The sequence below is a fragment of the Pseudomonas sp. NPDC077649 genome (assembly GCF_044542855.1).
Lineage (GTDB): Bacteria > Pseudomonadota > Gammaproteobacteria > Pseudomonadales > Pseudomonadaceae > Aquipseudomonas.
On record NZ_JBITVF010000005.1, the window covers coordinates 227,295 to 283,804 of the forward strand.

Annotated in this window: 48 protein-coding genes and 1 pseudogene (1 of these 49 only partly in view); 25 read left to right on the forward strand and 24 right to left on the reverse strand. The window is 66.9% G+C overall.

What is annotated here, in order from left to right:
• Positions 1-1,002, reverse strand: a 1,002-nt coding sequence (locus ACIGFL_RS16930) for a cadherin-like domain-containing protein (RefSeq protein ID WP_397497936.1), incomplete at its 3' end; no start/stop codon positions are given.
• Between the two features lie 526 nt (positions 1,003-1,528).
• Between ACIGFL_RS16930 and pbpC the strand changes: the two genes are divergently transcribed.
• On the forward strand, positions 1,529-3,865 hold the full coding sequence (gene pbpC / locus ACIGFL_RS16935) for a peptidoglycan glycosyltransferase PbpC (protein WP_397497937.1): 2,337 nt from the start codon (positions 1,529-1,531) through the stop codon (positions 3,863-3,865).
• Here the strand turns inward: pbpC and ACIGFL_RS16940 are convergent.
• The 3 genes from ACIGFL_RS16940 to ACIGFL_RS16950 all read right to left on the reverse strand — a co-directional run bounded on the left by ACIGFL_RS16940 (position 3,862) and on the right by ACIGFL_RS16950 (position 7,291).
• Complete coding sequence (locus tag ACIGFL_RS16940; protein WP_397497938.1) at positions 3,862-5,238, reverse strand: nucleobase:cation symporter-2 family protein; 1,377 nt, start codon at positions 5,236-5,238, stop codon at positions 3,862-3,864. The two genes, pbpC and ACIGFL_RS16940, sit on opposite strands and share 4 nt — an antisense overlap.
• Before the next feature lie 73 nt (positions 5,239-5,311).
• On the reverse strand, positions 5,312-6,112 hold the full coding sequence (locus ACIGFL_RS16945; RefSeq protein WP_397497939.1) for an outer membrane protein OmpK: 801 nt from the start codon (positions 6,110-6,112) through the stop codon (positions 5,312-5,314).
• 261 nt (positions 6,113-6,373) lie between these two features.
• Positions 6,374-7,291: a LysR family transcriptional regulator gene (locus ACIGFL_RS16950; protein ID WP_021445326.1), complete on the reverse strand. Its 918-nt coding sequence runs from the start codon at positions 7,289-7,291 to the stop codon at positions 6,374-6,376.
• Between the two features lie 175 nt (positions 7,292-7,466).
• On the opposite strand from ACIGFL_RS16950, the gene ACIGFL_RS16955 reads away from it, so the two are divergent.
• The 3 genes and pseudogenes from ACIGFL_RS16955 to ACIGFL_RS16965 all read left to right on the forward strand — a co-directional run bounded on the left by ACIGFL_RS16955 (position 7,467) and on the right by ACIGFL_RS16965 (position 11,248).
• Positions 7,467-8,813, forward strand: a complete 1,347-nt coding sequence (locus tag ACIGFL_RS16955) for an aspartate aminotransferase family protein (protein ID WP_397497940.1) — start codon at positions 7,467-7,469, stop codon at positions 8,811-8,813.
• Between the two features lie 90 nt (positions 8,814-8,903).
• Positions 8,904-10,400: a CoA-acylating methylmalonate-semialdehyde dehydrogenase gene (locus ACIGFL_RS16960; RefSeq protein WP_397497941.1), complete on the forward strand. Its 1,497-nt coding sequence runs from the start codon at positions 8,904-8,906 to the stop codon at positions 10,398-10,400.
• A gap of 124 nt (positions 10,401-10,524) precedes the next feature.
• A pseudogene (locus ACIGFL_RS16965) lies at positions 10,525-11,248 on the forward strand (arylamine N-acetyltransferase).
• Positions 11,249-11,979: 731 nt separating this feature from the next.
• On the opposite strand, the gene ACIGFL_RS16970 reads toward ACIGFL_RS16965, so the two are convergent.
• The 7 genes from ACIGFL_RS16970 to ACIGFL_RS17000 form a co-directional block, all read right to left on the reverse strand.
• A complete protein-coding gene (locus tag ACIGFL_RS16970; protein WP_397497942.1) occupies positions 11,980-12,804 on the reverse strand; it encodes an NYN domain-containing protein in 825 nt (274 codons plus the stop codon).
• A gap of 143 nt (positions 12,805-12,947) precedes the next feature.
• Positions 12,948-13,184, reverse strand: a complete 237-nt coding sequence (locus tag ACIGFL_RS16975) for a hypothetical protein (protein ID WP_031303580.1) — start codon at positions 13,182-13,184, stop codon at positions 12,948-12,950.
• Positions 13,185-13,602: 418 nt separating this feature from the next.
• Complete coding sequence (locus ACIGFL_RS16980; RefSeq protein ID WP_397497943.1) at positions 13,603-14,295, reverse strand: lipopolysaccharide kinase InaA family protein; 693 nt, start codon at positions 14,293-14,295, stop codon at positions 13,603-13,605.
• A 367-nt stretch (positions 14,296-14,662) separates the two neighbouring features.
• On the reverse strand, positions 14,663-16,309 hold the full coding sequence (groL, locus tag ACIGFL_RS16985; RefSeq protein WP_122109103.1) for a chaperonin GroEL: 1,647 nt from the start codon (positions 16,307-16,309) through the stop codon (positions 14,663-14,665).
• A 49-nt stretch (positions 16,310-16,358) separates the two neighbouring features.
• The gene (locus ACIGFL_RS16990; protein WP_021445335.1) at positions 16,359-16,652 is read right to left on the reverse strand and encodes a co-chaperone GroES; all 294 of its coding nucleotides are present in this window, start codon (positions 16,650-16,652) and stop codon (positions 16,359-16,361) included.
• 341 nt (positions 16,653-16,993) lie between these two features.
• Positions 16,994-17,458, reverse strand: coding sequence for an FxsA family protein (locus ACIGFL_RS16995; RefSeq protein ID WP_021445336.1), 465 nt, complete (start codon positions 17,456-17,458; stop codon positions 16,994-16,996).
• A 67-nt stretch (positions 17,459-17,525) separates the two neighbouring features.
• The gene (locus ACIGFL_RS17000; RefSeq protein WP_021445337.1) at positions 17,526-18,260 is read right to left on the reverse strand and encodes a HugZ family protein; all 735 of its coding nucleotides are present in this window, start codon (positions 18,258-18,260) and stop codon (positions 17,526-17,528) included.
• A 108-nt stretch (positions 18,261-18,368) separates the two neighbouring features.
• Here ACIGFL_RS17000 and ACIGFL_RS17005 point away from each other — a divergent pair, with 108 nt between their 5' ends.
• Complete coding sequence (locus ACIGFL_RS17005; RefSeq protein WP_021445338.1) at positions 18,369-19,127, forward strand: SDR family oxidoreductase; 759 nt, start codon at positions 18,369-18,371, stop codon at positions 19,125-19,127.
• Positions 19,128-19,213: 86 nt separating this feature from the next.
• Here the strand turns inward: ACIGFL_RS17005 and ACIGFL_RS17010 are convergent, their stop codons facing one another.
• The gene (locus tag ACIGFL_RS17010; protein WP_021445339.1) at positions 19,214-20,182 is read right to left on the reverse strand and encodes a polyprenyl synthetase family protein; all 969 of its coding nucleotides are present in this window, start codon (positions 20,180-20,182) and stop codon (positions 19,214-19,216) included.
• Positions 20,183-20,428: 246 nt separating this feature from the next.
• Between ACIGFL_RS17010 and rplU the strand changes: the two genes are divergently transcribed.
• The 5 genes from rplU to ACIGFL_RS17035 all read left to right on the forward strand — a co-directional run bounded on the left by rplU (position 20,429) and on the right by ACIGFL_RS17035 (position 24,066).
• Complete coding sequence (gene rplU, locus ACIGFL_RS17015; protein WP_021445340.1) at positions 20,429-20,740, forward strand: 50S ribosomal protein L21; 312 nt, start codon at positions 20,429-20,431, stop codon at positions 20,738-20,740.
• A gap of 37 nt (positions 20,741-20,777) precedes the next feature.
• The gene (rpmA, locus tag ACIGFL_RS17020; RefSeq protein WP_031303584.1) at positions 20,778-21,035 is read left to right on the forward strand and encodes a 50S ribosomal protein L27; all 258 of its coding nucleotides are present in this window, start codon (positions 20,778-20,780) and stop codon (positions 21,033-21,035) included.
• A gap of 141 nt (positions 21,036-21,176) precedes the next feature.
• Positions 21,177-22,394 (forward strand): Obg family GTPase CgtA, encoded by a 1,218-nt coding sequence (gene cgtA / locus ACIGFL_RS17025; protein WP_021445342.1) that lies wholly within the window; start codon positions 21,177-21,179, stop codon positions 22,392-22,394.
• A gap of 81 nt (positions 22,395-22,475) precedes the next feature.
• The gene (gene proB, locus ACIGFL_RS17030; protein ID WP_122109036.1) at positions 22,476-23,594 is read left to right on the forward strand and encodes a glutamate 5-kinase; all 1,119 of its coding nucleotides are present in this window, start codon (positions 22,476-22,478) and stop codon (positions 23,592-23,594) included.
• Positions 23,595-23,604: 10 nt separating this feature from the next.
• Complete coding sequence (locus ACIGFL_RS17035) at positions 23,605-24,066, forward strand: CreA family protein (protein WP_122109037.1); 462 nt, start codon at positions 23,605-23,607, stop codon at positions 24,064-24,066.
• Positions 24,067-24,160: 94 nt separating this feature from the next.
• Here ACIGFL_RS17035 and ACIGFL_RS17040 read toward each other — a convergent pair whose 3' ends face one another.
• Positions 24,161-24,988: a metal-dependent hydrolase gene (locus ACIGFL_RS17040; RefSeq protein WP_397497944.1), complete on the reverse strand. Its 828-nt coding sequence runs from the start codon at positions 24,986-24,988 to the stop codon at positions 24,161-24,163.
• A 121-nt stretch (positions 24,989-25,109) separates the two neighbouring features.
• Between ACIGFL_RS17040 and ACIGFL_RS17045 the strand changes: the two genes are divergently transcribed.
• From ACIGFL_RS17045 to ACIGFL_RS17060, 4 genes are all read left to right on the forward strand, one after another.
• Positions 25,110-26,135, forward strand: coding sequence for an AraC family transcriptional regulator (locus tag ACIGFL_RS17045; protein WP_397497945.1), 1,026 nt, complete (start codon positions 25,110-25,112; stop codon positions 26,133-26,135).
• Complete coding sequence (locus ACIGFL_RS17050; protein ID WP_397497946.1) at positions 26,132-26,779, forward strand: MBL fold metallo-hydrolase; 648 nt, start codon at positions 26,132-26,134, stop codon at positions 26,777-26,779. The genes ACIGFL_RS17045 and ACIGFL_RS17050 overlap by 4 nt, the downstream gene beginning before the upstream one ends.
• A gap of 60 nt (positions 26,780-26,839) precedes the next feature.
• Complete coding sequence (locus ACIGFL_RS17055; protein ID WP_122109041.1) at positions 26,840-27,508, forward strand: OmpA family protein; 669 nt, start codon at positions 26,840-26,842, stop codon at positions 27,506-27,508.
• 134 nt (positions 27,509-27,642) lie between these two features.
• A complete protein-coding gene (locus ACIGFL_RS17060; protein ID WP_021444404.1) occupies positions 27,643-28,299 on the forward strand; it encodes an OmpA family protein in 657 nt (218 codons plus the stop codon).
• A gap of 90 nt (positions 28,300-28,389) precedes the next feature.
• Here the strand turns inward: ACIGFL_RS17060 and ACIGFL_RS17065 are convergent, their stop codons facing one another.
• From ACIGFL_RS17065 to ACIGFL_RS17090, 6 genes are all read right to left on the reverse strand, one after another.
• Complete coding sequence (locus tag ACIGFL_RS17065; protein WP_397497947.1) at positions 28,390-29,316, reverse strand: MurR/RpiR family transcriptional regulator; 927 nt, start codon at positions 29,314-29,316, stop codon at positions 28,390-28,392.
• Between the two features lie 85 nt (positions 29,317-29,401).
• The gene (locus ACIGFL_RS17070; RefSeq protein WP_397497948.1) at positions 29,402-30,169 is read right to left on the reverse strand and encodes an ABC transporter ATP-binding protein; all 768 of its coding nucleotides are present in this window, start codon (positions 30,167-30,169) and stop codon (positions 29,402-29,404) included.
• Positions 30,170-30,187: 18 nt separating this feature from the next.
• Positions 30,188-31,300, reverse strand: a complete 1,113-nt coding sequence (locus ACIGFL_RS17075) for a succinylglutamate desuccinylase/aspartoacylase family protein (protein WP_397497949.1) — start codon at positions 31,298-31,300, stop codon at positions 30,188-30,190.
• Between the two features lie 9 nt (positions 31,301-31,309).
• Positions 31,310-32,005 carry an ABC transporter permease gene (locus tag ACIGFL_RS17080; RefSeq protein ID WP_021442335.1) on the reverse strand — a complete coding sequence of 232 codons (696 nt, stop codon included), beginning with the start codon at positions 32,003-32,005 and terminating at the stop codon, positions 31,310-31,312.
• A 12-nt stretch (positions 32,006-32,017) separates the two neighbouring features.
• Positions 32,018-32,707, reverse strand: a complete 690-nt coding sequence (locus ACIGFL_RS17085) for an ABC transporter permease (RefSeq protein ID WP_397497950.1) — start codon at positions 32,705-32,707, stop codon at positions 32,018-32,020.
• 92 nt (positions 32,708-32,799) lie between these two features.
• Positions 32,800-33,576, reverse strand: coding sequence for an ABC transporter substrate-binding protein (locus ACIGFL_RS17090; RefSeq protein ID WP_021442337.1), 777 nt, complete (start codon positions 33,574-33,576; stop codon positions 32,800-32,802).
• Positions 33,577-34,044: 468 nt separating this feature from the next.
• Between ACIGFL_RS17090 and ACIGFL_RS17095 the strand changes: the two genes are divergently transcribed.
• The 7 genes from ACIGFL_RS17095 (at position 34,045) to ACIGFL_RS17125 (ending at position 45,933) form a co-directional block, all read left to right on the forward strand.
• The gene (locus ACIGFL_RS17095; RefSeq protein ID WP_397497951.1) at positions 34,045-35,811 is read left to right on the forward strand and encodes a cyanophycinase; all 1,767 of its coding nucleotides are present in this window, start codon (positions 34,045-34,047) and stop codon (positions 35,809-35,811) included.
• A gap of 64 nt (positions 35,812-35,875) precedes the next feature.
• Positions 35,876-36,199: a hypothetical protein gene (locus ACIGFL_RS17100; protein ID WP_397497952.1), complete on the forward strand. Its 324-nt coding sequence runs from the start codon at positions 35,876-35,878 to the stop codon at positions 36,197-36,199.
• A gap of 42 nt (positions 36,200-36,241) precedes the next feature.
• Positions 36,242-37,522 carry an OprD family porin gene (locus ACIGFL_RS17105; RefSeq protein ID WP_397497953.1) on the forward strand — a complete coding sequence of 427 codons (1,281 nt, stop codon included), beginning with the start codon at positions 36,242-36,244 and terminating at the stop codon, positions 37,520-37,522.
• Between the two features lie 148 nt (positions 37,523-37,670).
• On the forward strand, positions 37,671-38,432 hold the full coding sequence (locus ACIGFL_RS17110) for a transporter substrate-binding domain-containing protein (protein WP_397497954.1): 762 nt from the start codon (positions 37,671-37,673) through the stop codon (positions 38,430-38,432).
• Positions 38,433-38,535: 103 nt separating this feature from the next.
• Positions 38,536-39,795, forward strand: a complete 1,260-nt coding sequence (locus ACIGFL_RS17115; RefSeq protein WP_397497955.1) for a cyanophycinase — start codon at positions 38,536-38,538, stop codon at positions 39,793-39,795.
• A 199-nt stretch (positions 39,796-39,994) separates the two neighbouring features.
• Positions 39,995-43,717: a response regulator gene (locus ACIGFL_RS17120; RefSeq protein WP_397497956.1), complete on the forward strand. Its 3,723-nt coding sequence runs from the start codon at positions 39,995-39,997 to the stop codon at positions 43,715-43,717.
• 44 nt (positions 43,718-43,761) lie between these two features.
• Entirely contained in the window at positions 43,762-45,933 is a 2,172-nt protein-coding gene (locus ACIGFL_RS17125) for a putative bifunctional diguanylate cyclase/phosphodiesterase (RefSeq protein ID WP_397497957.1), read from the forward strand.
• Between the two features lie 33 nt (positions 45,934-45,966).
• Here the strand turns inward: ACIGFL_RS17125 and ACIGFL_RS17130 are convergent, their stop codons facing one another.
• The 4 genes from ACIGFL_RS17130 to ACIGFL_RS17145 all read right to left on the reverse strand — a co-directional run bounded on the left by ACIGFL_RS17130 (position 45,967) and on the right by ACIGFL_RS17145 (position 50,732).
• Positions 45,967-46,863, reverse strand: a complete 897-nt coding sequence (locus ACIGFL_RS17130; RefSeq protein WP_397497958.1) for an acyltransferase — start codon at positions 46,861-46,863, stop codon at positions 45,967-45,969.
• Positions 46,864-47,097: 234 nt separating this feature from the next.
• Positions 47,098-49,191 carry a phosphate acetyltransferase gene (gene pta / locus ACIGFL_RS17135; protein WP_397497959.1) on the reverse strand — a complete coding sequence of 698 codons (2,094 nt, stop codon included), beginning with the start codon at positions 49,189-49,191 and terminating at the stop codon, positions 47,098-47,100.
• Positions 49,192-49,247: 56 nt separating this feature from the next.
• Positions 49,248-50,435, reverse strand: coding sequence for an acetate kinase (locus ACIGFL_RS17140; protein ID WP_397497960.1), 1,188 nt, complete (start codon positions 50,433-50,435; stop codon positions 49,248-49,250).
• Positions 50,436-50,732: a DUF3565 domain-containing protein gene (locus ACIGFL_RS17145; protein WP_397497961.1), complete on the reverse strand. Its 297-nt coding sequence runs from the start codon at positions 50,730-50,732 to the stop codon at positions 50,436-50,438.
• A 12-nt stretch (positions 50,733-50,744) separates the two neighbouring features.
• Here ACIGFL_RS17145 and ACIGFL_RS17150 point away from each other — a divergent pair, with 12 nt between their 5' ends.
• The 4 genes from ACIGFL_RS17150 to clpB all read left to right on the forward strand — a co-directional run bounded on the left by ACIGFL_RS17150 (position 50,745) and on the right by clpB (position 55,620).
• Positions 50,745-51,230: a peptidylprolyl isomerase gene (locus tag ACIGFL_RS17150; protein WP_021446399.1), complete on the forward strand. Its 486-nt coding sequence runs from the start codon at positions 50,745-50,747 to the stop codon at positions 51,228-51,230.
• A gap of 240 nt (positions 51,231-51,470) precedes the next feature.
• On the forward strand, positions 51,471-51,965 hold the full coding sequence (locus ACIGFL_RS17155; RefSeq protein ID WP_021446398.1) for a glutathione peroxidase: 495 nt from the start codon (positions 51,471-51,473) through the stop codon (positions 51,963-51,965).
• A 231-nt stretch (positions 51,966-52,196) separates the two neighbouring features.
• Positions 52,197-52,934 carry a nitroreductase family protein gene (locus ACIGFL_RS17160; protein WP_397497962.1) on the forward strand — a complete coding sequence of 246 codons (738 nt, stop codon included), beginning with the start codon at positions 52,197-52,199 and terminating at the stop codon, positions 52,932-52,934.
• Between the two features lie 121 nt (positions 52,935-53,055).
• Positions 53,056-55,620: an ATP-dependent chaperone ClpB gene (clpB, locus tag ACIGFL_RS17165; RefSeq protein ID WP_397497963.1), complete on the forward strand. Its 2,565-nt coding sequence runs from the start codon at positions 53,056-53,058 to the stop codon at positions 55,618-55,620.
• A gap of 137 nt (positions 55,621-55,757) precedes the next feature.
• Here clpB and dld read toward each other — a convergent pair whose 3' ends face one another.
• Positions 55,758-56,510: the 3' portion of a D-lactate dehydrogenase gene (gene dld, locus ACIGFL_RS17170; RefSeq protein ID WP_397497964.1), read on the reverse strand. 981 nt of this gene lie beyond the right edge of the window; 753 of the gene's 1,734 nt are visible here — the last part of the coding sequence; its start codon lies off the right edge, out of view; its stop codon occupies positions 55,758-55,760.

Genomic DNA, 56,510 nt, shown 5'->3' on the forward strand with positions numbered 1-56,510 from the left:
CGGCGCATCGTTCACGGCGTTGATGGTCAAGCTGTAGTTGTACTCGTTGCTGCCGCCGTTGCCGTCGTCGACCACGAAGGAGAAGTTGTCCTCGCCGTTGAAGTTGGCGTTCGGGGTGTAGTCGAAGGTGCCATCGGCGTAGACCACGACGGTGCCGTTGCTGGGTGAGGTCGAGCCCAGGGTGTAGGTCACCGTGTCGCCCTCGATGTCGCTGGCGGCAGGCAGGCTGCCGGTGAGGATGGGGGTGTCCTCGTCTGTGCTGGCGCTGCCGTCCGCGGCGGTCGGCGCATCGTTCACGGCGTTGATGGTCAAGCTGTAGTTGTACTCGTTGCTGCCGCCGTTGCCGTCGTCGACCACGAAGGAGAAGCTGTCCTCGCCGTTGAAGTTGGCGTTCGGGGTGTAGTCGAAGGTGCCATCGGCGTAGACCACGACGGTGCCGTTGCTGGGTGAGGTCGAGCCCAGGGTGTAGGTCACCGTGTCGCCCTCGATGTCGCTGGCGGCAGGCAGGCTGCCGGTGAGGATGGGGGTGTCCTCGTCGGTGCTGGCGCTGCCGTCCGCGGCGGTCGGCGCATCGTTCACCCCTCTAATCTCGACCGTCGCCGTGGCCCAGCTCAGCGTGCCGTTGCCTAGGCGGATGGCGTAGGTGAAGCTGTCGTAACCGATCTCGCCTGCACCCAGTGAGGCGAAGTGCGTCCTGCTCGTATCTGTCATGGTGTAGGCAACTGTGCCGTCGGCCATGATGGCGATGTGCGCACCATACTGGCTGAGGTTGTTGACCCCCACTAGGTCCTTCATTAGCAGGTCCGCTGAAGTGGCCGAGCCTTCGTTCTCTATGCCGTCATCCAGGGAGTAGAGCGTTTTGGCCTTACCGCCCAGGTCGTTGGCCATCACCGCCAGAATAATGGTCTCAGTCGAGTTCTCGGTGAGGCCAGTCTGGGTGGCGGTGTAGTAATCGTCCACCGCCTGTGGAGTATTGGTGAAAGACACTGTGGAGATGGCCATGACTACTTCCTCTCTTATCGAAACGCGGCTCGGCAGCGGCGCAGGTATAGGCGAAAGAACCTTCTTACTTACGTGGCCTTTAAGAAGTGGTGCAGCTCTCCCATCATCCAGAGCGAGTACTTCATACTCGTCGTCTCCGTAGCGGAAAGGCATAGGTCCGCCGGAGTGAGCAGTGGAGTGAACAGGGGCTGTAAAGCGAGCCTGCCGGCGAAGCGCGGGACTCGAAAAAATGCGCCCGTGAGAACTCCTGCGGCAGGGTGCTGAGCCCTCTACTGGGAGGGCCTTCAGCCTGCGGCCGATCTGGGTATGGTGTCAGTTTGATATTGGTTTAGGTCAGTGCCGAGGCGTTGTAAAGCTGCTGAAATAGCCAATAGACAGAATTCCGACGGCTGGCGTTGTCTGTCTGGTTGGTTGAAACAATATTCGTCAAATTAATGACTTCAAGCTGTCGCTCGTACCTTCACCTATTACGGAAAATTGATTAATTACAAGTTCTTAGAGGTTTTTGGTGCTTGCGAACCATTGGATGAGGCCGAGTGCTGGAGTGGGGCGTCGATATCGGCTTGTAACGCTGCCGATACTGGTGCTGTCGCTGCTCTGGCTCGCCGACCGCCTGTTCCCGCTGCCACTGCCCGATGACGATCTGGCCCGCGTGGTGCTGGCCGAGGACGGCACGCCGCTGTGGCGCTTCGCCGATCGCGACGGCGTATGGCGCTACCCGGTGACCCCGGATCAGGTCTCGCCCTATTACCTCGAAGCGCTGCTGACCTATGAGGATCGCTGGTTCCGCCTGCACCCCGGGGTCAACCCGCTGGCCCTGGCCCGCGCCGCCTGGCAGAACCTCAGCGGCGGGCGCGTGGTGTCCGGCGGCAGCACCCTGTCGATGCAGGTGGCGCGCCTGCTCGATCCGCATGGCCGCGACCTGCCCGGCAAGCTCAAGCAGCTGTGGCGCACCGCGCAGCTGGAGTGGCACCTGTCCAAGGACCAGATCCTCGCCCTGTATCTGAATCGCGCGCCCTTCGGCGGCACCCTGGAAGGCGTGGCGGCGGCCAGCTGGAGCTACCTGGGCAAGCCGCCGAGCCAGCTCACTCGCGCCGAGGCCGCATTGCTCGCGGTGCTGCCGCAGGCGCCCAGTCGGCTGCGGCCGGATCGTCACCCCGAGCGCGCCCAGGCCGCGCGCGACAAGGTGCTGCGGCGTCTGGCCGAGTTCCGCGTATGGCCGCAGACGCAGGTGGACGAGGCGCTGGAGGAGCCGGTGTTTCTCGCCCCGCGCCGCGAGCCGAGCCTGGCGCCCTTGCTGGCACGGCGGCTGAACCGCGCCGGCAGCCCGCCGCTGATTCGCACCACCCTCGACGCCGGCCTGCAATTGCGCCTGGAAGACCTGCTGCTGGGCTGGCGCGCGCGCCTGCCGGAGCGCACCTCGGCGGCGATCCTGGTGGTGGAGCACCAGAGCATGGCGGTGCGCGCCTACCTCGGCTCGGTGGATATCGGCGATGCCACGCGCTTCGGCCACGTCGACATGGTGCGCGCGTTGCGCTCGCCCGGCTCGACGCTCAAGCCCTTCCTCTACGGCATGGCCCTGGACGCCGGGCTGATCCACTCCGAGTCGCTGCTGCAGGACGTGCCGCGGCATTACGGCGACTACCGTCCCGGCAACTTCGCCGTCGGCTTCAGCGGCCCGGTGTCGGCCAGCGAGGCGCTGGCCACCTCGCTCAACCTGCCGGCGGTGCAGCTACTGGAGGCCTACGGGCCGAAGCGCTTCGCCGGCGAGCTGCGCGGCGCCGGGGTGCCGATTCGCCTGCCGGCATTGGCCGAGCCCAACCTGGCGCTGATCCTCGGCGGTGGCGGCACCCGCTTGGAGGCGCTGCTGGCCGGCTACAGCGCCTTTGCCCGTGGCGGCCTGGCGGCGCGGCCACGCCTGCAGCCGGACGATGAGCTGCGCGAGCGGCGCCTGCTGTCGCCCGGTGCAGCCTGGATCGTGCGGCGCATCCTCAGCGGCCAGGCACGTCCGGATCGCGACCCGCGCGCGCAGCTCGTGCAACGGCCGAGCCTGGCCTGGAAGACCGGCACCAGCTACGGCTTTCGCGATGCCTGGGCCATCGGCGTCGGCCCGCGCCACCTGATTGGCATCTGGATCGGTCGCCCGGACGGCACCCCGGTGCCCGGCCAGTTCGGCCTGGCCTCGGCGGCGCCGCTGCTGCTGCAGGTGCACGATCTGCTGGTCAACCGCGACAGCCAGCGCGGCATCGCCGCGCCGGCCGATCCGCAGCCGGCCGAGGTCGGCGTCGCCGCCATCTGCTGGCCGCTGGGCCAGCCCCTGGACAGGGACGACCCCAACTGCCGGCGCCTACGCTTCGCCTGGACTCTGCAGGGCACCACGCCGCCGACCCTGCTGGCCGCCGACCAGCCGCTGGGCAGCGGCCTGCGCGAGCCGCTGTGGCTCAATCCCCGCGGCCGTCGCGTCGCCCCGGGCTGCGCCCAGGCCGAGCGTCGCGAGCTGGCGCTATGGCCGGCGCCGCTGGAACCCTGGTTGCCGCGCCGCGAACGACGCAGCGCGCGCCTGCCGGCGGCCGATCGTGCCTGTCCGCCGCCGACGCCGGCCCAGGTGGCGCCGCTGTCCATCGTCGGCGTGCGTGAGGGCGAGCGCCTGCGCCGACCGCAGGGCGGCGCCGAACCGCTGCGCCTGAGCCTGTCGACCCTGGGTGGCAGCGGCCGGCGCTGGTGGTTCGTCGACGGCCGGCCGCTGGGCGACAGCGCCGCCGGGGCGAGCTTCGCCCATGCGTTCGCGGTCGGCCGGCACCAGCTCAGCGTGCTCGACGAGGGCGGCCAGACCGCCCGCCTGGAATTCAGCGTCGAGCCTTAGCCAGCCGCCTCCTGTTCCTGCGCGCTCGCGGCGGGGGACTCCAGCGGCAGCAGCAGATTCATCAGGATGGCGGTCAGGCCGCCGCTGGTGATCGCCGAGCCGAACAGGTTCTGCACCAGCGTGGGCATCTGGCCGAGCAGCTCGGGCTGGCTGGACACGCCCAGGCCGATGCCGAAGCTGGTGGCCATGATCAGCAGGCTGCGCCTATCCAGCGGCGCCTGGGCGAGGATGCGGATGCCGGCGGCGGCGACCGTGCCGAACATCACCAGGGTGGCGCCACCGAGCACTGGCTTGGGAATCTGCTGGAGGATGGCGCCGAGCAGCGGGAACAGGCCGAGGACCACCAGGATCGCGCCGATGTAGTAGCCGACGTGGCGGCTGGCCACGCCGGACAGCTGGATCACGCCGTTGTTCTGGCTGAAGGTGGTGTTGGGGAAGGTGTTGAACACCGCGGCGATCAGCGAGCTGACGCCGTCGCCGAACACCCCGCCCTTGATCCGTTGCAGGTATTGCGGGCCCTTGATCGGCTGCCTGGAGATCATGCAGTTGGCGGTCAGGTCGCCGGTGGTTTCGATGGCGGTGATCAGGTAGATCAGCGCCACCGGGACGAAGGCCATCCAGTCGAAGTCGAAGCCGTAGCGAAAGGGGATCGGCAGGCTCAGCAGCGGCAGATCGGGCAACGGCTTGGGCACCAGCACGCCGCCGGACCAGGCGGCCAGCGAGCCGACCAGCAGGCCGATGATGATCGCCGACAGGCGCAGCCAGGGGTTGTTCAGGCGATTGAGCACGATGATGGTGACCAGCACCAGGGCGCCCAGGGCCAGGTTGATCGGCGCGCCGAAGTTCTCGGCCTTGGCGCCGCCGCCGACGTCGGTGATGCCGACCTTGATCAGGCTGACGCCGATGATGGTGATGACGATGCCGGTCACCAGGGGCGTGACGATGCGCTGCAGGCGGCCGATGAAGCGGCTCAATACCATCTCGATGAAGGCGCCGAAAAAGCACACGCCGAAGATCATCGCCAGGATGTCGTCCGGGCTGCCGCCGCGCGCCTTGACCATCAACCCGGCGGCCAGCACGGCGCTGAGGAAGGCGAAGCTGGTGCCCTGCACGCAGATCATCCCGGCGCCTATACCGAACGGCCGGCGCGCCTGGATCAGGGTGCCGACGCCGGACACCATCAGGCCCATGCTGATCAGGTAGGGCAGTTGTTCATGCAGGCCGAGCACGCCACCGATGATCAGGGTCGGGGTGACGATGCCGACGAAGCAGGCGAGTACATGCTGCAAGGCGGCGAAGAAGGCCGGCAGCGGCGCCGGACGGTCGTCCAGGCCGTAGAGCAGTTCGGAGCTGGGGTGCAATTGGCTGGTCATGGGGGCATTCCCGTGGTGAGTCTGGAAGTGGCTGCAAAACGCCGACCAGCCGGTGCCGGTCAGGCGCTGTGGATCAGAAATGCACTTTCAGCAGCAGGCTGGCGGTGTTCTGGTTGGTGGTGAAGGCCGCCGAGTCCTGGATGCCGTACTTGTCCTTCCAGTAGCTGTACTCCACCCCGACGTAGAACTGCTTGTCGCCCCAGTCCATGGCCTTGCCCAGGTCGTACTTGATCTGCGGGTTGAAGTGGTAGTTGCTGTGATAGCTGGCGTCGTTGTCCACCACCCAGTCGATGTAGCCGTCGATGAGAATGTCCGACTTGCCGGCCGGCAGGGTGTAGGACCAGCTCGGGGTGACCTGCCAGACGCCGCTGCCATCGGGGTTGCCGTCGCCGTCGCGGTCGGGGCGATTGCCGTCAGGGGTACGGTAGTAGAAGTTCAGCTTGAAGAAGTTGAAGCCGGGGACGTTGAGATCGAAGCCCGGGCCGATCAGATAGGCCTCGGTCTCGTCCTCGCCGAACTCGTAGGTGGTCGCCAGCAACACATCCTTGATCGGGCCGAACGACAGGTCCTGGCCCAGCAGCTTGCCGAACGACAGGCGCGGGCTCAGTTCACCGTAGAAACTGCGCGAATCCCCGGCGCCGTTCTGCGCGCCGTTGAAGAACTTCTGGTCGACGAAGAAGAACAGATCGCCCCAGCTCCAGCCGCTGGCGTGCTCTAAGGTGAGGGTCTGCTGAATCGCCGGCTCCACCTTGAAGTTCTTGCCATAGAGGTAGGAGAGGCTGTTGTTCTGCCAAAGCAGCGGGCCATCGGCCTGGGCCTGGGTCGCCAGCAGCAGGCTGCTGGCGGCGAGCAGGGTCGCGCGAATAGGGTTCATCTGGGCTCCTGAGATCAGCGTGTTTTTCTGGTTTTCCTGGCCGTTTGGTCAGGTCGCTGCCCGGGTGCAAAAAGCTGTCCAACTGATCAGCTTGTGTGCAGCATTGTGTTCAACTTTGGCAAAAGCCCTGTCGCATCAGTTGCATACGATTGTTCGTGACCTGGTGTTCATTTCTTTCGGCAGGCACCCGGGCGCGGCGGCGCCCCGCGATAGGGCGGCCTGCACTCAAGTGGAGCCTGAGGCGCGGACGGACCCGCCCGCTCAGGATTCGGCCAGCGCCTCGAGAAAACTTTCCAGCACCAGGTGCGCGCGGCGGCCCTTGCGCGTCACCGCCGCCAGGCTGATGTCGTAGAAGCGGCTGGCGGCCTTGAGCGCGCGCAGGCGGCCCTGCTGCACCCAGGCCTGGGCGTAGTGATCGGGCAGGTAGCCGATATAGCGTCCGGTGAGGATCAGGAAGGCCATGCCCTCGCGGTCCGAGGCGCTGGCCGTGCAGTTCAGCGCCTGGTAATGGTTCTGCACCTCCGGCGGCAGGCGGAAGGTCGGGGCGATGGCCTCCTGGGCGTTGAGGCGCTCGTCCTCCAGCTGCTGGTCATCGACATAGAACAGCGGGTGGCCGACCGCGCAGTAGAGCAGCGAGCGCTCGTCGTACAGGGTCTGGTACTCCAGGCCGGACAGCGCCCCGACCTGCGGCACCACGCCGACGTGCAGGCGGCCGTCGAGCACGCCCTGTTCCACCTCCGACGGCGGCGTCATGCGGATATGGATGCGCACGTCCGGGCCCTGCGCCTTGAGCCGCGCCAGGGCATTGGTGATGCGCATGTGCGGGATGGTCACCAGGTTGTCGGTCAGGCCGATGTTCAGCTCGCCGCGCAGATGGCGGTGCAGGCCGTTGACCTCGGTGCGAAAGCTCTCCAGCGCCGCCAGCAGCTGCAGGGTGCTCTGGTACACCTCGCGGCCTTCCTCGGTCAGGGCGAAGCCGGCGCGGCCGCGCTGGCACAGGCGCAGGCCGAGGCGCTGCTCCAGGTCGCTCATCTGCTGGCTGATGGCCGAACGGCCGATGCCCAGCGCACTTTCCGCGGCGGAAAAACCGCCGCATTCCACTACGCTGCGAAACAGCTTGAGCAGGCGGATTTCAAAGTCGCTGACCTGGGCCAGCGGATCGGGGCGGCGGCTGCTCATTTGTTTAGTAAGCCTTTAACTGAAGATAAGAAGAGTGCTGTTTTACTGACTCTATGCCCGTGGCACCTTTGCTGGCAACAGATGCCATATCTGTGGGAGGCGCTTCAGCGGCGACAGTCGCGGCTAAAGCCCCTCCCACACCGCTCCGATCACGCCGCCACTGCCGAGGCTCCCTATGAACATGCCGCAGACCGCCACCCCCTCCCTGGCCAGCCAGCTCAAGCTGGATGCCCACTGGATGCCGTTTTCCGCCAACCGCCAGTTCCAGCGCGACCCGCGGATCATCGTCGGTGCCGAAGGCAGCTGGCTGTTCGACGATGCCGGCCGCAAGATCTACGACAGCCTGTCCGGCCTGTGGACCTGCGGCGCCGGCCACTCGCGCAAGGAAATCCAGGAGGCGGTGGCCAAGCAGCTCGGCACCCTCGACTACTCGCCGGGCTTCCAGTACGGCCACCCCTTGTCCTTCCAGTTGGCCGAGCAGATCGCCGACCTGATGCCGGGCGAGCTCAACCACGTGTTCTTCACCGGCTCCGGCTCCGAGTGCGCCGACACCGCGGTGAAGATGGCCAAGGCCTACTGGCGCCTGAAAGGCCAGCCGGCCAAGACCAAGTTCATCGGCCGCGCCCGCGGCTACCACGGCGTCAACATCGCCGGCACCTCGCTCGGCGGCATCGGCGGCAACCGCAAGATGTACGGCCAGTTCATGGACGTCGACCACCTGCCACACACCCTGCAGCCGCACCTGGCCTACACCAACGGCATGGCCGAGAGCGGCGGCGTCGAGCTGGCCAACGAGCTGCTCAAGCTGATCGAGCTGCACGACGCCTCCAACATCGCCGCGGTGATAGTCGAGCCGATGTCCGGCTCGGCCGGCGTCATCGTGCCGCCCAAGGGCTACCTGCAGCGGCTGCGCGAGATCTGCACCCAGCACAATATCCTGCTGATCTTCGACGAGGTGATCACGGCATTTGGGCGGATGGGTAAATGGAGCGGCGCGGAATACTTCGGCGTCACCCCGGACATCATCAACGCGGCCAAGCAGATCACCAACGGCGCCGTGCCGCTCGGCGCGGTGGTGGCCTCCAGCGAGATCTACAACACCTTCATGCAGCAGCCGTCGCCCGAGCATATGGTCGAGTTCACCCACGGCTACACCTACTCGGCCCACCCGGTGGCCTGCGCCGCCGGCCTGGCCTCGCTGGAGCTGCTCAAACGCGAGAACCTGATCCAGCAGGCGGCCGAGCTGGCGCCGCAGTTCGGCCAGGCGCTGCATGGCCTCAAGGGCAGCAAGCACGTGGTCGACATCCGCAACTGCGGCCTGGCCGGCGCCATCCAGATCGCCGCGCGCGACGGCGACCCGGTGATCCGCCCGTTCGAGGCCGGGCTGAAACTGTGGAAGGCCGGCTTCTACGTGCGCTTCGGTGGCGACACCCTGCAGTTCGGGCCGACCTTCAACGCCCGGATGGACGACCTCGACCGCCTGTTCAACGCCGTCGGTGAGACCCTGAACAGCCTGGACTGACGCCTTTTCTCCCCACTTCCTTATAGGGGAGTGGGGCCGGGGAGAGGGCCTCAGGCCCACCCCGCAATTCATTCGATAACGGAGAGCCCCATGAGCCTTATCCCGCACCTGATCAACGGCGAACGCGTCGCCGGCAACGAACGCAGCGCCCCGGTGTTCAACCCCTCCACCGGCGAATCGACCCGCCAGGTCGGCCTCGCCGACCGCGCCACCATGCAGTTGGCCATCGACGCCGCCAAGGCCGCCTTCCCGGCCTGGCGCAACACCCCGCCGGCCAAGCGCGCGCAGATCATGTTCCGCTTTAAGCAGCTGCTGGAACAGAACGAGAACGAAATCGCCCAGCTGATCAGCGCCGAGCACGGCAAGACCATCGAGGACGCCATCGGCGAGCTCAAGCGCGGCATCGAGAACGTCGAGTTCGCCTGCGCCGCCCCGGAACTCCTCAAGGGTGAATACAGCCGCAACGTCGGCCCGAACATCGACGCCTGGAGCGACCTGCAACCGATCGGCGTGGTCGCCGGCATCACCCCGTTCAACTTCCCGGCCATGGTGCCGCTGTGGATGTACCCGCTGGCCATCGTCTGCGGCAACTGCTTCATCTTGAAGCCGTCCGAGCGCGACCCCAGCTCCACCCTGTTGATCGCCGAACTGGCGCAGCAGGCCGGCCTGCCCAAGGGCGTGCTCAACGTGGTCAACGGCGACAAGGACGCGGTCGACGCCCTGATCGAAGCGCCCGAGGTCAAGGCGCTGAGCTTCGTCGGCTCGACGCCGATCGCCGAGTACATCTACAGCGAGGGCACCAAGCGCGGCAAGCGCGTGCAGGCCCTCGGCGGCGCCAAGAACCACGCCGTGCTGATGCCCGACGCCGACCTGGACAACGCCGTCAGCGCGCTGATGGGCGCCGCCTACGGCTCCTGCGGCGAACGCTGCATGGCCATCTCGGTGGCCGTGTGCGTGGGCGACCAGATCGCCGACGCGCTGGTCGACAAGATAGTGCCGCAGATCAAGGCGCTGAAGATCGGCGCCGGCACCCAGTGCGGCCTGGATATGGGCCCGCTGGTCACCGCCGCGGCGCGCGACAAGGTGGTCGGCTATATCGACGACGGCGTCAAGGCCGGCGCCGAGCTGGTGGTGGACGGTCGCGGCTACCGCGTCGCCGGGCATGAGGACGGCTACTTCGTCGGCGGCACCCTGTTCGACAAGGTGACCCCGGAGATGGCTATCTACACCGACGAAATCTTCGGCCCGGTGCTGTGCATCGTCCGCGTCGGCAGCCTGGAAGAGGCCATGCAGCTGATCAACGACCACGAGTACGGCAACGGCACCTGCATCTTCACCCGCGACGGCGAAGCGGCGCGGCTGTTCTGCGACGAGATCGAAGTGGGCATGGTCGGCGTCAACGTGCCGCTGCCGGTGCCGGTGGCCTACCACAGCTTCGGCGGCTGGAAGCGCTCGCTGTTCGGCGACCTGCACGCCTACGGCCCGGACGGCGTGCGCTTCTACACCCGCAAGAAGGCCATCACCCAGCGCTGGCCGGCGCGCAAGAGCCACGAGGCGGCGCAGTTCGCCTTCCCCAGCAATGGCTGAGGTGAGCTGAAGCGTTGCAGCAGAGGCCGGTCGCAAGACCGGCCTTTTTGCTATCGGCCCCATGCGTATCTCCCTGCGGCCGCCTCTGGTACAACAGCCGGCAGGTAGAAAAGGGAGATGCACGATGACCGAAGCATTCAAGCTGGAGCTGCACACATACCTCGAGCGCCTGGGTTACTCCTCGGCGCCACCTCCGACCCTCGACACCCTGCGCGAGCTGCAGGCGCGGCATACCGCCGAGTTCCCCTTCGAAACCCTGGCGAGCATGCTGCGCGTGCCGGTGCAGGTCGAGCCCGCCGCGATTCAGGACAAGCTGCTGCGTCAGGGTCGCGGCGGTTACTGCTTCGAGCTCAACCGCCTGTTTCTGCTGCTGTTGCAGGCGCTGGGCTTCGACGCGCGCGGCCTGACCGGGCGGCATGGTGCCGACCGGCCCGCTGCGGCTGGACAGCGAGGCGCAGCAGGCCACGCCGCACGAGCCCTACCGCCTGACGCTGGTGGACGGCACCTATACCTTGCGGGCGCTGGTGGCCGGCAGCTGGCGGGCGATGTACCTGTTCGATCTGCAGAAGGTGGCGGATATCGATTACGTGGTCGGCAACTGGTACGTGTGCACCCATCCGGATTCGCCCTTTCTCGGCCAGATGATCGCCGCCCGCACCGGGCTGGGCCTGCGCAAGACGCTGAACAACGGCAGCTTCGCCATCCATCGCCTGGGGCAGGACAGCGAGCGGGTGCAGTTGCAGAGCGTCGACGCGGTGCTGGAGGTATTGCGCGATGAGTTCGGCATTCGGGTGCCGGAGCATCCAGAGTTGCGGACGATCATCGCGAGGTTGATTGCTGGGACGTGAGCTAAGGCCTGCCGATATCCCCGGCCGCTAGCTCTTTGTGGGAGGGGCTTTAGCCGCGACCTTAGGTGCCTTGTCCGTAGGAGCGGCTTCAGCCGCGAAAGCTCAGGCTGCCACCTGATATCGCCGAAAGGACGCGATTAGTCCCCCTTTCCCGTTCACGGGATAGGGGTGGGGATGTTCCGAAATAGCCGTTTATCGTCACTCCCGCGAAGGCGGGAGCCCAGGGACTAAGGTGGTCATGGATTATTCCCCTTTGGGCCAGCGCAAGCGCTGTTCAGCGATAAAGCTGCTGTCCCGCCTGCACGGGAATGACGACTATTTCTTCAGAGTTTCTGTTGGTTGTTGCTGGGGGATTGCACTACGGCGCCGCCTTCTTATCGCCTGACACTAGGGTTTCGCCCTTACGGCGAGTCCCTTTTGGCAAACGCCCCAAAAGGAACCAAAAGGTCTGTGCCCCGCCATCCGGATCTCGCTGCGCTCGAATCCCCTCACTCCATCGTTGCTCCAGGGGCCGGCGTACAAGGGCCGTCCGGCCCTTTACGCGGGGCCGCCATCGGTATCTCGCCGCATCCATGCGGCTCGCGCCCTTCCGCAAGGATTCCGCTCGGCTTCCTGAAGGGGCGTTTGGCGGCGGCTGATCGTTCGCGGTCTAAAAGCACGGCCGATGTCGTGTTGGGCTGGCGCAGGCGCTGTGAATGCAATGGCTGATAACGCGAAGCTTGTCCACCGCTTCACTGTTTCGCTGTGGCCTTCCGATTCCGCACATACAACGCCTCACCGCCCGTCGCACTGCTGCCGCGCACCTGCAGCTCAAACCGCTTCGCATGCCCCTTGATCAAATCGCTGAGCTTCTTGAAGCCGTATAGCCGGGCATCGAATGCCGGGCGCAGTTTGCTGATGTTCGAGCCGAGGGCGCCGAGTTGGATCCAGCCGTCCTCGTCGTCGCTGTCGTCGATGACCTTGGCGATAAAGTCCACCGGTACCTTCTGTACCTTCGGCTTGGTGGACGCCTTGGCCGGTTCGGTGGCTGTGGTCTCGCCAGCAACGGCTTTGGTCTTGTCGCCATTGCTGGGCGGTTCTTCCGCTGCCTCGGCGGCGTCGGCGCGAAGGATTTCCGTATAGATGAACTTGTCGCAGGCCGAGACGAAGGGCGAGGGGGTCTTCTCCTCGCCGAAGCCGTAGACGGTCAGCCCTTCCTCGCGCAGGCGCGCCGCCAGCCGGGTGAAGTCGCTGTCGCTGGAGACCAGGCAGAAGCCGTCGAAGCGCCGGGTGTAGAGTAGGTCCATGGCGTCGATGATCAGCGAGCTGTCGGTGGCGTTCTTGCCCTTGGTGTAGGCGAACTGCTGGATCGGCTGGATGGAGTGGTCGAGCAGCACCTTTTTCCAGCCGCCCAGGTTGGGCAGTGTCCAGTCGCCGTAGATGCGCTTGACGCTGGCGACGCCGTATTTGGCGATTTCCTCGAACAGGCCTTCGACTATGGCGGCGGGGGCGTTGTCGGCGTCGATCAGCACCGCGAGGTGCTTCTGCTGGCGGGAGGCGGGGGCTTTGGTGGCCATGCGGCATCCTTGCAAGAGGGGATGCCTGACCTTACTGCGAATGCTGGGGCGATGCCAGAGCGTCGATGCCAGTGGTATTCGCGCGGGGCGGGGCGCTCAACCCGTCCCGGGTCGAGCGCAAATTCCCCGTTGCGGAACGGGCGTTACTGCTCGCCCTTCAGCGCGCCGCTCAGGCCGAACATCAGCACCAGCAGGTTGGCGTCCGGTTTGGCTTGCGTCGGCGCCGGTTTGCGCGGCGGGGCGCTGGGGCAGGCTTCGGTGGCGCTGCAGTCGCGGGCTTCCAGCACGCGCGGGGCGGGTTCCTGCCAGGCAGCGGCGGCAATGGCCGTGACGCTGAGGGCGAGGCCGAGGAATAAACCTCGTGCTGTTTCTAATTTCATTTTGATAACCCCTTGAAAGCGCTGCCAAACGCTGTTCGCTAAACCTAGATCACCCACCGTTCGGTCGTGGTCTTGCGCGACGAACGGTCACTGCCTATGGCTGGCACCACCTGGGGGCTGTGCTGGGACACGGGCCAGCCCGGTTGGTTCAATTTGTGTGCGGGTAACGCCCAGGCGTCACCTTTGGTGCCTTTGGGAGCACCCTGTAGCAGCCGGCCTTGGCGGTGGGTAAGCGGGGCCAGAGTGGCGCAGCTGATCCTGCTGCCCGGCGCAAAGCTGCGGGGCAGAGCCACGTCCTGGTGAGGGTGGTGCGAAAAGATCGCCCGTAGGCGGCAAACAGATGCCGGCGCTGGGCCGGCATGTATGTTTTTCAAGCAAGAGGCGTACCGTGAATCTCTGGCAGCGTTGTCGACCCCGGCTAGCCCAGGCCATTGGCGCCGCCGGCGAATACCTGGCGATAGCCCTGCAGCAGCTGCTGCCAGTCTGCGTCCGACCAGGGGCTGTGGCGCCGCAGCTGGCGCAGGTCGTGGCGCGCGGCGCGTACCCGGCTGAGGCGCCGGCGGCTCTTTTCCAGGTCGAGCAGGGCCACCTGCGGGGCGTCGCCGTCCAGGCGTACGAAGACGTGCTTGGCGTATAGGCAGCCGTGCTGCCAGCGGCCCAGGTGCATGCGCGCCAGGGTGGCGCCGATCTGTTGCAGCAGCTGTGCGTGTCGCGCTTCGCCGCAGGCCTGGCGGCCGCCGTCGGCGTACCAGCTCTCGATATCTGCGAAACCCTCCAGCGCCGCGGTGACCAGCAGGCCGCGCCAGCCCTGTTGCGGGTCGCGTTCGACGCCGCAGTAGATCAGCTGCGGCACGGCCACGCCGAGGGCGTCGAGGGCGCGCAGCGCCTTGCGTTCGCGCAGCACGGTGGGGCGGCCCCTGGGGTGCAGCAGGCTGCGATAGAGGTGGCCGACCTGGCGCTTGGCGTACCAGACCGCGTCCTGCCGTTGCAGGCGCTGCACACCGCTTTCGCCGCCGCGGCGCTGGTTGGGCTCTTCCACCCATTCGCCGCGCAGTTGCCACCAATGTTGAAAGGGGTGTTGCTGGGTGTCGCCAGAGGTACCGAGGGTCATGGTCGTTGTTCTTTTGCCTGTCTGTCCGGGCCGCCCGCGCCCTCGGGGGCAGCCATTCGGGTGCGCCGGCGCAGCCGACACGGGGACAAACTAAGCAAAGCTCGCGGTCAAGTCCATAGAAAGCTATGCAGCGGTCGGGCGCATGGGCGCCGTGCGCCGCGTTGCGAATTGCACGCCCCCGGGGCGCCGGGGCTGGCCGTCGCACCTGGCAAGGGGCGCGACGGGGCAGGGGCTCAGTGTGCACGGCGTACCCGGCAGGGCCGTCGCCGGTATTATCTGGCCGCGCGCCGCGCCGGCTCGCGGGCCGCCCATAAAAAACCCCGCGACGAGCGCGGGGTTCTTGTTACAGCGAGGGAGCCGGGCTGGCTTACATCATGCCGCCCATGCCACCCATACCGCCCATGCCGCCCATATCCGGCATGGCCGGGGCCTTGTCGTCAGCCGCTTCGGCCACCATGGCCTCGGTGGTGATCATCAGGCCGCCGATGGAGGCAGCAGCCTGCAGGGCCGAACGGGTGACCTTGGCCGGGTCGAGGATGCCCATCTCGATCATGTCGCCATAGGTGTCGGTAGCGGCGTTGAAGCCGAAGTTGCCCGAACCCTGCTTGACCTTGTCGACCACCACGCTCGGCTCGCCGCCGGCGTTGGCGACGATCTGGCGCAGCGGCGCTTCGACGGCGCGACGCAGCAGGGCGATGCCGACGTTCTGGTCTTCGTTGTCGCCCTTCAGGCCTTCGATGGCCTGCAGCGCGCGCACCAGGGCAACGCCGCCGCCAGGCACCACGCCTTCTTCCACAGCAGCGCGGGTGGCGTGCAGGGCGTCTTCGACGCGGGCCTTCTTCTCTTTCATCTCGACTTCGGTGGCAGCGCCGACCTTGATCACGGCAACACCGCCGGCCAGCTTGGCCAGACGCTCTTGCAGCTTCTCTTTGTCGTAGTCGGAGGTGGTGTCTTCGACTTGCTTGCGGATCTGCGCCACGCGGGCTTCGATGTCGGCTTGGGCGCCGGCGCCGTCGATGATGGTGGTGTTGTCCTTGTTCAGCACCACGCGCTTGGCGTTACCCAGGTGCTCCAGGGTGGCGCTTTCCAGGGACAGGCCGACTTCTTCGCTGATCACGGTGCCGCCGGTGAGGATGGCGATGTCCTGCAGCATGGCCTTGCGGCGGTCGCCGAAGCCCGGAGCCTTGACGGCAGCGACCTTGACGATGCCACGCATGTTGTTGACCACCAGGGTGGCCAGGGCTTCGCCTTCGACGTCTTCGGCGACGATCAGCAGCGGGCGACCGGCCTTGGCGACGGCTTCCAGTACCGGCAGCAGTTCGCGGATGTTGCTGATCTTCTTGTCCACCAGCAGCAGCAGCGGGCCTTCCAGCTCGGCAACCATGGTGTCCGGCTTGTTGATGAAGTAGGGCGACAGGTAGCCACGGTCGAACTGCATGCCTTCGACGACGGACAGTTCGTTTTCCAGGCCCGAGCCTTCTTCGACGGTGATCACGCCTTCTTTACCGACCTTCTCCATGGCCTCGGCGATGATGTCACCGATGGAGTTGTCGGAGTTGGCGGAGATGGTGCCGACCTGGGCGATGGCCTTGGTGTCGGTGCAGGGCTTGGCCAGGTCCTTGAGCTGGGCGACGATGGCGCTGGTGGCCTTGTCGATGCCGCGCTTCAGATCCATCGGGTTCATGCCGGCAGCGACCGACTTCAGGCCTTCGTTGACGATGGCCTGGGCCAGCACGGTGGCGGTGGTGGTGCCGTCACCGGCGGCGTCGTTGGCCTTGGACGCGACGTCCTTGACCAGCTGGGCGCCCATGTTCTCGAAGGCGTCCTTCAGTTCGATTTCCTTGGCAACCGAAACGCCGTCCTTGGTGATGGTCGGCGCGCCGAAGGACTTGGCCAGCACCACGTTACGGCCTTTCGGGCCGAGGGTGGCTTTTACCGCGTCGGCCAGGACGTTGACGCCGATGAGCATTTTCTTGCGGGCGGAATCGCCGAATTTGACTTCTTTAGCAGCCATGTTGATCAATCCTCAGAATTCTTGACGGTTAAACGGAGACTGGCGCGAATCAGGCTTCGATGACGGCGAGGATTTCGTTCTCGCCCATCACCAGCAGGTCTTCGCCGTCGACCTTGACGGTGTTGCTGCCGGAGTAGGGGCCGAATACCACCTTGTCACCGACCTTGACGGCCAGCGGACGTACTTCGCCGTTGTCCAGCACGCGACCGGTGCCGACGGCGACGATCTCGCCCTGGTTCGGCTTCTCGGCAGCGGAACCCGGCAGCACGATGCCGCCAGCGGTTTTGGTCTCTTCTTCGCTGCGACGGATCACGACGCGGTCATGCAGAGGACGAAGCTTCATTGTCGATCTCTCCTAACAATTGATGGCCAACTTGCCGACTCTTGTGTGGCCGGCGGGTTTGTAAAATCCGGCGGAGCCGGGTGCGGTGCGCGGTGCACACCGCGAAAGTCTGACTGCCTCGGAGGGCAGGCACCTTGCGGTGACTGCTACATGTGGGCGGGCGAGGGTATTTCAAGGGCCGGGGTGCAAATTTTTTGCATCGGCGAGGGAGGTGGCATCCCGGATGGCTTGGCGCAAGCGCCAGGGCGTGGCTGTCATCTTGTCGGAGTCGGCTGGCTGGTCATCGGCGGGCTGCGGGATCGCCAGCCCGCCGGCTCCTGCGGGGGCGTTGGGGAGCTGCTTCAGTCGCGGCGTTCGTATTCGCCTTCCAGCACATTCGGACGGGGCGCCCCCGGGCGGCTCTGCCCGGCGCGCGCGGCCATATCGTCGAAGAAGGCGCGCTGGCGCAGGGCCTGTTCCTCGGCGCGGCGGCGCAGCATGCCGACCAGCAGGCGGCGGGTGAAGGGAATCAGGCAGAGCACGCCGAAGATGTCGCTGATAAAGCCCGGTAGCAGCAGCAGGCCGCCACCGACGGCGATCAGCAGGCCTTCGAGCATTTCCTGTTCGGGCAGCTCGCCGCGTGCCAGCTTCTCGCGGGCGCGCCAGGCGGTGGCGACGCCGGCCACGCGCAGCAATAGGCTGCCGAGCACGGCGGTGCCGATCACCAGCAGCAGCGTCGGCAGCACACCGATGGCGCTGCCGACCTGGATCAGCAGGGCCAGCTCGATGATCGGGAACAGCAGGAAGAGAAACAGAAACACACGCATGGGTCGAAGTGTCCTTGGCGGAAGTCGGGCTTCCCGTAGGTTCTTAATATGGGGCGCGGCGCTTAATTCAAGCTGAAACCGCGCCGTCGGTCGGCCAGTGCTCGGCGCGCGCCAGCTGCACCAGGGCCTGGCGCACCGCGCCCGGATTGCCGCACGGGGCGGGGAAGGGCAGCCAGTAAAGGCTCTGGCCGATGCGCAGGTGGAAGCCCTCGCTGTCGATGCCGGCCAGCTGCGCCGGCTCCTGCCCTGGCAGCCCGGCCAGCGCGACGTAGTGGGCGATGGCGTCGGCGTGGTCGGCGTTCATGTGCTCGACCATGCTCGCTTCGCTGCCGTCGGTCGCGAAGGGGTTGGCCAGGGCGACCTCGTCGAGCCAGTGAATGGCGCCGAAACCGCCGATGAAACGCCAGCGCACCGGTTCCAGCCGCCAGAAATCGAAATCATGCGCCCGATGGTAGTCGCGCGATTGGGGGAAAAAGCGGTAATAACGCTGGGCGGCCGCCTCGATTTCGCTTTCGTCACGCAACTGTCGTGCTTCGGCGAGCAGAGTGAGGCGGCCGACCGCCTGCACATCCTCTGCGCCGCGCTCGCCGACCAGCAGCGAGCACTTGGCGTCCTGCCCGAGATTATGGGTGTGCTGGGCGATGCGACTGATCAGGATCAGCGGCCGGCCCTCGGCGTCCAGGCAGTAGGGCACCACCGATCCGAAGGGGAAGCCCGGCATGGCCTTGGAGTGGGTGCTGAGCACGCCACGGTATTCCTTGAGCAGCAATTCTCGTGCATGCTTGCCGGCTTTCACGCTCACCTTATGACTCCTCGCAAAGAATCCGTCAGAAACGGACAGGCGCCCTAGCATAGCGGTTCGCAGGCGTCAGCGGGGCTGGTTAATGCTGCAACTTGAGGGGATAACGCGATGCAACTGAAAGACAAAGTCATCATCATCACCGGTGGTTGTCAGGGCCTGGGCCGCGCCATGGGCGAGTACCTGGCGGCCAAGGGCGCCAAGCTGGCGCTGGTCGACCTGAACCAGGAAAAACTCGACGAAGCCGTGGCCGCCTGCAAGGAGGCCGGCGGTGACGCCCGCAGCTACCTGTGCAACGTGGCCAATGAAGAGCAGGTGATCCACATGGTCGCCCAGGTGGCCGAGGACTTCGGCGCCATCAACGGTCTGGTCAACAATGCCGGCATCCTCCGCGACGGCCTGACCATCCGCGTCAAGGACGGCGAGATGAGCAAGATGAGCCTGGCGCAGTGGCAGGCGGTGATCGACGTCAACCTGACCGGGGTGTTCCTCTGCACCCGCGAAGTGGCGGCGAAGATGATCGAGCTGAAGAATGAAGGCGCGATCGTCAACATCTCCTCGATCTCCCGCGCCGGCAACATGGGCCAGGCCAACTACTCCGCGGCCAAGGCCGGCGTCGCCGCCGACACCGTGGTCTGGGCCAAGGAATTGGCGCGCTACGGCATCCGCGTCGCCGGCGTGGCGCCGGGCTTCATCGAAACCGAGATGACCGGCAGCATGAAGCCGGAAGCGCTGGAGAAGATGACCGCCGGCATTCCGCTGCGGCGCATGGGCAAGCCGGCCGAGATCGCTCACTCGGTGGCCTATATCCTGGAGAACGACTACTACACCGGTCGCATCCTCGAGCTCGACGGCGGCCTGCGTCTGTAATCGCCTGTCGCGCAAACGAAAACGCCCCGACTGGTTCGGGGCGTTTTCGTTTCTGGCAGCTGGTGCGCCGTGGGCACCGCTGCTTTTTAATGTGTGCGAGCGACGGCGAAGCGGCTCAGTTCGACCAGCGCATCGCGGTACTCGCCGGCCGGCAGCGCGTCCAGGCAGGCGATGGCGCGCTCGGCGTAGTCGCGCGCCAGTTGCGCGGTGTAGTCCAGGGCGCCGGCAGCTTCCACGGCGTCGCGGATGCTTTCCAGGTCCTCGATGCCGCCCTTCTGGATGGCGCGGCGCACCAGCGCGGCCTGCTCCTCGCTGCCTTCGCGCATGGTGTAGATCAGCGGCAGGGTCGGTTTGCCCTCGGCCAGGTCGTCGCCGACGTTCTTGCCCAGCTCGGCGGCGTCGCCCCGGTAGTCGAGCAGGTCGTCGACCAGCTGGAAGGCCACGCCGAGGTGGTCGCCGAAGGTGCGCAGGGCTTCGCTCTGCGCCTCGCTGGCGCCGGCCAGCGCCGCGGCGGCATGGGTCGAGGCCTCGAACAGCATGGCGGTCTTGCCGCGGATGACTTCCATGTAGGTCTCTTCCGTGGTGCTGGCGTCGCGCACCTTGGACAGCTGCAGCACCTCGCCCTCGGCGATCACCCGGGTGGCTTTGGAGAGGATGCGCATGACCGGCATGGAGCCCAGCTCGACCATCATTTCGAACGAGCGCGAATAGAGGAAGTCGCCCACCAGCACGCTCGGTGCGTTGCCCCACTGGGCATTGGCGGTGCTGCGGCCGCGGCGCATGTCGGACATGTCGACCACGTCGTCGTGCAGCAGGGTGGCGGTGTGCAGGAACTCGATGGTGGCGGCCAGCAGGCGCAGGTCGTCGGCCCGATAGCCCAGCGCCTTGCCGCTGAGCAGCACCAGCAGCGGGCGCAGGCGTTTGCCGCCAGCGGAGATGATATAGTCGCCGATCTTCTCCACCAGCGGTACGCGCGAGACCAGTTGTTGACGGATGATGCCGTCGACGGCGGTGAAATCGTCCGCCACCACGCGGTAGAAAGCCTGGGGTTGCATCGGCGAAAGGTGCTCCTTTGAGGTTGCGCGGCATGCTAGGTGGCGGGGTGGGGGCTGTCAAGGCAAGCGCCGGCGGGCCTTGCGTGGCGTCACGGGCTTGCGTACAATCGCGCACCCTGAACTTCCCCCTGGGCATTTCCCTGCCTTACGCAATTGCAAGGGCGTCACTTCCGGCCCCGAGCAGCCATGCCAGCCAATAACGACTTTTCTAAAGCGCTGGGTGAGCAGGATCAACGGAGATTTACCATGTACGCAGTGATTGTTACTGGTGGCAAGCAATACAAGGTCACCGAAGGCGAATTCCTCAAGATCGAGAAGCTCGAAGTCGCTACTGGCGAAGCCGTGACTTTCGATCGCGTTCTGCTGATCGGCAATGGCGACGACGTTAAGATCGGCGCTCCGGTCGTAGACGGCGCTAAAGTGGTTGCCGAAGTCGTGTCGCAAGGTCGTCACGACAAGGTGCGCATCATCAAGTTCCGCCGTCGTAAGCACCACATGAAGCGTCAGGGCCACCGTCAGTGGTTCACTGAGATCAAAATCACCGGTATCCAGGCCTGATTCGTCGGCCCCGATCCCTTTATAGGAGTATTGACTCATGGCACACAAAAAAGCTGGCGGTTCTACCCGTAACGGCCGCGATTCCGAAAGTAAACGCCTTGGCGTGAAGATGTACGGCGGCCAGGTCATCAAGGCCGGCAACATCATCGTGCGTCAGCGCGGCACCCAGTTCCACCCCGGTTTCGGCGTGGGCATCGGCAAGGACCACACCCTCTTCGCTAAAGTCGAAGGCGTGGTCAAGTTCGAAGTGAAGGGCGCGTTCGGCCGTCGCTACGTGAGCGTCGTCCAGGCTTAATCGCCGGCACGCTGGAGAAGCCCTGTCCCTAGGACGGGGCTTTTTTATTTGTGTATCTTTGGTTCGCTTGCCCGATCCGCTAGCTCTGGATGATCCGGCAAGCGTTCCCTCCAGCCCGCAGGTGACGCGGGAGGCATATCCATGAAATTCGTCGACGAAGTTTCGATTTTTGTAAAAGCCGGTGATGGCGGTAACGGCATGATGGCCTTCCGCCGCGAGAAGTTCATCGAGAAGGGCGGCCCCAACGGCGGCGACGGTGGCGACGGCGGCTCGGTTTTCCTCGTCGCCGACGAGAACCTCAACACCCTGATCGACTACCGCTACACGCGCAAATTCCACGCGCAGAATGGCGAGAAGGGCGGCAGCACCGACTGCACCGGGGCCAAGGGCGAGGACTTGCTCCTGCCGGTACCGGTCGGCACCACGGTGATCGACGCCGGCACCCAGGAAGTGATCGGCGACCTGGTCAAGCCCGGCCAGCGCCTGATGGTCGCCCAGGGCGGCTGGCACGGCCTGGGCAACACCCGCTTCAAGTCCAGCACCAACCGTGCGCCGCGGCAGACCACGCCGGGCAAGCCGGGCGAGTCGCGCGACCTCAAGCTGGAGCTGAAAGTGCTGGCCGACGTCGGCCTGCTCGGCCTGCCCAACGCCGGCAAGAGCACCTTTATCCGCGCCGTTTCCGCGGCCAAGCCGAAGGTGGCCGACTACCCCTTCACAACCCTGGTGCCGAACCTGGGCGTGGTCAGCGTCGACCGCTTCAAGAGCTTCGTCGTCGCCGACATTCCGGGCCTGATCGAGGGTGCCTCGGAAGGCGCCGGTCTGGGCATCCGCTTCCTCAAGCACCTGGCGCGTACCCGCCTGCTGCTGCACCTGGTGGACATGGCGCCGCTGGACGAGAGCGATCCGGCCGAGTCGGCGCAGGTGATCATCGACGAGCTGGGTCGCTTCAGCCCGGCGCTGGCCGAGCGCGACCGCTGGCTGGTGCTGAACAAGATGGACCAGATCCCGGAAGACGAGCGCGAGGCGCGCAAGGCCGACATCGTCGCCCGTCTGGGCTGGCAGGGCCCGGTCTACGTGGTCTCGGCCATCAGCCGCGACGGCACCGAGCGCATCTGCCGCGACATCATGCATTACCTGGAAGTGCGCGGTGAGCGCATCGCCGAAGACCCGCAGTTCGCCGAGGAGCTGGCCGAGCTGGATCAGCGCATCGAAGACGAGGCGCGCGCCCGCCTGCAGGCGCTGGACGACCAGCGTGCGTTGCGCAAGGCCGGGGTACGCAGCGTCGACGATATCGACGAAGACGACTTCGACGACGAAGATGATGACGACGGCCCGGAAATCATTTACGTCCGGGATTAAGCAAGTTTTCAACGCCGCTTAATTGCGGCGTTTTTGTAGGTGGGGCAGGCCCCATCGTTTTCTGGCTAAGGTTGGAAGATCATGCGTGACAAGGTGACCGGCGCGCGGCGCTGGGTGGTGAAGATCGGCAGTGCGCTGCTGACCGCCGACGGGCGCGGCCTGGATCGGGCGGCCATGGCGGTGTGGGTCAAGCAGATGGTGGCCCTGCGCGAGCAGGGCGTGGAGCTGGTGCTGGTGTCCTCCGGCGCGGTGGCCGCGGGCATGAGCCGCCTCGGCTGGAGCAGCCGCCCGAGCGCCATGCACGAGCTGCAGGCGGCTGCCGCCATCGGCCAGATGGTGCTGATCCAGGCCTGGGAGTCGAGCTTCGCCGAACACGGCCGGCGTACCGCGCAGATCCTCCTAACCCACGACGACCTGTCCGACCGCAAGCGTTACCTCAACGCGCGCAGCACCCTGCGCACCCTGGTCGACCTGGACGTGGTGCCGGTGATCAACGAGAACGACACCGTGGTCACCGACGAGATCCGCTTCGGCGACAACGACACCCTGGCCGCGCTGGTGGCCAACCTGGTGGAGGCCGACCTGCTGGTGATCCTCACCGACCGCGACGGCATGTTCGACGCCGACCCGCGGCACAATCCGGACGCCAAGCTGATCAACGAGGCGCGTGCCGACGACCCGGCACTGGATGCGGTGGCCGGCGGCGTCGGCGGCGCGCTGGGCCGTGGCGGCATGCAGACCAAGCTGCGCGCCGCGCGCCTGGCGGCGCGTTCTGGGGCTCATACGATCATCGTCGGCGGTGCCATCGAGCAGGTGCTGGCGCGGCTCAAGGCCGGCGAACGCCTGGGCACCCTGCTGGCGCCCGAGCGCGGCCTGCTGGCGGCGCGCAAGCAGTGGCTGGCCGGTCACCTGCAGACCCGCGGCACCCTGGTGCTGGATGCCGGTGCGGTGAAGGCGTTGAGTCAGGATCGCAAGAGCCTGCTGCCGGTCGGGGTCAAGGCGGTGCAGGGCAGCTTCCGCCGCGGCGAGATGGTGGTCTGCGTCGCCCCGGACGGCCGTGAGGTCGCCCGCGGCCTGGTCAACTACAGCGCCCTGGAGGCGCAGAAGATCATCGGCCAGCCGTCCGACGCCATCGAGAAGCTGCTGGGCTATGTCGACGAGCCGGAGCTGGTGCATCGCGACAATCTGATCCTCGTCTAAGGAGAAAGGCATGCGTCCGTTCAAGGGAGTGGTGCTGGGCCTGCTGGTGCTGCCCGGCCTGGCGCTGGCCGAGACCATCGGCGAGGTGTCCACCGTGTTCAAGTGGGTGGGGCCGAACGACAAGATCGTCGTCGAGGCCTTCGACGATCCCAAGGTGGCGGGGGTGACCTGCTACCTGTCGCGGGCCAAGACCGGTGGGGTCAAGGGTGGCCTGGGCCTGGCCGAGGATCGCGCCGAGGCTTCCATCGCCTGTCGTCAGGTCGGGCCGATTCGTTTCCAGGGCGAGCTGAAGGATGGCGAGGAGGTGTTCAAGGAGCGCACCTCGCTGGTGTTCAAGACCATGCAGGTGGTGCGCTTCTTCGACAGCAAGCGCAATACCCTGGTGTACCTGGTCTACAGCGACCGGGTGATCGAGGGCAGCCCGCAGAACGCGGTGACCGCCATTCCGATCCTGCCCTGGGGCCAGCCGTAGGGACGCCATGCGCACCAGGCGATGCGCTTGGTGCGCACGGTGCAGCGAAGACGGAGCAGCGCCAGTCGGGCGCACGGCCGCGCGGCAACCGCTTCTAGCTGGCCGGTGCATCGAACTCGGCGCGGTACTGCTGCACCAGATGCAGGTTGTCGTGCTGCCAGGGGTGGAAGTCGGCCTTGTAGTAGTCCAGATAGACCCGCACCAACGGCCGGTAGATGCCGCGCGAGCCCCACAGCCAGGCCAGGCCGTCGCGCCATACCCGCCAGTTCCACAGCAGACCGTCGCGCTTGAGCAGGTGCAACAGGCCCTTGGTGGTGTCGAGGGTGAAGAAGAAGGTGCTCTGCAGCATGGCGCGGCGGCGCAGCCAGGGGTTACCGCTGACCAGTTGGAACACGTCGAAGGCCACCGCCTTGTGTTCGGTCTCCTCCAGCGCATGCCAGCGCCACAGGCGCGCCATGCGCGGGTCGGCGCCTTCCAGCCAGAGCGGGTCCTTCAGCAGGGCGTCGGCCATGATCGCGGTCAGGTGCTCCACCGAGGCGGTGGCGGCCAGCTGCAGCTTGCTCGGCAGGTGCTTCTGCAGGAAGCCCAGGCGCCGCTTGAGGCCACGCTCCAGGTAGTCGATGTCGTAGCCCAGTTCGCGCAGGCGCTGGCTGTACTCCAGGTGCTCGCGGCTGTGATGGCCCTCCTGGCCGATAAAGCCGCGGATCTGTTCCTTGAGCAGCGGGTCCTCGACCTGGTCGCGGAACAGCCGCACCGAATCGATGAAGAAACGCTCGCCATCGGGAAACAGCACCGACATGGCGTTGAACAGGTGGCTCTTGAAGGCGTTGCCTCCGTGCCAGTGCCGCGGCAGCGGATCGGGCAGGGCGAAGTCGAGCCGACGCGGGCGGATCTGCAAGCCTTCCGGGGTGGTGCTGGCCATGCCTGTTGCCTCCGGTTGCGGGACCATGGTGCAACTATGGGCTTGTGACTCTGCCATGGGCAAGGTTAAGGTCTGCCAAAATTCGGGTCATTTGCGGCCAGCCGCCTAACCAGACGCCCCCATGAAGCAACCGCTGAATTTCACCGCCGAACTGGTGCCGGTGGCCTACGCCGAAGCCCTGCTGGCGCTGGCCGAGGAACTGGGCGTACCGCGCGCCGCCCTGTTCGCCGCGGCGCGGGTGCGCCCCGAGGTGCTCGGCAGCCCCAATGGCCGCCTGTCCTTCGTCGACTTCCATCTGCTCACCCAGGCGGCGCTGGAGCACTGCGGCGAACCGGCGCTGGGCCTGGTGCTGGGCCAGCGGCTCAACGTCTCCACCCACGGCATCCTCGGCTACGCGGTGCTGTCCAGCGCCAACCTGGGCAAGGCGCTGCAGTTCGCCCTGAAGTACTACCGGGTGCTTGGTCTGGCCTTCGAGCTGGAGCTGATGGAGCGGGGCGAGGACATGGAGCTGCGCGCGGTGGAGTCCTTTCCCATGGGGCCGCAGGCGCGCTTCGCCGCCGAAGGCCTGCTGACCAGCATCCACACCATCGCCCGCTTCCTCCTCGGCGAGGAGCTGCAGGGCCTCGCCGTCGGTTTCGCCCATGCCGCGCCGGCCCACGCCGCGCGCTACCGCGAGGTGTTCGGCGTGGCGGCGCAGTTCGAGCAGCCCTGCCACTGGCTGCGCCTGCCGCGGCACTACCTGGAGCGGCCCATGGCCCTGGCCAACCCGGCCACGGTGCAGATGTGCGAGCAGCAGTGCGAGGCGCTGCTGGCCAGCCTCGACGTGCAGGACGGCCTGCTCACCCGTGTGCGCCGCCTGCTGCTGGCGCGCCCCGGCGATTTCCCCGACCTCGACGGCGCCGCCAGCGCCCTGCATACCAGCGGCCGCAGCCTGCGCCGGCACCTGGCGCAGATGGGCACCAGCTACCAGCAGGTGCTCGACGAAGTGCGCAAGCGCCTGGCCCTGCAATACCTCGCCACCACCCACCTGCCGCTGTACGAGATCGCCCAGCTGCTGGGTTTCAGCGACCCCTCCAACTTCCGCCGCGCATTCAGGAAATGGACGGGTAAACTGCCCGGCGATTACCGCACCGAGGCCCCCCGATGAACACCGCCGCAACGACTGCCCTGATCCGCGAAACCTTCCCCGTCGGTCCCTTGCAGTGCAACTGCACCATCATCGGCGACCCGCTGACGAAAAAGGCCATAGTGGTCGATCCGGGCGGCAATCCCGATCTGATCATGGCGCGGCTCGAGGCTCATGGGCTCAAGGTGGTGAGCATCATCCACACCCACGCCCATCTCGATCACTTCCTCGCTTCCGGGCAGATGAAGGAGAAGACCGGCGCCACCCTGCACCTGCACAAGGACGATCAGTTCCTCTGGGACAACCTGGAGATGCAGTGCCGCATGTTCGGCGTGCCCTACACCCCGGTGCCGGCGCCTGACCAGTGGCTGGCCGACGACGAGGCGCTGGCCTGCGGCTGCGGCGTGGCGCTGCACACGCCGGGGCATACGCCGGGGTCGATGAGTTTCTGGTTCGCCGATGCCAAGCTGCTGATCGCCGGCGACACCCTGTTCCGTCGCGGCATCGGCCGTACCGACCTATGGGGTGGCGACTACGCCACCATCGAGCGCTCGATCAAGCAGCGTCTGTACCGGCTGGACGAGGATGCCACCGTGGTCACCGGCCACGGCCCGGATACCCGGCTGGGTGACGAGATGCGCGAGAATCCGTTTATCCGTGCCTGAACCCGGCGCTGTGCGGGCTGTCTACACTGGCATTCTGCTGTCGTCCAAGGAGAGTTCGCCATGTCCCGCCTGACCCTGATCGCCGCCTGCTCCGCTGCCCTGCTGCTGGCCGGTTGTGCCTCGCAAAACCCCTACGATCAGAGTGCGCCGAGCTCGAACAAGACCGCCACCTATGGCGGTCTCGGCGCCCTGGCCGGTGCCGCCGCCGGTGCCCTGATCGGTCACGACGACCGCGGCAAGGGCGCGCTGATCGGCGCCGCGGTGGGCGCGGCGGCCGGCGCCGGCTACGGCTACTACGCCGACAAGCAGGAAGCCGAACTGCGCCAGCAGATGCAGGGCACCGGCGTCGAGGTGCAGCGTCAGGGCGACGTGATCCAGCTGATCATGCCCGGCAACATCACCTTCGCCACCGATTCGGCGGAGATCGCCAGCAGCTTCTACGCGCCGCTGAACAACCTGGCCAACTCCTTCCGCCAGTACAACCAGAACAGCATCGAAGTGGTCGGCCACACCGACAGCACCGGAGCACACAGCTACAACATGGGCCTGTCGCAGCGTCGCGCGCAGAGCGTGGCCAGCTACCTGCTGGCCCAGGGCGTCGACGGCAGCCGGGTCAGCACCCGCGGCATGGGCCCGGACCAGCCGGTGGCGAGCAACGCCACGGCCGAGGGCCGCGCGCAGAACCGTCGCGTCGAGGTGACCCTGCGGCCGCTGCCGGGCGTGCAGTAACGCCCGCGGATTTGGTCTGGGTCGCAGCCTGCGTGCCGGGCGGCTGGTAAGCTGGCGCGGAACTTCGTCCCGCCGTGGCGGCTCGAAGGCTCCGGCATGCTGCCGACACCAGAACCAATCCTAAGGAAGTCCCTATGAAGACCAGGCGTAATCTGATCGCGGCCACCGCGGTCATGGCCTTGCTGGCCGGCTGTACCACCAACCCCTACACCGGCGAGCAGCAGGCCGGCAAGGCCGGCATCTACGGCGGCATCGGCGCGGTCACCGGGGCGGTGATAGGTGCCGCCACCTCGAGCAAGAAGGATCGCGGCAAGGGCGCGCTGATCGGCGCCGCGGTGGGCGGTGCGGCCGGCGGTGGCTACGGCTACTACGTCGACACTCAGGAAGCCAAGCTGCGCCAGACCCTGCAGGGCACCGGCGTGCAGGTGCAGCGCAACGGCGACGACCTCAAGCTGATCATGCCGGGCAACATCACCTTCGCCAGCAACTCGGCGGATATCTCCAGCAGCTTCTACCCGACCCTCAATTCCCTGGTGCTGGTGTTCAAGGAGTTCGACAAGAACGGCGTGAACATCGTCGGTCACACCGACAGCACCGGCTCGCTGGAGCTCAACCAGAACCTGTCCAACCGCCGTGCCCTGAGCGTGGCCAACTACCTGAGCGCCAACGGCGTGCCGGGCCAGCGCATCTCCTCCTACGGTGCCGGCCCCAGCCAGCCGATCGCCAGCAACGCCAACGAAGCCGGGCGGGCGCAGAACCGCCGCGTCGAGATCAACCTGCGGCCGCTCTGAGCCGCAGTCATGGCGTGACAGAGCCCCCGCTTGCGGGGGCTTTTTTCTGCGCGGCCGTCGTGTCTGCCCGGTCGTTGGCGGGTTTGGCGCTCAGCCGCGCAGCTTGCCTGGCCGGCGCGACGGCTTCTCGCCGTTGGGCACGTGCAGGTAGGACATCACGCTTTCGGTCAGCTCGGCGGCCAGCTGCACAGCCTCCTTGTTGCGCGCCATGACCCCGGCCACCAGCGCTTCGATCAGGGCCAGCACGGCGGTGTTGGAGCTGATCAGCACCGGGTGGTCGGCCGGGGCGAACAGGGTGTGGCGGGCGATGCCGGCCAGGGGCGATGCCGGCGAATCGGTGATGGCCAGTACGCCGGCGCCGCGCTCGCGGGCAAAGCGCGCCAGCTGCAGGGTGTCCAGGCTGTAGCGTGGCATGGCGATGGCCAGCAGCACGTCCTGTTCGGTGATGGCGGCCAGGCGGTAGGCGGCGTTCTCGTTGCCGCCTTCCATGCTGATGGCCGTGGCGTCGGCGCAGAAGGGCACCAGGTTGGCGGCGGCCAGGCCGGCCATATAGGCGCTGTTGCCGAAGCCCAGGATGTAGATCTTGCGTGCCTGGATCAGGCCGTCGACAAAGGCGTCGAAGCTGGCCGGGACGTTGTTGGCCCCGGCGGTGGCCAGGTTGCTGCTGGCGATCTGGATCTGTTCGTGCAGGCCGAAGCTGCCGTCCGGGCGGCTCTCCAGCTCGCTGCGCAGCTTGTCCACCGGCGACACCATCTGTTGCAGGGTGCTGACCAGCTCGGCCTTGAGCCCGGTATAGCCGCCCAGGTCGAGGGCCTTGGCCAGGCGGTTGACCGCCGCCGGCGAGGTGGCGGTGGCCACGGCCATCTCCTCGATGTTCAGGGTCGCGGCCTTGAGCGGGTGGCGCAGGATGAATTCGGCCACCTTGCGCAGCGAGGGTTGCAGCGTGGGAATGCGCTCGGCCAGCTTGCGCATCACGGGGGCGGCGTAGACGGTGGCGTTCTTCGCGGAGGTCGGCATGGTGATTCGGCACGGGTGAGTGAGAGGCGGCGCAGGCCGGCGTGAGCGCAGTCTATCCCAGCCGGCCGCGCCAGGTGCACCCGGGCTACTTCAGGCTGCCGGCGAGAAACTGCTGCAGGCGTTCGGATTGCGGGTTGGCCAGCACCTCTTTCGGGCAGCCGCTTTCCTCCACCCGGCCCTGGTGGAGGAATACCAGCTGGTTGGACACCTCGCGGGCGAAGCCCATCTCGTGGGTCACCACCAGCATGGTGCGGCCTTCGCTGGCCAGATCCTGCATCACCTTGAGCACTTCGCCGACCAGCTCCGGGTCCAGGGCCGAGGTGGGTTCGTCGAACAGCATCACCTCCGGCTCCATGGCCAGGGCGCGGGCGATGGCCACGCGCTGCTGCTCGCCACCACTCATGTGCGCCGGATAGGCGTTCTTGCGATGGCCCACGCCGACCTTGGCCAGGTAGTGCTCGGCTTTCTCCAGCGCCTCCTTCTTGCCGATGCCCTGTACCTGCACCGGTGCTTCCATGACGTTGTCCAGGGCGCTCATGTGCGACCACAGGTTGAAGTGCTGAAAGACCATGGCCAGACGCGAGCGCATGCGCTGCAGCTGCTGGGGATCGCTGGCGTGCAGGTCGCCGGTGACTTTGTGCGGCTTGAGCCGCAGTTCTTCGTCATTGAGCAGGATGCGCCCGCTGTGCGGCCGCTCCAGCAGGTTGATGCAGCGCAGGAAGGTGCTCTTGCCCGAGCCGCTGGAGCCGATGATGCTGGTGACGTCGCCGGCCCTGGCCTTGAGCGAGACGCCCTTGAGCACCTCGTGGTTGCCGTAGCGTTTGTGCAGGTTGTCGATTTCCAGGGTGTACATGGTGGGGGTCTCTTGTTGTCAGTCGGTCAGCAGGCGGCCCTGGCGGATGGGCTGGGCGCCGGCGACCTTGGCCAGCCACAGGCCGGGCTGGGCATAGCGCAGGCGTTCGCGGGCGTAGAGCACGCCGCGGGTTTCGGCGAGGATCACGGAATGGCGATCGCTCAGCGGGTCGATCACCTCGAACAGCGCATCGCCGGGCTCGACCCAGGCCCCCAGCGGTTGCAGATAGCTGACCACCCCGGGGTGCGGGGCATAGGCGTACTGCGCGCCGGCAAAGGGGGTGGCCTCGCAGCAGGTCGCGGGCGCCGCCGGCCAGTCGCCGGCGAGCAGGCCCTGGTCGGCGAGAAAGCCGAGGATGGCCTCGGCATCGTCCCGGGCCTGCGGCGCCTCGGTATCGGCCATGCCGCGCAGCTCGATGGTGCTGGCCAGGCAGGCGGCTGGAATGGCGGCGTCGGGGAACTGCGCGGCGAGTTTCAGCCAGGGCCCGGCGCAGGCTTCGTCGAAGGACTGGCCGCCGCTGTCCTCGGCCAGCAGCACGGCGCCGGCGCCCAGGCGCGCGGCCAGCGGCTGCAGGCGCGGCCAGTGCTGGGGCTGGGCATAGAGCAGCAGGATCGACTCGAAGTCGCAGTGCAGGTCGAGTACCAGATCGGCATCGCAGGCCTGGCGCAGCAGCAGGCGGCGCAGCCCCTCAAGGGCCGATTTGGCTGGGGGCAACTGGTCGAGGGCGGTCAGCATGGCGCTGCGTATCAGCCGCATATTGGCCTCGCCATCGCGGCCCAGGCGGCCTTCCAGCTGCGGGGCGAGCAGCGCGGCCAGGTCGACGAAATCGCGGTTGAAGTTCGCCCCGCTGGCGAAGTCGAAGCGCCCCTGGTGGGTGGCCTGGAACATCTGCCCCAGGCCGATGGGATTGGCCACCGGCACCAGCTCCACCACGCCGGTCAACCGCCCCTGCTTCTCCAGTTCAGCCAGCCGGCGCTTGAGCTCCACCGCCACGCGCATGCCCGGCAGTTCGTCGGCGTGCAGGCTGGCCTGGATATAGGCCTTGCGCGGGCCGCTGCCGAAGCGCAGCACCGTCAGGTGATGGTCGCTGCCGCTGGGGCTCCAGGGCAGGGAATGACGAATCGACTCCATGGTTTCTCCTCAGGCCTTGCGCGGGGTCAGGTAGGCCAGCCAGCGGCGCTCGGCGCCCTTGAACAGCTGGACCAGGGCGAAGGTCAGCACCAGGTAGAAGACCCCGGCGGTGATAAAGGCCTCGAACGGCATGTAGTAGCGCGAGCTGAGGGTACGCGCCGCGCCGGTGATGTCGATCAGGGTGACGATCGACGCCAGCGAAGTGGTATGCAGCATCATGATCACCTCGTTGCCGTACTGCGGCAGCGCGCGGCGCAGGGCCGAGGGCAGCAGGATGCGCCGGTACAGCTTGGCGCGCGACATGCCCATGGCCTTGGCCGCCTCGATCTCGCCGTGCGGCGTGGCCTTGAGGCTGCCGGCGAGGATTTCCGCCGAGTAGGCGCTGGTGTTGATGGCGAAGGCCAGGCAGGCGCAGAAGGTGGCGCTGGAGAAATACGGCCACAGGAAGCTGTCGCGGATGGCCTCGAACTGGGCCAGGCCGTAGTAGATCAGAAACAGCTGCACCAGCATCGGTGTGCCGCGGATTACGTAGGTGTAGAGCCAGGCCGGGGCGTTGAGCCAGGGCGAGCGCGATACCCGCATCAGGCCCAAGGGAATGGCCAAGGCCAGCCCCAGGGCCAGGGCGATCAGCAGCAACTGGAAGGTCACCAGCAGGCCGCGCCCATAGAGCGGCAGGTGCTCGGCGATCAGATGGAAATCGAGCATGGTGCGGGTCCTCTAGATGTCGGCCAGGCGCGCGCCCACGCTGTAGCGCCGCTCCAGCAGGCGCAGGGCGAGCAGCGAGACGCTGGTCAGCAGCAGATACAGGGCGGCCACGGCGAGGAAGAAGGTGAAGGGTTCGCGGGTGGCGTCGGCGGCATTCTTGGCCTTGAACATCATGTCCTGCAGGCCGACCACCGAGATCAGCGCGGTGGCCTTGGTCAGCACCAGCCAGTTGTTGGTGAAGCCGGGAATGGCGAGGCGGATCATCTGCGGCACCAGGATGCGCACGAACACCTGCACCCCGATCATGCCGTAGGCCGCGCCGGCTTCCGCCTGACCCTTGGGGATGGCCATAAAGGCGCCGCGGAAGGTCTCCGACAGGTAGGCACCGAAGATGAAGCCCATGGTGAACACGCCGGCGACGAAGGGATTGATGTCGATGTAGTGGTCGTAGCCGAGCAGCGGCGCGACACGGTTCACCAGGTCCTGGCCGCCGTAGAAGATCAGCAGGATCAGCACCAGGTCGGGAATGCCGCGAATCAGCGTGGCATAACCCTCGCCGAGCAGCGCCAGCCAGCGCATCGGCGACAGGCGCAAGGCCGCGCCGAGCAGGCCGAGGCTGATGGCCAGGGCCATGGAGGTCAGCGCCAGGCTCAGGGTGAGCCAGGCGCCATCGAGGATGGTCGAGCCGTAGCCGTGGAGCATGATGGGGTCCTCACGCGCCGCGACAGGCGCTGCGCGAATACGAGAAAGAGGCATCGCGCCGGTGGGCGGATGCCTCTGCGGACAGGGCAGGGTTACTGGCCGTAGATGTCGTAATCGAAGTACTTGGCCTGCACTTCCTGGTACTTGCCGTTGGCGCGGATGGCGTCGATGGCGGCGCTGATGCGCGCGGCATTGGCCTCATCGCCCTTGCGCACGGCGATGCCGGCACCACGGCCGAAGTACTGCGGGTCGTTGAAGTCCGGGCCGACCAGGGCGAAACCCTTGCCGGTTGGGGTCTTGATAAAGCCCTCGTCGATATTGACGATGTCGGCCAGGGTGGCGTCCAGACGGCCTGCGGCCAGGTCGAGGAAGGCTTCGTTCTGCGAGGCATAGCGCACCACCTCGATGCCGGCCTTCTCGAATTTGTCGCTGGCGTAGCGATCGTAGGTGGAGGCGCGCTGCACGCCGACCTTCTTGCCCTTGAGGTCGAGCAGCGGGTCGTTGATCTGGGTGCCGGCCTTCATCGCCAGCTTGCCGGGGGTGTGGTAGTACTTTTTGCTGAAGTCCACCGATTTCAGGCGATCCTCGGTGATCGACATGGACGACAGCACGGCGTCGACCTTGCGCACCTTCAGCGAGGGGATCAGGCCGTCGAACTCCTGCTCGACCCACTGGCACTTGACCTTCATCTCGGCGCACAGGGCCTGGCCAATGTCGTAGTCGAAGCCGCTGATGGCGCCGTCCGGGGTCTTGAAGGCGAAGGGCGGGTAGGCCGCCTCGATGCCGATGCGCAGGCTGTCCTGGCTGGCGTGGCTGAAGCTGCTGGCGACGGACAGTGCCAGTGCGCCGAGAAGTGCGATCTTGTTCATCTTATTGACTCCTGGGTGGTGGTTTGGGGTTCGCTGCACAGCCGGCGGCGCGGCGCTGCCTGTGCACTGGCAGCGCCTGGGCGCAGCCGGCAACCGGGTCGGGTGGGCCGGGTTGCGGAGAGTCGGCGAAGTGGGCCGGCTCGGGTCCTGTGGGCACTATCTATGACACGTTTATTTTCAGAAATCTACTATTTAGAAATATTTATGTCATTGCGGGTGTCGCCGAGCGCTCGCCTCAGCCGCTCTAGCGCGCTGTCTGCCGCGCCGCGAGCGGGCTTTTTCAGGCCGCACCAGGAGGCCCAGGGTCGCCGCGGGCGCTTGAACAGGGGGTCGTTGTGGTATATAAAATTTCACAAAGCTGCATTGTGAAAATTATTATTCACATGCTGGGCGCCAGGACTGGCGCGGCTTGCAGCCGCCACAGGGAGGTCAATCCGCGTCAGAATTTTCATAACAAGAGCAATAAGAATGAAAAAGCCGTTCCAGCCTCGCCGTCTGTTCGTCGCCCTGATCCTCTCTTGTGCCAGCTCCGTGGCACAGGCCGAAGGCCACCTGCTGGCCGTGGGGGGCATGCTGCGCGCCAGCAACGTCCCGGTCTACGCCAAGTTCGTCGAACTGGCCGGCGGCCAGCAAGGCGCGCGCATCGTCATCCTGCCCACTGCCAGCGGCAGTCAGGGCTCCAGCAAGCGCTTCATGGCCGAGCTGATCGCCCAGGGGGTCCCGGCCGAGCGCATCAGCATCGTCGGCATCGATCGTCACAACTATCTGGAGACCATGAACGACGCCGAGGTGGTCAAGCCCCTGGCTGACGCCAGTGCCGTGTGGTTCGTCGGTGGCGACCAGGCCCGCATCGCCCGCGCCCTGTTCAATGCCGATGGCAGTCCCTCGCTGCTGATGCAGGGGGTGCGCCAGGTGTTCGACCGGGGTGGCGTGGTGGCCGGCACCAGCGCCGGGGCCAGCATTCTCGGTGCCGAGATGCCCACCGCTTACGGCGTGGTCATGGATACCCTGGATTTCGGCGTCGCCGCCAAGACCGATCAGCGCGGCACGGCCATCCTCAAGGGGGCGGGGCTGTTCGCCGGGATCATCGACCAGCACCTGGACCAGATCGAGGAAACCAGCGCCGGCCGCGCCGCGCGCATGGCCGCCTACCTGGCCGAGCGCAAGGCCAGCAAGGGCTTCGGCCTGGACACCAACACCGCCATGTGGGTCAAGCCCGGCGGCCAGTTGGAGGTGCTGGGCGAGGGCTACCTGACGGTGATGGATGCCAGCCAGGCCGAGAAGGGCTTCGGCCTCTACGGCACCCGGCTGAGCAATGTGCGCCTGGCCATGCTCGGTCATGGCGACCGCTACGACCTGCGCAGCGGCACGCTGCAGCCGGCGGCGGGCAAGGCGGCCATCGAGGCCGGCAATCAATACCTGCTGGGCAACCAGCTGATCACCGACCTGGCCGCCGTCTCGGCCATGGGCCGCGCCGTGCTCTATGGCCTGGCCGACAACAGCGCCAGCCGCCAGCTGGGCCTGATGACCCGCTACAACCCGCTCAACGGCTACCACTACGGTTACCGCTTCGCGTTCAGCAAGACCCCGGAATTCAGCGCCTACAGCCAGTTCTACGATTCGCTGACCAACTACAGCGTCAGCGGCGTGCGCCTGGATATTCGTCCGGTCAACGCCAACCTGGGCGATCCGGCCGCCAGTGCGCCGGTCGATGCCGGCAACGGCGCCCTCGGCGATGCCATCCGCGCGGTGAGCTTCCGCGGCCTGATGACCCTCAACGGGCAGAACGCCTTCGAGCCGCAGCGGCCCATCAGCCGCCTGGAACTGGCCAATGCCCTGCAGATGACCCTGGCCGCCGAGCCCAAGCTGGATGCGCTGCCGACGCTCGGCGATATCGACGCCGACGACCCGGTGCACGAGCAACTGCAGGTGGTGCTGTCCAACGGCTGGATGCGCGCCGGCGAGACTTTTGCCGGGCAGCAGCCGGTCACCCGCAAGGACTGGGCCCTGGCCTGCAAGGCGCTGGTCGAGCGTTTCCACAACACGCGCCTGGAAAAGAGCGCCGCGTTGAGCGACCTGGGCGAGCTGGATGCCGAACTGGCCGAGGCGGCGCGCCTGACCGTGGGCGAGGGCTGGCTCAAGGCCGCGCAGGGGCGCTTCGAGCCCGATGCGCCGGTCAGCCGCGGCGAAGTGGCGCAGACCCTGGCCCGGGTCGCCGGCCTGAGTAAAGGCTAACGCGCACCAGGCGGCGCCCGACTGGCGCCGCCCCGAATCACCCACGATACCCCGAGAGCCCTGTATGCAACTGAACAGGTTGGAAGCCTTCGTCCTGGAAAAACTCTGGCACGCCCCGCAGCGCGAGCGACTGCTGGCCGGCAAGCCCGATCTGCGGGTGCTGGAACGGGTGCAAACCCGCGCCGGCTTCTACTCGATCATCCAGCTGCCCGCCCACCTGGCCGCCCTGCAGCCGGGCAACGAGCTGGAGTGGCCGTTTCGTCTCAAGCGCCTGCGGGCCAAGGGGTATTTCGTCTGCTGGGCCGAGTCGGCGTCGACCCTGTGCCTGGAGGCGGTGATCAGCAAGGGCGAGTGTCCGCCCGAGCTGGCACCGGAATTGTTCGCCTAGCGGCGGACGCTGAGCTGTTCAATAACAACAATGGAGTAAGTGATGAAACTGGTAAAACTGAGCCTGATCGCCCTGGCGGTCGCCGCCGGCTCGTCGTTCGCCCTGGCCGGGGATCAGCAGCAGGCCAAGGGCTTTATCGAAGACAGCACGCTGAAGCTGCTCAACCGCAACTTCTACATGCAGCGCAACTTCGTCAACAGCCAGCGCAACACCCGCGAGGAGTGGGCCCATGGCATGCACTTGAACTATGCCTCGGGCTTTACCCAGGGCACCCTGGGCGTGGGTGTGGATGCCCATGCCTACGGCGGCATCAAGCTCGACGGCGGCCGCGGTAGCGTGGGCAACGGCATCCTGCCGGTGGACGGCGATGGCCGCATCGAGGACAACACCGGTGAAATCGGTGGCGTGGTCAAGGCGCGCATTTCCTCCACCCAATTGAAGTTCGGCGAGCAACGCCCGACCGCCCCGGTATTCGCCACCGGCGACTCGCGCCTGCTGCCGGAAACCGCTACCGGCCTGCAGCTGTTCAGCAGCGAGATCGACAACCTGTTCCTCGAAGCCGGGCACTTCACCGCCATCAACCGCCGCAACTCGAGCAACTCCGACGGCGAACTGACCAGCGAATACGCCGAAGTGGAGGCGCGCAGCGTCGACTTCGTCGGCGGCACCTACAACTTCCACGACAACCTCAGCGTCTCGCTGTATGGCAGCGAAGCCGAGGACGTCTGGCGCCAGTACTTCGGCAACCTCTACTACAACATTCCCCTGGCCGACCAACAGTCGCTGAGCTTCGACCTGGTGGCCTACAAGACCGATGACCAGGGCAAGGCCCTGGCCGGCGAGCTGGACACCCTGACCTACTCGCTCAAGGGCGCCTACGGTTTCGGCGCGCACAAGCTCAGCCTGGCTTATCAGAAGGTCAACGGCGACGAGTTCTTCGACTACATCGGCGGCGACTCCATCTGGCTGGCCAACTCGGTGCAGTACTCCGACTTCAACGCCCCCAACGAGCGTTCCTTCCAGGTGCGCTACGACCTCAACATGGCCAGCTTCGGCGTGCCGGGCCTGAGTTTCATGGCCCGCTACATCAAGGGCGACCAGATCGACGGCACCAAGGCCGACCCCAATGGCGCCTTCGCCGGCTGGGCCGGCAAGGACGAGAAGCACTGGGAGCGCGACCTCGAGGCCAAGTACGTGGTGCAGTCCGGTGCCGCCAAGGACCTGTCCCTGCGCCTGCGTCAGGCCACCCACCGCGCCACTGCATTCGACAACGACCTCAACGAAGTGCGGCTGATCGTCGAGTACCCGCTGAGCCTGCTGTAACGGCGCTGCCGCCCGCCTCCGATTGCATCTCGGGGGCAGGCGAATCCCGAGGTTTTAGGTCTTCTCCACGCTCCTTTGACCTGACGGCACCCGAGGGTGCCGTTTTTTCCAGCGGCCCTGTGCAGCGCTCATTGCGGAGACTTACAGCATGCGTATCGTTCTGCTCCTGATGTTCTGTGGGCTGGCCTTCGGTGTGCAGGCGCAACCCTTGCGCATTGCCATGGAAGGCCAGTTCCCGCCCTTCGAGACCCTGGACGAGAGCGGCCAGCTCAAGGGCTTCAACGTCGATATCGCCCAGGCCCTGTGCCAGGCCATGGCGCAGGAGTGTCAGCTGCTGCGCTTTGCCTGGGACGATCTGATCCCGGCGCTGGAGGCGCAGCGCGCCGATCTGATTCTGGCTTCCATGTCGATCACCGAGGCGCGCCAGCAACGGGTCGACTTCACCGCCAAGTACGCCCAGACCCCGGCCTACTTCTTCGCCCGCAAGGGCCTGATCCATGAGGTGATCGTCACCCCGCGGCGCATCGCCGGCAAACGGGTTGGCGTGCAGCAGGGCACCACCTACGAGCGCCTGCTGGACGACAAGTACGCCGCCCACGTCCAGTTGCAGCGTTTCGACTCCGCCGCGCTGATGTACCAGGCCCTGGCCGCCGGCCAGATCGATCTGGTGCTCGACGATGCCGTCTCCGGCTTCTTCGGCTTTCTCGACACGCCCCAGGGCCAGGGTTTCGAACAAGTCGGCAACCAGGTGGTGTCACCCAAGCACTTCGGTCAGGGCCAGGGTATCGCCGTGCGCAAGGGCGACACGGCCCTGCGCGAGCGCCTGGACCGCGCCCTGGCGGTGATCCTCAGCAATGGGGTCTACAAGCGCATCGAACAGCGTTACTTCAAACACTTCTCGGTTTACTGAGCTAGAGGTCACCACTCGACAAAAAAATCCACGCTGCGGCAGTTCCCGTTTCACAACACCCACAACAAGAGTGCGCCTGGCGCACGTCTCGGAGAACTCGACAATGATGCTTGGCAAAGTCTTACGCTGCACCCTGCTGCTGCTCGCCCTGTTGCCCCTGGTCGGCCATGCCGGCGGCCCGCTGGTGCTGATCGGTGGCGCCATCAAGGATGACAACGCGGCGATCTATCAACGCCTGATCCAGCTGGCCGGCGGCAGCCAGGCGCGCATCGGCATTATCACCGCCGCGTCCATTCCACCCAGTCAGGACCCGGATGCCGGCACCGCCAATGCGCGCAACTCCCAGGCCAACGGCGAGTTCTACGCCGCGCTGCTGAAAACCTACGGCGCCCAGGATGCCCAGTGGATTCCCATCGACCTGGACAGCATCGGCAACAACAGCAACCCCCAGGTGCTCGAGCAGATCAACGGCATGACCGGCTTCTTCTTCGGCGGCGGCGACCAGGGCCGACTGACCCAGACCCTGCAGACCAGCACTCGCCAGGACAGCCCGGCGCTGGCCGCCATCCGTGCCCGGCATGCCAATGGCGCCGTGCTGGCCGGGACCAGCGCCGGCACCGCGATCATGGTGCAGGGGCCGATGATCACCGGCGGCGAGAGCTATGACGCGCTGCGCAATGGCGTCTATACCAGCCCCGGCGGCGATGACCTGTCCTACGACATGCAGGGCGGCTTCGGTTTCTTCGGTCATGGCCTGCTCGACACCCACTTCAGCGAGCGCGGCCGCCAGGGCCGGATCCTGCGTCTGGCCGACTACAGCAACGTGCCGTTCGCCTTCGGCGTGGACGAGGACACCGCCCTGCTGGTGCAGGACAACCCCAGCCTGGGTCAGGTCGAGATGGAAGTGATCGGCAGCAATGGCGTGTTCGTCTTCGACCTGCGCAACAAGGAGCGCGGCAGCGGCAGCAGCTATGCCCTGTATGACGTGCTGGCCAGCTACCTGACCGCCGGCGACCGCTACCGTCCGGCCACCCAGCAGTTCGTCATCGGCAGCGGCAAGACCAGCCTGCGCGGCCGCGAATACTACAGTTCGGCCATGACCGCCAGCGGCGACATCTTCAGCAGCCCGAACAACAGCGGCGCCAACGGCCGGCGCAATCCGCGGGAGTTCGTCAAGGTCAGCGTCGACCTGTTCGACAGCCAGTCCACCAGCACCCTGGGCCGCACCTATGAGCGCACCCCGCGCTTTCGCGTCGACCTGGTCAAGAGCGCGCAGTACGACAGCCACGGCTACCAGGGCGTGATCGGCGGCAAGCGCCTGACCTCCTACCTGCGCATGCTGATGGACATGCGTCCGAACTGACGCGGGCGCCGCTGTAGCGGCGGCATCTTCTGCCCTGATCCAGCCCCCCTGACCGGGGGCTTTTCCTGACCGCCTGTCGTGTCTCTTCTGGCAAAAGGCCAGCCATTCAAAACCTGACTAGAATGCTTGCTGTGGTTCTGTGAAGTCCGCGCGTCGGCCTGCTGGCGCGCGTTGGTTCGGGATGACCGAGGGAGAATCTATGGACGACAGAGCTGTCTTGCCTGCGCCTAAACCCTGGCTGCCGCTGGCCGTGGCACTGAGCCTGCTACTCGGCCTCGGCGCGCTGATCGTCTGGCAGTGGCAGCTGATGCAGAGCCGCGAGCGCGAGGACAGCGAGCAGCGCTTCTTGCTCGAGGCGCAGGACGTCGGCCAGCGTGTACTGGCGCGAATGCAGGCCTACGAGATGGTGCTGCGCGGCGTCTCCGGGCTGATGACCGGCAGCGATTCGGTGTCGCAGGCGGAGTGGGATCGCGCCCTCGACCAGTTGCAGCTGCAGGATCGCTATCCCGGCATCCAGGCCCTGGCCTGGTCGCGCTACCTGGGCCGCGCGCAACTCGCCGACTACCTGTCCGAACTGCAGGCGGAGCAGCGGCTCGACTACCAGATGTTCCCCGCCGGCGAACGCGAGCAGTACCTGTTGATCGGCTACGTCAGCCCGCTGGACTGGCGCAACCGCCGGGTGCTGGGCTTCGACATGCTCACCGAGCCGGTGCGCCTGAGCACCATCGAACGCGCCATCGACAGCGGCGAGGCGACCCTCAGCGCGCCGCTGATCCTGCGTCAGGAAACCCAGGTCGACGTGCAGGGCGGGGTGCTGCTGTTTCTTCCGGTGTTCCGCCCGGGCATGCCCTTGAGCACGCCGCAGGAGCGTCGCGAGGCCCTGCTCGGCACGGTCCATGGCGCCTTCCGCAGCCAGGATCTGATGGAAGGCATCCTCGGCCCGCAGAGCCGCCGCTTCGATATCGCCCTCAAGGACCTGCAGGAGCCGGACGCCATGCTGCTCAGCGGCGATGCGCCGCGCGCCGACTGGCAACCGCGCTTCCAGCGCAGCCTGGAGCTGTCGCTGTACGGCCGCACCTGGGGCCTGCAGGTCAGCAGCACCGCCGAGTACGAGCGCGGCCTGGCCGGCCGCGGCAGCACCCTCGGCCTGTGGCTGGGGTTGGCGGCGGTGGCCCTGCTGGCGCTGCTGGTGGGTGGTTACCTGTATCAGCGCGACCGCAAGCTGCACGCCAGCCAGCAGGTGGCGGCCAAGTTGCAGGAGCGCGAGGAGCGCTTCCGCCTGCTGGTCGAACGTCTGCCGGTGGCCACCCTGCTGTGCACCGCCGACGGGCGCATCGAGATGGCCAACCGCAGCGCCGCCGAGCTGCTCGACTGCGCCGCGCCGGCGCTGCTCGGCGAGCCGGTGGCGCGTTTTCTGCCGGCGGTCGATGCGCTGCCGACGCTGCAGGCGCAGCTGGCCGAGGGCGACGAGCTGCAGGCGCGCAGCCAGCGCGGCGAGACGATTCCGGTCAGCCTCAGCCTCAGCCGCCTGCGCGAGGGCGGCGACGCCGACTACCTGCTCAACCTGGTCGACCTGCGCGCGCGCAAGGGCGCCGAGGAACGTTTCCGCCTGGTGGTCGAGGCCTCGCCCAACGCCATCCTGCTGGTCGACAGCCTGGGCCGCATCGCCATGGTCAACCGCCAGACCGAACTGCTGTTCGGCTACGAGCGGCAGCTGCTGCTCGGCGAGCCGGTGGAGATGCTCCTGCCCAGCGCCCTGCGCGGCAGTCACGTGGCCATGCGCCGCGGCTACCAGGCGCTGCCGGAACCGCGGCGCATGGGCGGCAACCGCGAGCTGTTCGGCCAGCACCGAGAAGGGCGGATGATCCCCCTGGAGGTGGGCCTGTCGCCGATCCGCAGCGGCAGCGAGACCCTGGTGCAGGCGGTGATCATCGACATCAGCGAGCGCAAGGCGGCCGAGCACAAGTTGCGCGAGCAGGCCGAGCAGCTGCTGCTGGCCAACCGCTACAAGTCCGAGTTCCTCGCCAACATGTCCCACGAGCTGCGCACGCCGCTCAACAGCATCCTGATCCTGAGCGACCAGCTGCGGCAGAACCTGGCCGGCAACCTTACCGAGAAGCAGGCCAAGCACGCCGATATCGTCCACCGCGCCGGCAGCGACCTGCTGCAGCTGATCAACGACGTGCTGGACCTGGCCAAGGTCGAGTCCGGGCGCATGCAGCTCAAACTGGAGCCGCTGAACATGCAGGACGTGCTGGTCGAACTGGACGCCAGCCTGCGGCCGATGGCCGAGCTCAAGGGGCTGCGCCTGCACACCCAGCTCGACGCCGGGGTGCCGCGGGTGATTCACACCGACCGCGTGCGCCTGCACCAGATCCTGCGCAACCTGCTGTCCAACGCGCTGAAGTTCACCGAGCAGGGCGAGGTCAGCCTCACCGTGAGCTGGGAGGAACGCCTGGACGACGGTCGCGAGCTGCTCAGCTTCAGCGTGCGCGACACCGGCATCGGCATCGATCCGGCGCAGCACGAGCAGATCTTCCAGGCCTTCCAGCAGATCGACGGCTCCACCAGCCGGCGCTTCGGTGGCACCGGCCTGGGCCTGGCCATCACCCGCCAGCTGGTGCTGGCGATGGACGGCGACATCAGCCTGCACAGCGCGCCGGGGCAGGGCTCGGTGTTCAGCGTGCGCCTGCCGGTGCAGAGCGCGCCTGCCAGCGCCGAAGCGCCGCTCGAGGGGCCGCAGCGCGGCGGCGAAGGGCCGCCGCTGCTGATCGTCGAGGACGACGCCAATTTCGCCGCGGTGATCGCCGAGGCGGCCCACGGCCACGGCTTTTCCAGCGTGCACTGCCGCACCGGCCTGCAGGCGCTGAACCTGTTGCAGCACGAACCGTTCAACGCGGTGATCCTCGATATCCTGCTGCCGGACATCAGCGGCTGGCAGCTGTTCCGCCGCCTGCGCGGCCAGGTCGGCCATCGCCACACGCCGGTGCACATCATCTCCTGCGTGCCGCAGCCGGCTGGCTGGAACGACGACGGCACGCGCTACCTGGTCAAGCCGATCGACCGCGAAGAGCTGGAGCAGGTGTTCCTCGACCTGCAGCACGGCCAGTCGGCGGATCAGGCGCTGCTGCTGGTAGAGGACGTCGAGATCGAGCGCGAACACTACCGCGAGCACCTGAGCCAGCTGGGCTTCGCGGTGACCGCCTGCGCCAGCGCCGAGCAGGCCCGCGCCGCCTATGCCGGCGGCCAGTTCAGTGCCCTGGTGATCGACCTGGACCTGCCCGACCAGGACGGCTTCGCCCTGCTCGACAGCCTCAACCAGCTGCGCCCGCTGCAGGGCCTGCGGGTGGTGATCAACACCGGGGTCGACGTCACCCTGCAGAGCCTGCAGCGCCTGCGCCGTTACAGCGCGGTGGTGGTGCGCAAGCACGGCGACGACACCGCCGCGCTGGATCAGGCCGTGCAGGGCTTTCTCGACGAGGTGCGCGGCCCCGACCAGGGCCGGCGCCGCGTCAATCCACTGGAGGGGCGGCGCATCCTGCTGGTCGACGACGACATGCGCAACGTCTACGCCTTAAGCGCGCTGCTCGATGAAGTCGGCCTGCGCGTGACCGCGGCCAAGGACGGCGTCGAAGCCATCGCCTGCTACCAGCGCGAGCCGTTCGACCTGATCCTGATGGACATGGCCATGCCGACCATGGACGGCTACACCGCCACCCGCCTGCTCAAGCAGGAGCACGGCTGCAGCCTGCCGATCATCGCCCTGACCGCCCACGCGATGAAGGGCGACCGCGAGAAATGCATCACCGCCGGAGCCGACGACTACATGGCCAAGCCGATCAAGCGCGACGAGCTGCTGGCCCTGCTGGAGCGCTGGCTAACGCCTATCGCACTGCCGCTGGCCGGCAATGATCTAACCTGAGAGGCAGGAGTTCAGTGCAAGGCCAAAAGGACACAGGAGGTAGCATGGCCAAGGCGCAGACCAAGATCGACGCTGAGCAGGGAACGCAGATCCTGCTGGTGGTGGACGACCGCGCGGAGAATCTCGAGGCCATGCAGGCCCTGCTCGACGACGGCGACTGGCAGCTGCGTTGCGTGAACTCGGGCGAGCAGGCGCTGCTCTGCCTGCTGGAAGAGGACGTCGGCCTGGTGCTGCTCGACGTGCAGATGCCGCGGATGGACGGCTTCGAGGTGGCCCGGCTGATGCGCGGCAACCCGCGCACCCGTTTCACCCCGATCATCTTCGTCTCCGCCATCGCCCAGACCCAGGACGCGGTGCTGCGCGGCTACAACAGTGGCGCAGTGGATTTCGTGCTCAAACCGTTCGACCCCACGGTGCTGCGGCACAAGATCCACAGCCTGCTGGATCACGAGCGCAACCGCAGCGAGCTGCAGCAACTGAGCCAGCAGCTCGACCGCGCGCGGGCATTCAACGCCTCGGTGCTGAACAACGCCGCCGAGGGCATCATGGTGGTCGGCGAGGACGGCCGCATCCAGTTCGCCAACCCGGCCATGGCGCAGATGCTCCAGGGCGAAGTCGCCGACCTGGAGGGCTCCGAACTGCTGGCCTTCCTGCACAGCCCGCAGGTCGAGGGCGACTGGCAGCAGTCGGAGTTCTACCGCCACTGGAAGCGCGAGGCCACCTACCGGGTGCACGAGGCCAGCCTGCGCACCCTCGTCGGCGGCGTGCTGCCGGTGGCGCTGTCCTGTTCGCCGCTGCCGCGCCTGCAGCACGCCATGGTGGTGATCGCCCTGGACATGTCGGTGGTGCGCAACCTGCACGCGCAGCTGGAGTCGCAGGCAGTCACCGACGCGCTGACTGGCCTGCTCAACCGCCGCGGCTTCCACCGCGCGCTGGAGTCTGCGCTGGCGCGTATCGAGCGCAGCGGCCAGCGCCTCGCCGTGCTCTACCTCGACCTGGACGGCTTCAAACGGATCAACGATTCGCTCGGCCACGACGCCGGCGACCAGCTGCTGCGCCGCGTCGGCGAACAGCTCAAGGCCTGCCTGCGCCCCTACGACAGCCTGGCGCGCATCGGCGGCGACGAGTTCACCGCGCTGCTCGACAACCTCGGCCACCCCGAGGATGCGGCGCGGGTCGCGGAGAAGCTGATCGAGCTGGTCTCGGTGCGCCATCACCTCGACGGCGTCGACTTCACCCTCGGCGCCAGCGTCGGCATCGCCTGCTTTCCCGAGTGCGGGCAGAGCGTCGAGGGCCTGCTGCGCGCCGCCGACATGGCCATGTACGAGGCCAAGCGCGCCGGGCGTCAGCAGTACCGCTTCTTCTCCCCGGAGATGAACGGTCGCGCGCGTTCGCGGCTGATGCTCGAGGAGAGCCTGCGCCACGCCATCGAGAACGACGATTTCGTGCTGGTCTACCAGCCCCAGGTGTATCTGGAGACCGGCCGGCTGCGCGGCTTCGAGGCGCTACTGCGCTGGCAGCACCGGGTCGCCGGCACCGTGGCGCCCAACGTGTTCATCCCGCTGCTGGAAGAGACCCGCCTGATCAATCGCCTGGGCGACTGGATCTTCCGCGAAGGGGCGCGCCAGCTGGCTGGCTTCAGTCGCCAGTTCGGCGACGAACTGGTGCTCAGCATCAACGTCAGTCCGGTGCAGTTCGGCATGCCGCAGCTGGTCAACGACCTGCAGCGGGTGCTCGAAGCCCACGGCCTGCAGCCGCGCCAGCTGGAAGTGGAGGTGACCGAGAGCGCGCTGATGCAGGACCTGGAGCTGACCCAGGCGCAGCTGCGCCAGCTGCGCCAGCTGGGGGTGAAGATCGCCATCGACGACTTCGGCACCGGCTACTCGTCGCTGGCCTACCTGCGCCATTTCGAGCTGGATACGCTGAAGATCGACCGCCTGTTCGTCGCCAACATGCTCGATTCGCCGCGCGACGCCGCGGTGGTCAGCACCATCATCGACCTCGGCCATCACCTCGGCCTGGAGGTGATCGCCGAAGGGGTGGAAACCCAGGCCCAGCGCGACTGGCTGGTGCGCCACCGCTGCAGCATCATGCAGGGCTTTCTGGTGGCGCCGGGCATCGCCGCCGAGGCCGCGCTGCAGGTGCCGGCGCAGCTGGACTGGGCCAGCCTGCCGCTGTCGCGCGGCGGCCCGCCCGCAGCGGACGATGGCCTGTAGGGGGCGCCGCGAACTCCAGGGGCTGGCGTGACTTCAAGTCGCTTGGTGCAGGCTCGCCAGTTCGGCGTCCTTTTCTTCCCACAGCTGGTTGACCCACTGCTGGAACGCCAGGCGGTAGGCCTCGTCCTGGTCGTAGTTGCGGCCGATGAACTCGCGCGGGATCTGCACCTGCTGGAAGCGCACGTGCACCGCGTCGAGACGGCCGCAGAGCAGGTCCCAGAAGCCGGGCACGCCGTGCGGGTAGTGGATGGTGACGTTGACGATGCTGTGCAGCTGCTCGCCCATGGCGTCGAGGACGAAGGCGATGCCGCCGGCCTTGGGTTTGAGTAGGTAGCGGAACGGCGAGTTCTGCTGGGCGTGCTTGGCCGCGGTCAGGCGGGTGCCCTCGAGGAAGTTGAACACCGCCACCGGGTTGCTCTTGTAGCGTTCGCAGGCACGGCGGGTGGTGGCCAGGTCCTGGCCGCGCTTCTCCGGGTGCTTGGCCAGGTATTCCTTGCTGAAGCGCTTCATGAAGGGGAATTCCAGCGCCCACCAGCACAGGCCGATCACTGGCACCCAGATCAGCTCCTGCTTGAGGAAGAACTTCAGCAGCGGCAGGCGGCGGTTGAGGATGTACTGCAGCACCAGGATGTCGACCCAGCTCTGGTGGTTGCTGGTCACCAGGTAGGAGTGGCGGGTGTCGAAGCGCTCCAGACCTTGCACGTCCCAGTGGATGCGGCCGACCAGGCGCATCCACCACTTGTTGACGCCGATCCAGGCCTCGGCGATGCCGTGCATGACGAAGCGCAGCGCGCGTTGCAGCGGGGCGAAGGGCAGCAACAGCTTGAGCAGGGCCACAAAGAACAAGGGCCAGCACCAGAACAGGGTGTTGAGCGCCAGCAGCAGGCCGGCGAGCAGGCCGCGAAGCGGCGCGGGGAGGAAGTGCAGCATGCAAAGGAGGCCTTCTGACAAGGGGCTTCTGTCGGCCCCGGGGCGGTACGAAACGGCTGCGACTATCCCTGCGCAGGTGTATCGGCTGACAAGGTTAACGTCTGTGCACTGACCTGCAAGTGCCAGTGGTGACCGGCAGGTTGCGTCGGTTCGCAGGGTGCGCCGCGCGCACCGGCTGTACCGGCCGATGCCTGCCATCCATTCCGGCGCACCCTTGTGTCCGTGCCTGGCGCTTCAGTTCGGCAGGTTCGCCGCCTGGATCGCGGTCAGCGCGATGGTGTAGACGATGTCGTCGACCAGGGCGCCGCGCGACAGGTCGTTCACCGGCTTGCGCAGACCCTGCAGCATGGGGCCGACGCTGATGCAGTCGGCGCTGCGCTGCACCGCCTTGTAGGTGGTGTTGCCGGTGTTCAGGTCGGGGAACACGAACACCGTGGCGCGCCCGGCCACCGGGCTGTTCGGCGCCTTCTGCCGGCCGACGCTGTCGATGGCGGCGGCGTCGTACTGCAAGGGGCCGTCGAGCAGCAGGTCGGGGCGCATCTCGCGGGCCAGGCGGGTGGCGGCGCGCACCTTCTCCACCTCCTCGCCGCTGCCGGAGTCGCCGGTGGAGTAGCTGAGCATGGCCACCCGCGGGGTGATGCCGAAGGCCTGCGCCGAGTCGGCGCTCTGCAGGGCGATCTCGGCCAGTTGTTCGGCGTTGGGGTCGGGGTTCACCGCGCAGTCGCCGTAGACCAGCACCTGGTCCGGCAGCAGCATGAAGAACACCGAGGACACCAGGTTGTAGCCCGGCGCCGTCTTGATCAGCTGCAGCGCCGGGCGGATGGTGTTGGCGGTGGTGTGGATGGCACCCGACACCAGGCCATCGACCTCGTCCAGGGCCAGCATCATGGTGCCCAGCACCACGGTGTCTTCCAGCTGTGCCTCGGCCATCGGTGCATTGAGGCCCTTGCCCTTGCGCAGCTCGACCATGGGTTCGACGTAGCGCCCGCGGATCAGGTCCGGGTCGAGAATCTCCAGGCCCGCCGGCAGCTCGATGCCCTGGGCGCGGGCGACGGCGTGGACGGCGTCGGGCTTGGCCAGCAGCACGCAGCGGGCGATGCCGCGCGCCTGGCAGATCGCCGCCGCCTGCACGGTGCGCGGCTCGCTGCCCTCGGGCAGGACGATGCGCTTGGCCGCGGCCTTGGCCCGCTGCACCAGCTGGTAGCGGAACGCCGGCGGCGACAGGCGCAGCTCGCGCGGCGTGCCGCAGCGGGTGGCCAGCCAGTCGTGGTCGATATGCCCGGCGACGAAGTCGGCGACCTTCTCCGCGCGCTCGCGGTCGTCCACCGGGATTTCCTTGTTCAGGCGGTTGAGGTTGGTGGCGGTGTCATAGGAGCCGGTGCCCACCGTCATCACCGGCAGGCCGCTGGCCAGGGCGCCGCGGCACAGCTCCATGATGCGCGGGTCGGGGGCGAAGTCGCTGCACAGCAGCAGGCCGGCCAGCGGCACGCCGTTCATCGCCGCCAGCGCGGCGGAGAGGATGATGTCGTCGCGGTCGCCCGGGGTCACCACCAGGGTGCCGGGCTTGAGCAGCTGCACGCTGTTGGCCACGGCGCGGGCACAGAGCACGATCTTCAGCATGCGTCGCTGCTCGTACTCGCCGGCGTTGAGGATGCGCGCGCCGAGCAGTTCGGCGACGTCCTTGGTGCGCGGCGCGTTGAGTTCCTCCTGCCAGGGGATGCAGCCGAGCAGGCGGAAGTCGGCGGTCTTGAGCAGCGGCGAGAGTTCCTGCAGGCGTTCGGCGAAAGCCGCCACGCCCTGCTCGCTGCGTACCTTGTTGAGGATCACGCCGAGCACCTTGGGATCCTTCGGCCCGCCGAACAGCTGGGCCTGGATCTCGATGCGGTCGGACAGCTCGGTGAGGCTCTCGTCCTCCGGCGCGCTGACCAGGATCACGTCGGCGTCCAGGCTCTTGGCCAGGTGGAAGTTGACCCGCGCGGCGTAGCTGGCGTGACGGGTCGGCACCATGCCCTCGACTATGACCACGTCCTTGTCCACTGCGGCCCGTTGGTAGAGGCTGATGATCTCCTCGAGCAATTCGTCGAGCTGGCCGTCGCCGAGCATGCGTTCGACATGGCCGAGCGACAGCGGCTTGGGCGAGTTGAGGCCATGGGTGCGGGCGATCAGCTCGCTGGAGCGCTCCGGACCCTCGTCGCCGGCATGCGGCTGGGCGATCGGCTTGAAGAAGCCGACCTTGAGGCCGCTGCGTTCCAGGGCGCCGACCAGGCCGAGGCTGATGGAGGTGAGGCCGACGCCGAAGCCGGTGGGGGCGATAAAGAAGGTGTGCATGGTCTCTCCAGATATGGGGGCGCTGAGCGCAGCGAAGCCCTACGGGCGATTCGGGCTCAGGCGTCGAGCAGGGCCAGGGTGTCCAGGGCGATCTGCCGCTCCTCGTTGGTCGGCACCACCAGCACCCGCGGACTGCCGTCGGCCTGGATGGCACCGGCGACGCCGCGCACGCAGCGGGCGTTGGCCGGCTGGTCCAGGTGCAGCCCGAGCAGACGCAGGTGGTCGACGGTCTTGCTGCGGATCAGCGGCGAGTTCTCGCCGATGCCGCCGGTGAACACCAGGCCGTCCAGCCGCGGCAGGGCGCAGCTCATGGCCGCCAGCGACTTGGCCAGGCGGTAGCAGAACACCTCGATGGCCAGGCTGGCGCCGGCATGGCCCTGCTCGCGCGCCTGTTCCAGGGCGCGCATGTCGTTGGACAGGCCGGACAGGCCGAGCAGGCCGCTGTCCTTGTTGAGCATGCTGTCGATCTGCTCCAGGCTCCAGCCCAGGGCGCGCGCCAGGTGGCTGTGCAGGTTGGGATCGACGTCGCCGCTGCGGGTGCCCATCACCAGGCCTTCCAGCGGGGTCAGGCCCATGCTGGTGTCGCGGCTCTGGCCGTCGACTATGGCGCAGGTGGAGCAGCCGTTGCCCAGGTGCGCCACCAGCCAGCTGCTGTCGCCCACGGCCAGGCCGGCCAGTTCCGCGGCGCGGCGGCTGACGTAGCGGTGGCTGGTGCCGTGGAAGCCGTAGCGGCGCACGCCGTGCTCGCGGTACAGCGCCTGCGGCACGGCGTAGCGGTAGGCGTACTCGGGCAGGGTCTGGTGGAAGGCGGTGTCGAACACCGCGACCTGCACCAGGTTGGGGAACAGCTTCATCGCCGCCTCGATGCCCAGCAGGTTGGCCGGGTTGTGCAGCGGCGCCAGCGGCGCGGTCTGGCGGATGGCCAGCAGGCTGATCTCGTCCAGCCGGCTGGCGGCGGTGAAGCGCTCGCCGCCGTGCACCACGCGATGGCCGATGCCGTGCAGCTCGCCGCCGGCGGCGCGTTGTACCAGTGGCAGCAGCTGGGAGAGCGCCAGGCGGTGGTCGGCGCCGGGGATCATCAGGCTGTCCCGGGTTTCGCCCTGCTGCCAGTGCAGGGCCGCCTCCGGGCTGCCCAGGCGCTCGGCCAGGCCGCTCAGGGGGAATGGCTCCAGGGCTTCGTTGACCAGGGCGAACTTGATCGACGAGCTGCCGCAGTTGATCACCAGAATATTGCGTGCAGGCATTTAGGCTTCCTTGAAATCATCGTTCGACCGCTCCGTGGCGCACCAGCCGCAGGGAAAGGCGCTGCCCAGGCGGGCCTGGCGCTGTTCGGGGTCGAGCACCCAGGGGCGATTCTGCCAGGGCGGACGGTGGCGCAGGTGCTGAGTATGGCCGCAGGACAAGACTGCCACCCAGTCGCCGTGCTCGTCCTGACGGAAGTCAAGCAGGCGCGGCGCCCCTGCCGCCGGCCGTTTGTCCGGGCTCGGGTCGCATTCGCCTGCGGCCTTGGTTAAACTCGCCCGTTCATCATTCTTCTGCAAAAGGTCTCACCCATGCTGATCGCCGCCAACAAGGCTGTCTCCATCGACTATACCCTGACCAACGATGCCGGTGAGGTGATCGACAGCTCGGCTGGCGGCGCGCCGCTGGTCTATCTGCATGGTGCGGGCAACATCATCGCCGGTCTGGAAAAGGCTCTGGTCGGCAAGCAGGTCGGCGACGAGCTGGACGTCTCGGTCGAGCCGGAAGAGGCCTACGGCGAATACAGCGCCGAACTGGTCGCCACCCTCAGCCGCGCCATGTTCGAAGGTGTCGACGAGCTGGAAGTGGGTATGCAGTTCCACGCCTCCGGCCCGGACGGCAGCATGCAGATCGTCACCATTCGCGATCTGGACGGCGACGACGTGACCGTCGACGGCAACCACCCGCTGGCCGGCCAGCGCCTGAACTTCAAGGTCAAGGTGGTCAATGTGCGCGACGCCAGCGCCGAGGAAGTGGCCCACGGCCATATCCATGGCGAAGGCGGTCACCACCACTGATCGGCAGGGCGTGCGGATCGTCCGAAACGACCTCCGGTCGTTCCATCATGGCGATCCGCTGCTAAGCTGAATCTTGCGAAGAAGGCGCCGATAGGCGCCTTTTTTGTCGCAGGCCAGCGTTGCCTGCCACCCTGCGGGCCGTCGCCGGCGCGTCGAAAAGCGCACCAGGCGTTTTGTGCTCGCAGGCCATCGCTGGTCGCCTTGTGGGCCGTCGCGCCGAATCTGTCGAGGAAGTCCATCATGAGTGCTTTTCACGATCTCAACCTGCGTGCGCTGGATGGCCAGGACCTGCCGCTGGCGCCGTACAAGGGCCAGGTGGTGCTGGTGGTCAACGTTGCCTCCAAGTGCGGCCTGACTCCGCAGTACGCCGGGCTGGAAAAGCTCCATCAGCAGTACAAGGGCAAGGGCTTCACCGTGCTCGGCCTGCCGTGCAACCAGTTCGCCGGGCAGGAGCCGGGCAGCGAGGAGGCGATCCGCGAATTCTGCAGTCTCAACTACGGGGTGACTTTTCCCCTGGGCAGCAAGCTGGAGGTCAACGGCCCCGGCCGCCACCCGCTGTATCGCCTGCTGGCCGGCGAAGGCGCGGAGTTTCCCGGCGACATCACCTGGAATTTCGAGAAGTTCCTGGTCGGCCAGGACGGCCGGGTGCTGGCGCGCTTCTCGCCGCGCACCGCGCCGGACGATCCGGCGCTGATGCAGGCCATCGAGAAGGCGCTCGGCCTGGCAGACCGCTGAAAAACTACCTGCGTTGGCAATCCTGCGTTAAAAGCGGCCTCAAAATGCTCATTTACAGCACGTAAACTCCGCTTTTTCGGCCGCTTTTGCCTTGTCTTGCCTGCCTCGCCTACGTTTTTCAACGGCCCGCTGTAACGGCGAATCGGCCAATCCGCCGGCCGTTTCGACGGCCAGCCTTGTTCCCCGCTCCTCCCGGCGGCTTAATCGGGCGATCTGCCGAGGAGTCCGCCCATGACCAGTTTCCCCCGCGACCCCGACGAGGCCATGGCCTCGCCGGCCGCCCTGCGCGCGCTGATCGAAAGCCGTCGCGCGGTGCGCCGTTTCACCGCCGAGCCGGTGCCGGAGGCGGTGATCCGCGACTGCCTGGAGCTGGCGATGCTGGCGCCGAACTCCTGCAACCTGCAGCCCTGGAGTTTTCAGGTGATCCGCGAGCCGGCGCTGCTGGCGCAGCTGCACCCGGTGTGCATGAGCCAGCACGCCGCCCGCGCGCCGCTGATCGTCGCCGTGCTGGCGCGCCCGGATACCTGGCGTCAGGCCTGCCGGCAGATCGTCGAGCACTGGCCGGAAGCCGAGGTGCCGGCGCGCATCCGCCACTTCTACGGCAAAACCGCGCCGTTCCAGTACAACCAGGGCCCGCTGGGCCTGCTCGGCCTGTTCAAGCGCCAGCTGGTGCGCCTGCTGGCGCTGCGCAAGCCGCTGATGCGCAGGCCCAATAGCCGCGCCGAGATGCGCCTGTGGGCGACCAAGTCCACCGCCCTGGCGGCGCAGAATCTGATGCTGGCGTTCCACAGTCACGGCTACGCCACCTGCCCGATGGAGGGCTTCGACGAGGTGCGCCTGCGCCGGGTGCTGGAGATTCCGCGCCAGGCCATTCCGATCATGCTGCTGGCGGTAGGTCGCCAGGGCGAGAAGGGCGTGTACAACCCTCGCCTGCGCTTTGCGCTGGAGCAGCAGGTGACCTGGCGCTGACCTGGATCAAGGCGTCCCGGCTTGAATACGGCGTAATCGTCCTCATCTAGTCTCCATCTCGGCGGGTTTCTGTATTCGGGGATTGTGGTCCCGGCCCGCTTTTCTAGAAGGAAGGACATCTATGCGTATCGACCGTTTGACCAGCAAGTTGCAACTTGCCCTCTCCGATGCCCAGTCCCTGGCCGTGGGCATGGACCACGCCGCCATCGAACCGCTGCACCTGCTGCAGGCGCTGCTCGAGCAGCAGGGCGGCTCGATCAAGCCGCTGCTGATGCAGGTGGGCTTCGACCTGGGCAACCTGCGCCAGGGCCTGACTCGCGAGCTCGACCAGCTCGGCAAGCTGCAGAACCCCACCGGCGACATCAACCTGTCGCAGGACCTGGCGCGCCTGCTCAACCAGGCCGACCGCCTGTCGCAGCAGCGCGGCGACCAATTCATCTCCAGCGAGCTGGTACTGCTCGCCGCCATGGACGAGAACACCAAGCTGGGCAAGCTGCTGCTGGCCCAGGGCGTGTCGAAGAAGGCGCTGGAGAACGCCATCGCCAACCTGCGCGGCGGCCAGGCGGTCAACGACCCCAACGTCGAGGAGGCGCGCCAGGCGCTGGACAAATACTGCGTCGACCTGACCAAACGCGCCGAGGACGGCAAGCTCGACCCGGTGATCGGCCGCGACGACGAGATCCGCCGCACCATCCAGGTGCTGCAGCGGCGCACCAAGAACAACCCCGTGCTGATCGGCGAGCCCGGCGTCGGCAAGACCGCCATCGCCGAGGGCCTGGCCCAGCGCATCATCAACGGCGAAGTGCCCGACGGCCTCAAGGACAAACGTCTGCTGGCCCTCGACATGGGCGCGCTGATCGCCGGCGCCAAGTTCCGCGGCGAGTTCGAGGAGCGCCTGAAAGCCGTGCTCAACGAGTTGGGCAAGCAGGAAGGGCGCATCATCCTGTTTATCGACGAGCTGCACACCATGGTCGGCGCCGGCAAGGCCGAGGGCGCGATGGACGCCGGCAACATGCTCAAGCCGGCCCTGGCCCGCGGCGAGCTGCACTGCGTCGGCGCCACCACCCTGGACGAGTACCGGCAGTACATCGAGAAGGACGCCGCGCTGGAGCGCCGCTTCCAAAAGGTGCTGGTGGACGAGCCGAGCGAGGAGGACACCATCGCCATCCTGCGGGGCCTCAAGGAACGCTACGAGGTGCACCACGGCGTGACCATCACCGACGGCGCGATCATCGCCGCGGCCAAGCTCAGCCATCGCTACATCACCGACCGCCAGCTGCCGGACAAGGCCATCGACCTGATCGACGAGGCCGCCAGCCGCATCCGCATGGAGATCGACTCCAAGCCGGAGGCCCTGGACCGCCTCGATCGCCGCCTGATCCAGCTGAAGATCGAGCGCGAGGCGCTGAAGAAGGAAGACGACGACGCCGCGCTCAAGCGCCTGGAGAAGCTCAAGGAGGACATCGCGCGCCTGGAGCTGGAGTACGCCGACCTGGAGGAAATCTGGAAGTCGGAGAAGGCCGAGGTGCAGGGCTCGGCGCAGATCCAGCAGAAGATCGAGCAGGCCAAGGCCGACCTCGAGGCGGCGCGGCGCAAGTCCGACCTGCAGCGCATGGCCGAGCTGCAGTACGGCATCATCCCCGACCTGGAGCGCAGCCTGCAGATGGTCGATCAGCACGGCAAGAGCGAGAACCAGCTGCTGCGCAACAAGGTCACCGACGAAGAAATCGCCGAGGTGGTGTCCAAATGGACCGGCATCCCGGTGAGCAAGATGCTCGAGGGCGAGCGCGAGAAACTGCTGAAGATGGAAGGCCTGCTGCACCAGCGGGTGATCGGCCAGGACGAAGCGGTGGTGGCCGTAGCCAACGCCGTGCGCCGCTCCCGCGCGGGGCTGGCCGACCCGAACCGGCCGAGCGGCTCCTTCCTCTTCCTCGGCCCCACCGGGGTGGGCAAGACCGAGCTGTGCAAGGCGCTGGCCGAGTTTCTCTTCGACACCGAGGAAGCGCTGGTGCGCATCGACATGTCCGAATTCATGGAGAAGCACAGCGTGGCGCGGCTGATCGGTGCGCCGCCCGGCTATGTCGGCTATGAGGAGGGCGGTTACCTGACCGAGGCGGTGCGCCGCAAGCCTTACTCGGTGGTGCTGATGGACGAGGTGGAGAAGGCTCACCCGGACGTGTTCAACGTGTTGCTGCAGGTGCTCGAAGACGGCCGCCTGACCGACAGCCACGGGCGCACCGTGGACTTCAAGAACACCGTGATAGTCATGACCTCCAACCTCGGCTCGGCGCAGATCCAGGAGCTGGTCGGCGACCGCGAGGCGCAGCGCGCGGCGGTGATGGATGCGGTGAGCAGCCACTTCCGCCCCGAGTTCATCAACCGTATCGACGAGGTGGTGGTGTTCGAGCCGCTGGGCCGCGAGCAGATCGCCGGCATCGCCGAGATCCAGCTCAAACGCCTGCGTGGCCGCCTGGCCGAGCGCGAGCTGAGCCTGGAACTGACGCCGGAGGCGCTCGACAAGCTGATCGCCGTTGGCTACGACCCGGTCTACGGTGCGCGGCCGCTGAAGCGGGCGATCCAGCGCTGGATCGAGAACCCGCTGGCGCAGCAGATCCTCGCCGGCGCCTTCGCCCCGGGTGCGCTGGTGCATGCCAAGGTGGAGGGCGAGGAGATCGTCTTCGCCTGATTGCGCTCGAGGTAAAAGCAAGGCCCGCCAAATTGGCGGGCCTTGTCGTTTCAGGTTGCACGATCTTGTGTAGGAGCGGATGTCGCCTTTTGCATCCGCCGAAATGGTGGATCGATGAAGCGTGATCCACCCTACGCTCAATGCTCCTGCCCGCAACAGCCACCCCAGTGCTTCTGCTTCGAGGTATGGCCGATGCCGGGGTTGAAGCTGTTGGTCGGGTCAAGTTCGCGGTAGAAGCCGGCCAGCGCCGGTTTGGCCACGTACAGGTGGCCGACGTTGTGCTCGGCCGGGTACTCGGCGCGGCGCTCGTCCAGCAGCGCCCACATGCGGTGCTCCATCGCCAGCGGGTCGACGCCCTTCTTGACGATGTAGTCCTGGTGGAACACGTGGCAGAAGAAGTGCCCGTAGTAGAGCTTGTGCACGATCTGCTCTTCCAGCTCCGCCGGCAATTTTTCGACCCAGTCGCGGTCGTTGCGGCGCAGGGCGATATCCAGCGCGACTATGTCTTCCACGCTGCCGCGGTGCGCCTCGCGGTAGCGGATCGCCGCGCCGGCGATGGCGAAACGGTGGAGGAAGGCCTTGCGCCCCTCCTCGGCGTCGCATTCGAAGAAGGCGCCGCTGGTGCTGCCGGCGAAATACTCGGCGAGAAAGGCGCGGGTCTGCTCCAGGGTGTCGTTGGACACCCGCAGCAGCAGGTGATGCTCGTAGCGCTCGCGGTACTCGCGCATGCGCTTGGGTAGGTGGCTGGGCAGCAGGTTCATCGCCGCCTGCAGTACCCGGTCAGTCACCCCGCGCAGGCCGAAGCGTTCGAAGAAGCCGTCGATGCGGCTCTTCAGGGCGAAGGCGGCCGGCACCCTGGCGGTGCCGAACTTGTCGATCACCAGGAAGCT

Coding starts and splice junctions, on each gene's coding strand:
- clpB (WP_397497963.1), top strand. CDS start 53,056: ATGCGTATCGACCGTTTGACCAGCAAGTTGCAACTTGCCCTCTCCGAT.
- cgtA (WP_021445342.1), top strand. CDS start 21,177: ATGAAATTCGTCGACGAAGTTTCGATTTTTGTAAAAGCCGGTGATGGC.
- ACIGFL_RS16970 (WP_397497942.1), bottom strand. CDS start 12,804: ATGGCCACCAAAGCCCCCGCCTCCCGCCAGCAGAAGCACCTCGCGGTG.
- ACIGFL_RS16960 (WP_397497941.1), top strand. CDS start 8,904: ATGAGCCTTATCCCGCACCTGATCAACGGCGAACGCGTCGCCGGCAAC.
- ACIGFL_RS17050 (WP_397497946.1), top strand. CDS start 26,132: ATGAACACCGCCGCAACGACTGCCCTGATCCGCGAAACCTTCCCCGTC.
- ACIGFL_RS17095 (WP_397497951.1), top strand. CDS start 34,045: ATGAAAAAGCCGTTCCAGCCTCGCCGTCTGTTCGTCGCCCTGATCCTC.
- ACIGFL_RS17005 (WP_021445338.1), top strand. CDS start 18,369: ATGCAACTGAAAGACAAAGTCATCATCATCACCGGTGGTTGTCAGGGC.
- ACIGFL_RS17140 (WP_397497960.1), bottom strand. CDS start 50,435: ATGCCTGCACGCAATATTCTGGTGATCAACTGCGGCAGCTCGTCGATC.
- ACIGFL_RS17125 (WP_397497957.1), top strand. CDS start 43,762: ATGGCCAAGGCGCAGACCAAGATCGACGCTGAGCAGGGAACGCAGATC.
- ACIGFL_RS17075 (WP_397497949.1), bottom strand. CDS start 31,300: ATGGAGTCGATTCGTCATTCCCTGCCCTGGAGCCCCAGCGGCAGCGAC.
- ACIGFL_RS17085 (WP_397497950.1), bottom strand. CDS start 32,707: ATGCTCCACGGCTACGGCTCGACCATCCTCGATGGCGCCTGGCTCACC.
- ACIGFL_RS17010 (WP_021445339.1), bottom strand. CDS start 20,182: ATGCAACCCCAGGCTTTCTACCGCGTGGTGGCGGACGATTTCACCGCC.
- ACIGFL_RS16950 (WP_021445326.1), bottom strand. CDS start 7,291: ATGAGCAGCCGCCGCCCCGATCCGCTGGCCCAGGTCAGCGACTTTGAA.
- ACIGFL_RS17115 (WP_397497955.1), top strand. CDS start 38,536: ATGATGCTTGGCAAAGTCTTACGCTGCACCCTGCTGCTGCTCGCCCTG.
- rpmA (WP_031303584.1), top strand. CDS start 20,778: ATGGCACACAAAAAAGCTGGCGGTTCTACCCGTAACGGCCGCGATTCC.
- ACIGFL_RS17035 (WP_122109037.1), top strand. CDS start 23,605: ATGCGTCCGTTCAAGGGAGTGGTGCTGGGCCTGCTGGTGCTGCCCGGC.
- ACIGFL_RS17080 (WP_021442335.1), bottom strand. CDS start 32,005: ATGCTCGATTTCCATCTGATCGCCGAGCACCTGCCGCTCTATGGGCGC.
- ACIGFL_RS17100 (WP_397497952.1), top strand. CDS start 35,876: ATGCAACTGAACAGGTTGGAAGCCTTCGTCCTGGAAAAACTCTGGCAC.
- rplU (WP_021445340.1), top strand. CDS start 20,429: ATGTACGCAGTGATTGTTACTGGTGGCAAGCAATACAAGGTCACCGAA.
- ACIGFL_RS17130 (WP_397497958.1), bottom strand. CDS start 46,863: ATGCTGCACTTCCTCCCCGCGCCGCTTCGCGGCCTGCTCGCCGGCCTG.
- ACIGFL_RS17040 (WP_397497944.1), bottom strand. CDS start 24,988: ATGGCCAGCACCACCCCGGAAGGCTTGCAGATCCGCCCGCGTCGGCTC.
- ACIGFL_RS17070 (WP_397497948.1), bottom strand. CDS start 30,169: ATGTACACCCTGGAAATCGACAACCTGCACAAACGCTACGGCAACCAC.
- ACIGFL_RS17105 (WP_397497953.1), top strand. CDS start 36,242: ATGAAACTGGTAAAACTGAGCCTGATCGCCCTGGCGGTCGCCGCCGGC.
- ACIGFL_RS17055 (WP_122109041.1), top strand. CDS start 26,840: ATGTCCCGCCTGACCCTGATCGCCGCCTGCTCCGCTGCCCTGCTGCTG.
- ACIGFL_RS16975 (WP_031303580.1), bottom strand. CDS start 13,184: ATGAAATTAGAAACAGCACGAGGTTTATTCCTCGGCCTCGCCCTCAGC.
- ACIGFL_RS17065 (WP_397497947.1), bottom strand. CDS start 29,316: ATGCCGACCTCCGCGAAGAACGCCACCGTCTACGCCGCCCCCGTGATG.
- ACIGFL_RS17045 (WP_397497945.1), top strand. CDS start 25,110: ATGAAGCAACCGCTGAATTTCACCGCCGAACTGGTGCCGGTGGCCTAC.
- ACIGFL_RS17110 (WP_397497954.1), top strand. CDS start 37,671: ATGCGTATCGTTCTGCTCCTGATGTTCTGTGGGCTGGCCTTCGGTGTG.
- proB (WP_122109036.1), top strand. CDS start 22,476: ATGCGTGACAAGGTGACCGGCGCGCGGCGCTGGGTGGTGAAGATCGGC.
- pbpC (WP_397497937.1), top strand. CDS start 1,529: ATGAGGCCGAGTGCTGGAGTGGGGCGTCGATATCGGCTTGTAACGCTG.
- ACIGFL_RS16940 (WP_397497938.1), bottom strand. CDS start 5,238: ATGACCAGCCAATTGCACCCCAGCTCCGAACTGCTCTACGGCCTGGAC.
- ACIGFL_RS16995 (WP_021445336.1), bottom strand. CDS start 17,458: ATGCGTGTGTTTCTGTTTCTCTTCCTGCTGTTCCCGATCATCGAGCTG.
- ACIGFL_RS16955 (WP_397497940.1), top strand. CDS start 7,467: ATGAACATGCCGCAGACCGCCACCCCCTCCCTGGCCAGCCAGCTCAAG.
- ACIGFL_RS16990 (WP_021445335.1), bottom strand. CDS start 16,652: ATGAAGCTTCGTCCTCTGCATGACCGCGTCGTGATCCGTCGCAGCGAA.
- ACIGFL_RS16980 (WP_397497943.1), bottom strand. CDS start 14,295: ATGACCCTCGGTACCTCTGGCGACACCCAGCAACACCCCTTTCAACAT.
- ACIGFL_RS17160 (WP_397497962.1), top strand. CDS start 52,197: ATGACCAGTTTCCCCCGCGACCCCGACGAGGCCATGGCCTCGCCGGCC.
- ACIGFL_RS17120 (WP_397497956.1), top strand. CDS start 39,995: ATGGACGACAGAGCTGTCTTGCCTGCGCCTAAACCCTGGCTGCCGCTG.
- ACIGFL_RS17150 (WP_021446399.1), top strand. CDS start 50,745: ATGCTGATCGCCGCCAACAAGGCTGTCTCCATCGACTATACCCTGACC.
- ACIGFL_RS17090 (WP_021442337.1), bottom strand. CDS start 33,576: ATGAACAAGATCGCACTTCTCGGCGCACTGGCACTGTCCGTCGCCAGC.
- ACIGFL_RS16945 (WP_397497939.1), bottom strand. CDS start 6,112: ATGAACCCTATTCGCGCGACCCTGCTCGCCGCCAGCAGCCTGCTGCTG.
- ACIGFL_RS17155 (WP_021446398.1), top strand. CDS start 51,471: ATGAGTGCTTTTCACGATCTCAACCTGCGTGCGCTGGATGGCCAGGAC.
- pta (WP_397497959.1), bottom strand. CDS start 49,191: ATGCACACCTTCTTTATCGCCCCCACCGGCTTCGGCGTCGGCCTCACC.
- groL (WP_122109103.1), bottom strand. CDS start 16,309: ATGGCTGCTAAAGAAGTCAAATTCGGCGATTCCGCCCGCAAGAAAATG.
- ACIGFL_RS17060 (WP_021444404.1), top strand. CDS start 27,643: ATGAAGACCAGGCGTAATCTGATCGCGGCCACCGCGGTCATGGCCTTG.